The organism is Siminovitchia fordii DSM 16014 = CIP 108821, from assembly GCF_000374565.1.
In the GTDB taxonomy this organism is placed as follows: domain Bacteria; phylum Bacillota; class Bacilli; order Bacillales; family Bacillaceae_C; genus Siminovitchia; species Siminovitchia fordii.
In genome coordinates, this window is record NZ_KB894706.1 from 1 (window position 1) to 57,671 (window position 57,671).

Here is a 57,671-nt window from a genome sequence, read left to right on the forward strand (position 1 = left end):
GCGAATACTCTTCGGAATCGGGAAATACTCTTAACTTTTCGTAAAATACTCTTCAGAATCCGGGAATACTCTTAACTTTTTCGCGAATACTCTTCAGAATCCAGAAATCCTCTTAACTTTTCGCGAATACTCTTCAAAATCGGGAAATACTCTTAACTTTTTCAAAATACTCTTCAGAATCCGGGAATACTCTTAACTTTTCGTAAAATACTCTTCAGAATCCAGGAATACTCTTATTTTCCATAAATACTCTTCAGAATCCAGAAATACTCTTACCTTTTGCAAATACTCACCCAAAATCCAGCAATCCCATGAACGATCCGCTTCAAATTATATGACTACAATATCTGTATTCCGCTTTTTGCTTTCTTCTCTTTTTTTCACATTCCCGAACACACATGCTAGAATAAAAATATCAGACAGGCGGACGCTCTGCTTGCTTAGGAGGTATTTGGCTTGGGAAAAAATAGTAAGAAATTGATGCTTATTGATGGAAACAGTATTGCCTATCGCGCTTTTTTCGCTTTGCCGCTGTTGCATAATGAAAAAGGGGTTTATACGAATGCCGTATATGGTTTTACAACAATGCTGATGAAAGTGTTGGAAGAGGAGAAGCCGACTCATATTCTTGTTGCTTTTGATGCCGGTAAAACAACGTTTCGTCATGAAACTTACAAAGAGTATAAAGGTGGTCGCCAGAAAACTCCGCCGGAGCTTTCCGAACAGTTTCCATTTCTTAGGGAGCTGCTGGATGCCTATGGTATTAAGCGGTATGAACTTGAAAATTACGAAGCTGACGATATTATCGGAACCCTTGCTGTTGATGCGGAAAATAATGGGTATGAAGTAAAAGTAATTTCCGGTGATAAAGACTTGACACAATTAAGCACTGACCATATTACCGTCGGAATTACGAGAAAAGGAATTACGGACATCGAAAATTATACGCCGGAGCATATTAAGGAAAAATACGGTTTGACACCTGAACAGATTATTGATATGAAAGGGTTGATGGGAGACCAGTCGGATAATATTCCAGGTGTGCCTGGAGTCGGAGAAAAAACAGCAATCAAATTGTTGAAGGAATTTGGCACTTTGGAGAATCTACTGGAATCCATCGACAAGGTTAGCGGCCCAAAATTAAAAGAGCGTCTGGAAGAATTTAAGGAACAGGCTGCATTGAGCAAGGAGCTCGCGACCATTTTGACGAAAGCCCCTATTGATGTCAATATGTCAGATTTGATTTATGAAGGCTATAATCCTGCTGTTCTGAGATCTCTTTTCCAGGAACTTGAGTTTAATTCCCTTCTCGGAAAATTTGAGGACGGAGAAGAAAGTGAGGATCAACCGGAAAATGAAGCCATTAAGTTCCAGACGGTTGATTCAATTGACGATAGTCTTTTTACGGATAGTATGGCTCTGTATGTGGAAATTCTTGAGGATAATTACCATACAGGTCAAATTGCCGGCTTTGGTCTTTCAAGCGACAAGGGAAATGTTTTTATTCCCGCGGAAGCCGCATTACAATCGGAAGCTTTTAAAAATTGGGCGGAGGACGAATCAAAGAAAAAGCAGGTATATGACGGAAAACGGTCGATTGTTTCTTTAAGAAGGCATGGAATTAATTTAAAGGGAATCGATTTTGACCTGCTGATTGTGTCTTATTTACTTAATCCATCCGAATCAACGACTGATTTTGCAGGCGTTGCGCAGCGCCATGGTTATACGAACGTACAAACGGATGAAGCAGTTTATGGCAAAGGTGCGAAGAAAAAAGTGGCCGAAGGAGATATCCTTGCTGAACATCTCGCCAGAAAGGCACTGGGCATAGCATCCTTGTACAAACCATTGCTTGATGAACTGGATAAAAATGAACAGATCGATCTTTTCTATGACTTGGAGCTTCCGCTGTCTTTCATTTTGGCGGATATGGAGTATAAAGGTATCAAAGTGGATATAGATCGTCTGAATGGCATGAAAACTGAAATGGCTCAAAGGCTGAAGCAGATAGAAGAAAAAATATATGAACTTGCGGGCGAAAAATTCAACATCAATTCACCCAAGCAGCTTGGAGTCATCTTATTTGAAAAGCTTGGTCTGCCTGTCGTCAAAAAAACTAAGACCGGTTATTCCACGGCTGCGGATGTTTTGGAAAAGCTTGCACCCTCTCATGAAGTCATAGAGGAAATCCTAAACTATAGACAGCTAGGGAAGTTACAGTCGACATATATAGAAGGCTTGCTTAAAGTGGTTCATAAGGATTCCGACAAAGTCCATACTCGCTTTAACCAAGCATTGACCCAAACGGGAAGATTAAGCTCCACAGATCCCAATCTGCAAAATATTCCCATCCGCCTGGAAGAAGGACGAAAAATCCGTCAGGCATTCATTCCTTCACGTGAAGACTGGGTGATTTTTGCTGCGGATTATTCACAAATTGAACTTAGGGTCCTCGCCCATATTGCGGAAGACGAAAAGCTGATGGAAGCCTTTAGGGAAGACATGGATATCCATACTAAAACAGCAATGGATGTTTTTCATGTCAGCAGGGAAGAAGTAACATCCAATATGAGGCGTCAGGCAAAGGCGGTCAACTTCGGGATCATTTATGGAATCAGCGATTACGGACTTTCACAGAACCTGGGAATTACTAGAAAAGAAGCCGGTATATTCATTGATCGGTACCTGGAAAGCTTTCCGGGAGTACGCAACTATATGAAGGACATTGTGATGGACGCCAAACAAAAAGGCTATGTATCGACTCTCCTTCATAGAAGAAGATATATTCCGGAAATCAACAGCAGGAATTTTAACATCAGGAGCTTTGCAGAACGGACTGCAATGAATACCCCCATTCAGGGAAGTGCCGCTGATATTATAAAAAAAGCAATGATTGATATGTATAAAAAGCTTGAACAAGAAGAATTGAAGACACGTCTTCTGCTGCAAGTGCATGATGAATTGATTTTTGAAGCTCCCAAAGACGAAATCGAGATATTGGAAAAACTGGTTCCCGACGTGATGGAACATGCATTGGAGCTCAAGGTTCCGTTGAAAGTCGATTATTCATTCGGGCCCACATGGTATGATGCAAAATAAATATCAATCAACATGCTGAAACATCAGGGAGTGAGAATATGCCGGAGTTACCGGAAGTTGAGAATGTAAGAAAATCGCTGCTTCGATTAGTTCGGGGGAAAACGATTCAAAAAGTTGAATCCGGATGGCCCAAAATCATCAAACGTCCTCTTGAAGTTGAGCAATTTTACGATGCTTTGGAAGGTCAGACAATCCAGGATTTACAACGAAAAGGGAAGTTTCTCATTTTCATGCTTGATCATTATTCGCTTGTTTCACATTTGCGTATGGAAGGCCACTACAGTGTAAATCAGAGTGGAGAGCAAGCGGATAAACACACCCATGTAATTTTTAAGTTTTCAGACGGAACCGAAATGCGATATCGTGATGTCCGAAAGTTTGGTACCATGCATTTATTCAAAAAGGGTGAAGAAGAAAAAGAGTTGCCTTTATCAAAGCTTGGTCCCGAGCCCTTTTCACAGGATTGTTCACTCGGTTATCTTAAATCTGAGTTTCAGAAAACCGAACGGATTATAAAGGCAGTATTGCTTGATCAGAGTATCGTGGCGGGACTTGGTAATATATATGCGGATGAGGTTTTATACAAATCAAAAATTCATCCGGAAAGAAAAGCCAATACGCTTACAGAAAAAGAAATTCAAAAGCTTAGCCAAGAAATGGTGCAGACATTGGAAGAATCCATTTCGGCGGGTGGGAGTTCGGTGAACACTTACATGGATTCAATGGGATTGAGCGGAACTTATCAGGAAAGGCTTAAAGTTTACGGCCGGAATGGTAAGTCATGCCTGGACTGCGGAACCATTTTGGAAAAAACAAAAACTGCAGGACGGGGAACTCATTTTTGTCCAACATGCCAAAAGAATTAAGAAAAGCGCGCTGAAATCAGCTTTTTAACCATCAGCAAGCATCCTTCATATAATAATTTATCGCAATTTGAAGGGGAAGGAGCTTGCAGATGGGCTATACATTTTCTCTTTTATTATTAGCAGTTGCAATTAGTCTTGATAGCTTTGGAGCCGGATTGGCGTATGGATTGAGGAATATTAAGATTCCTCTTAAGTCGATTATGATCATCGCTCTTTGCACCGCTTTATCTCTTGGTGCTGCCATGTTTTTCGGGCAGTTGATTCAAGGATTCCTGTCGCCTGCGGCAGCTAACCGAATAGGAGGAGCAATCCTCATAGCTATCGGAGGCTGGGTCATTTTTCAGTTTATCAGATCGGAAAAAGACCAAACTGGCCACCAGGAAAAATTGGAATTTAATTGGGAAATCAAATCTCTTGGAATTGTCATCCATATTTTAAAAAAACCGACTAGGGCTGACTTTGATTCTTCGGGAACAGTCACAGGTGTCGAAGCATTCATGCTTGGGATGGCGTTGTCTCTTGACGCTTTTGGTGTAGGGATCGGTGCAGCGATGCTTGGATTCAGCCCAATCATTTTATCCGGAGCGGCAGCTGTGATGGGCGGATTGTTTTTAGCTGGAGGAATTGCTTTCGGCGGATTATTTGCCCATATGCGCGCTATACAAAAATTCACCTTTTTTCCAGGTGTACTGTTAATTGTCATTGGACTTTTAAAAATGTAAATGAAAGAGGCAGGCAAATGGCATTTATTATAGGATTAACAGGAGGAATTGCAAGCGGCAAAAGCACAGTTTCCAAGCTTCTCGAAAAACGGGGTTTTGCCATTGTTGATGCAGATGTTGCAGCAAGAAAAGTCGTCGAGCCAGGTGAAAAGGCAAATAAAGATATTGTGGAGGCGTTTGGCAGCAGCATCCTTTTGACAGATGGAACGCTTGACAGGGCCAAACTGGGTTCGATTGTTTTTCAAAACGATGACGAACGAAAAAAGTTAAATGCCATCGTCCATCCTGCTGTTCGGAAAAAAATGAATGATTGGCAGGAGGAAGCCATTAAAGCTGGAAAACGGACGATCATTCTTGATATTCCCCTGCTGTATGAAAGCGGATTGACACATCTTGTAGAAAAAACAATTGTGGTTTATGTCAATGAATGCACCCAATTGAAAAGACTGATAGAAAGAAATAATTTTACTGAGGAAGAGGCAAAATCAAGAATTGCGTCTCAAATTCCTTTAAAGGAAAAAATGGAAAAAGCCGATGCTGTGATCGATAACAACGGCAGCGTAGAAGAAACTGAAACGCAGCTGGAACAGCTGATTGAAAAATGGAAAATGAAACCTTAAACGGGAGTGCATGAGCGCTCCCGTTTTTGGTTATTTTAACGGTAAAAGTCATCATTTTGTTATTTCTTTTTATTTTAAATATGTTATACTATTTACGATCAAATGAAATTAAGTATAACACTATATAGGGGGCTCCCGGTTATTATGAAGGCTAATATTGCAATTAATGGATTTGGCCGTATCGGCCGCATGGTTTTTAGAAAAGCGATCATGGAAGACCGATTTAATATTGTTGCGGTCAATGCAAGCTATCCTGCAGAAACACTTGCCCATTTAATCAAATATGATACAACCCATGGCACATTTGATGCAGATGTACAAGCAAAAGAAAATGCTTTGCTTGTAAACGGAAAAGAAATTAAATTATTAAGCAATCGTAATCCTTTGGAACTTCCTTGGGGAGAATTGGGTATCGATATTGTCATTGAGGCTACTGGTGTATTTAATTCCCGTGACAAAGCGGCAATGCATCTGGAAGCTGGCGCCAAAAAAGTCGTTTTGACAGCTCCTGGTAAGAATGAAGATGTAACGATCGTCATGGGCGTAAACGATAAAGATTTGAACATCAACAAGCATGACATTATTTCCAACGCATCTTGTACAACAAACTGCCTGGCACCAGTCGCAAAAGTAATTGACGATGCATTTGGCATTGAAAACGGCTTGATGACGACTGTTCACGCTTATACGAACGATCAAAAAAACCTTGATAACCCGCATAAGGATCTGCGCCGTGCACGTGCATGCGCACAATCCATTATCCCTACAACAACAGGTGCGGCAAAAGCATTGTCGCTTGTCTTGCCTCACCTAAAAGGTAAATTGCACGGAATGGCACTCCGTGTTCCAACTCCTAACGTGTCACTTGTTGACCTTGTTGTAGATGTTAAACGCCCTGTAACAGTTCAAGATGTAAATAAAGCGTTCGAAACAGCCGCAAACGGTCCGTTAAAAGGTATTTTGTCCTTTACGACAGAGCCGCTTGTTTCCATCGATTTCAATACCAATTCGAACTCGGCTATCATTGACGGTCTTTCAACCATTGTCATGGATGATACAAAATTGAAAGTACTTGCCTGGTATGATAACGAGTGGGGTTACTCCTGCCGCGTAGTGGACCTTGTCTCTTATGTAGCATCTTTACTTGATAAAAAAGAAGCGAAAGCAGGCTAGTTCGAATAAATAAAGGGACAAATCCGAAATGGATTTGTCCCTTTTATGTTTGAGTCCTATTATTTGGCGAGTCCAATGTCATTAAAAGGATAAATTTTTAATTTCACTTCCCCTATCACTGAATCATATGAAATGAGCCCGAATGTTCGGCTGTCCTTACTGTTTAATCGGTTATCCCCCATCACAAACAACATGTTCTCAGGAACTTTGGTTTTCCCGGTTTTCTCCAATAAAGAAAAATCTTCAGTCAGGCTGTTGTTTGGATTGTTTCTTTTATTTTCCGATAAGTAGGGTTCATTGTATGCTTTCCCATTTATATAGAGTACATCCTTTTTCACTTCAATGCTGTCTCCCGGCAGCCCAATTACACGCTTGATATAGTGTTCACTTTCAATATCAGGCGCATTGAATACAATCACATCAAATCTCTGGATCTTGGATGTTTTACTGATTACAACTCTATCGTGATCTTGGAAGGAAGGTGACATTGATTCTCCAAAAACAGTGATAGGCGAGAAGAAAAATTGTCTGCATATGAATGCGAGGATGATGGCAAATGCGAGTGATTTGGTCCAGGAAACCAATTCTTTCTTTGTCGTTTCTTTCATGTCTTTCCCTCCCAAAAATATTATTTTATTATATTTACTGTATACTATATAAACAACTAAGAACAAGGTATTTCTTGTAAATTATTTTTCCATAAGCTTTTTTACTGTTACCTTTTTAACGCGATCGTCGCTTTCGTTTTTCTCCTTTTTCTTTCCACTTCAATTACTGTATAATGAATAGAAGCAAACTTGAACGGAGCTGAAGAAGAGATGAAATGCCCTTCATGCAAGCATAACGGCACGCGTGTCGTGGATTCAAGGCCTGCAGATGAATGGAGATCAATCAGAAGAAGGCGTGAGTGTGAGCGGTGCACCTATCGTTTCACGACATTTGAGCGAGTGGAAGAAACGCCTCTGATCGTAATTAAAAAAGAGGGAACCCGAGAGGAATTTAGCAGGGAGAAGATTCTGCGAGGTTTAATCAGGGCTTGTGAAAAAAGGCCGGTTTCATTGGAGCAGTTGGAAACAATCACTAACGAGATTGAAAGTGAACTGCGAAATATGGGACAATCGGAAGTCAATTCGGAGGCAATCGGAGAAATGGTGATGGATAAACTTGCAAAAATAGATGAGGTCGCCTATGTCCGTTTTGCTTCAGTGTACAGGCAGTTCAAAGACATCAATGTGTTCTTGGATGAACTGAAAGATTTAATAAAAAAAGATTAGTGAAAGTGTGTTTGGCTTGAAACAGTATTGGAACGAGGTACAGCCTATAGATAGTTTTTATGCAGTGATGAATGGCCGTATTTGTGACCATGACAAGAAAGTGATTTCTTTCTTATATCAGCCTCTAATGGGAATGGCCTGCACCAATCTTTATACAACCCTTGCGTATATGGTCGAAGAAAACCGTCTTTGGTCCGAAGAGTGGAACCACTACCATCTAATGGAATTATTGGGCCTGAATTTGGATGATATTTACCAAGCGCGATTGAAGCTTGAGGGCATGGGGCTGCTGAGGACATTTATTAAAGAAGCGGCTGATCAAAGGGTATATATTTATGAGTTGCAGCCACCGCTATCAGCGGAACAATTTTTTACCGATGGCATGCTGAATATTTATTTGTACCAAAAGGTTGGGCAAACCCATTTCCTTAAACTAAAGAGAGCTTTTTCCGATTCGGCGATAAATAAAGAAGAGTTTGCTGAGGTTACCCGTTCTTTCCAGGATGTGTACACTTCCATGAGCATTCATACATTGAAAAATCTCGAAGGGCAGGAATACAGCTCGCCCGACTCGAACATGAGGTATATTCACCGTGAAAAAGCGGAACCGATACATATTTCCACTGACAGTTTCAATTTTGATCTGCTTCTGTCCGGTCTGACCACTGCCATGGTTCCAAGAAAAGCCTTTACTTCGACAGTCAAGGACACCATTATAAAGCTTTCTTTCCTATATTCTATTAATGAAATCGATATGCAAAAGGTTGTCTTATCAAGCATGACACCAGACGATAAGATTGATTTGGACGAGTTGAGGAAAGCAGCACGGGATTGGTATCAGATGGAAAATGATGATCAGCTTCCACAGTTGGTCAATCGAAAGCAGCCCGTCATGTACCGGGAGAACGATGGTGCAGGTGTATCAAAGGAAAGCAAACTTATTTTTTATTTGGAGACCACTTCACCAAGGCAGCTTTTAATTGATCTGTCTGAAGGGGCGCAGCCTGCAATGTCCGATTTAACGGCAGTGGAAGAAATTATGCTGGGCCAGCAGCTTGAACCCGGGGTCATGAATGTTCTGATCCATTACGTCATGTTGAAGACGGATATGAAATTATCCAAGAATTATATGGAGAAGATCGCTTCGCATTGGGCACGAAAAAAGATCAAGACAGTCAAAGCCGCCATGGAGCTTGCAAAAAGTGAACATCGGCAATATCAGACTTGGGCCAATGAAAAGAATGAACGGAGTCAAAAACGCAAAACTCCTATCCGTACCGAAAAACTTCCGGACTGGTTCATCATGCAGGAACAGGAGCAAGGGGAAGTTAAAACAAAAGCCCCAATTGTAAAGCATGATCAGGACTTTGAGGAAAGAAGACGAAAATTGGAAGCAATCCAAAGAAAGTATCGAAAAGATGGAGGTGAAAAAGGTGGAAAGCATCAATAAAACTATGCAAAAGTTATATCAGACTCCTGAATTCCGCAAGAGATACGAAGATTTAAAGCAGGAAGTGCTGGAGAATCCTGATATTCAGGTCTTTTTAGAGAGTAATAACGAGATCGTGACTGACAGGATGATTGAAACAAATTTAATGAAACTGTATGAATATAAATCACAAACGAAAAATTGCCAAGAGTGCCCCGGCCTTGCCAGATGCGTGAATATCATGAAGGGCTATGAGCCTTCACTTGTGATTGAAGGTAGCAGAATAGATATTCATTACCGTCCATGCCCAGAAAAAGTCCTGGATGATGAACGGCGGAAAGCAAGAAAGCTGATCGAAAGTTTCTACATGCCGAAAGATATTCTGAATGCATCCTTTGCGGATTTTTCATTGGACAGTGAAGGAAGGTTGGACGCGTTTGAATATGCTGAGAGGTTTACGGCCGATTATTCACATGGAAGCAGTATGAAAGGACTTTACCTGCACGGGGAGTTCGGTGTGGGCAAGTCCTATTTATTGGGGGCCATTGCCAATCAGTTGGCGGAAAAAGGAATTTCATCACTAATCGTGTATGTTCCAGAGTTTCTTCGAGAAATGAAACAGTCCCTCGGCGACCAAACATTGAATGAAAAACTGGAAACAGTGAAAAAAGCTCCTGTCCTCATGCTTGATGATATTGGGGCAGAAGCGATGTCAAGCTGGACAAGAGATGAAATTCTTGGGTCGATTATGCAATTTAGGATGCATGAACAGCTTCCCACCTTTTTTACATCGAACTTTGATTTCAGTGGTTTGGAACACCATTTAACCTATTCCCAAAGAGGGGAAGAGGAAAAAATGAAAGCCCGAAGATTGATGGAGAGAATCAAATTCCTTTCCTTTCCAGTCAAATTGGGTGGACCAAATCGAAGACACTTTTAAGTACCCTGAACGGGTACTTTTTTTATGTCCAAGGTATAGCTGGGACGTGCCCCCCATATACATGAATCAATGGTATGAAAGTGTCAGCCAAAGGAGGGGGCCCAGCATGGATATCATCTTTTTAACCGAAGAAGAAGCCATTCAACTGCAATCTTTTTTTCTTAAGCACGATGTGGATGAACAGTTTGCAAAAATACAGGATACATTTGTTTTTTCATTACCTGAAAAAGAATGCTATATGGATATACTTGCACATTTCATCATTCATGTTAAAAGAGGCGAGTTCCTTCATAAGATACTTTACGAAAAGTTTTACTATGAAAATGCGGAAGAACGCGAGCAAATTATTGAAATCGTATCTGAAATGTGCAGTGGTAAGAGAGAAGAATTAATCGCATTGACTGGAAAAATCAATGAGTTGGAGTTAGTCAGGAATGCAGTGGGAGATTTTTTGGAATCATCTGATTCTGTAATGCTTGACTCTCTTTTAACATTCAGATTAAAAGAATATCAAGAGACACTGATCAGATTTTTACATGTGGCTATTGACGAATACAAGATGGAACAAGAATATCAGATGTTCATCAATATGCTGCGGGAGTATTTAAAGGACCGTACTCCGAGAATGAGAACGGTACATCTTTCGATAGATGAAGATATAAATTTTTATGATGAAAATTTTCGTGCCATGAAAAAAGAACAAATATTGAAAATGGTTGATCGCCGCCTGCTTGCGATTCATCCTGTATATATCGATTCAGCAGTCATTGCGCCACTTTTATCCATGGCTCCTGAAAAGATAATTCTCTACACTCCATATGATGAGAAGCCGCTGGTAAGGACTTTAATCAATATATTTGAAGAAAGAATGATCATCCTTCCCCCGTTTAAGGAATCCAAATAATTGAATCCTCTTGATTTTATGCAAGCAACATTCTATAATACGTACATAATCATATTAATCTAAACAGTTATGACAAGGACAAGAGTATTCTTTTACGGTTTACAGAGAGGGAAGGCCAGCTGAAAGCTTCCTAACACGATTTGAATACTTACCACCTTCGAACTCCGGCCATGAAATTCGAGTAGTGGGCGGCGGATCATATCCGTTATATTATTCTAAGTCATAAGATGGCAATGCCGTGTTATGAAAATTAGGGTGGAACCACGTGCACAAAACTCGTCCCTTTCTAGGGATGGGTTTTTTTATTTTTAAATGAAAGAGAAAAGGAGTAGATTGTATGGCTGGCCAAATAAGAATCACTTTCCCAGATGAATCCGTTAAGGAATTTCCTGCAGGGACTACAACTGAAGAGATTGCAGCTTCCATCAGCCCTGGGTTGAGGAAGAGCGCGGTTGCGGGAAAATTGAACGGCAAATTGATCGACCTTAGAACTCCCATCAAGGAGGATGGAGCCATTGAAATCATCACCCCCGGAAGCGAAGAAGCACTTGAAGTGCTGCGCCACAGTACAGCCCATTTGATGGCACAGGCTGTATCAAGGCTATATCCTGACGCTAAGTTTGGGGTAGGACCGGTGATCGAAAATGGGTTCTACTACGATATGGACCTGGAGGATTCATTGTCACCGGACGATTTGCCTGTCATTGAAAAAGAAATGAAAAAAATTATCAATGAGAATTTGGAAATCGTACGGAAAGAAGTAACAAGAGATGAAGCAAAGAAGCTTTTTGCACTTGATGAGTATAAGCAGGAACTGATAGATGCCATTCCAGCGGATGAAAAAGTGACAATCTATGAGCAAGGCAATTTTTACGATTTATGCCGCGGCGTGCATGTTCCTTCCACTGGTAAAATCAAATTTTTTAAATTGTTGAGCATTGCTGGTGCATACTGGCGAGGGGACAGCAACAATAAAATGCTGCAGCGCGTCTATGGAACTGCGTTCTTTAAGAAGAGTGATCTCGAAGATCATCTGAAAATGCTTGAGGAAGCGAAAGAACGCGACCATCGCAAGCTTGGAAAAGAGCTTTCCTTATTTACAAACTCACAAAAAGTGGGGCAAGGGCTGCCGTTGTGGCTTCCAAAAGGTGCGACAATCCGAAGAATCATTGAGCGCTATATCATAGATAAAGAAGTGGAACTTGGATATGATCATGTGTATACTCCGGTTCTGGGAAGTGTTGACTTGTATAAAACAAGCGGCCATTGGGATCATTATCAAGAGAACATGTTTCCTATCATGGACATGGACAATGAGCAGCTTGTTTTACGTCCAATGAACTGTCCGCACCATATGATGGTATATAAAAATGAAATCCATAGTTATCGTGAACTGCCTATTCGGATTGCAGAACTCGGAACTATGCACCGGTATGAAATGTCCGGCGCCTTATCCGGACTCCAGCGCGTTCGCGGTATGACATTAAATGACGCCCATATATTTGTGCGTCCCGATCAAATAAAAGACGAATTTATCCGCGTAGTTCAGCTGATTGAAGAAGTGTACCGTGATTTTGACCTTGACGAATATTCATTCCGACTTTCCTATCGTGATCCTGAAGACAAAGAAAAGTACTATGATGATGACGAAATGTGGGAAAGAGCACAATCCATGCTGAAAGAAGCCATGGATGAACTGAAACTGGATTATTATGAGGCCGAAGGGGAAGCTGCTTTCTACGGTCCGAAACTAGATGTACAGGTGAAGACGGCTCTTGGCAAAGAAGAAACACTGTCGACTGTACAGCTTGACTTCCTGCTTCCTGAAAAGCTTGATTTGACATATGTCGGTGAAGACGGCAAACAGCACCGGCCGGTTGTCATTCACCGCGGAGTCGTGTCAACGATGGAGCGGTTTGTCGCATTTTTGATCGAGGAATATAAAGGGGCATTCCCGACATGGCTTGCACCGGTTCAGGTTCAGGTAATCCCTGTCTCCCCGGATGTGCATTTCGACTATGCCAAGCAAGTTACTGACAAATTGAAATCAAATGGATTGCGGGTAGAAATGGATAAGCGCGATGAGAAGATTGGCTATAAAATTCGTGAAGCCCAAATGCAAAAAATCCCTTACATGCTGGTTGTAGGCGACAATGAAGTCGAAGCTGAGGCAGTCAACGTGAGAAAATACGGTGAGAAAAAGACGGAAACCGTTCCGTTAAAAGAATTCATCACACATATTCAAGAAGAAGTAAAAAATTACAAGTGATCATTTGAATTTTCATTTGGGATCAGATCCCCAGCGAGGTAACGCGTTAAAGCAGTGGGGGTCTGACTCCATAAAAAATCAGGTGAAGAAGAACAGTTTCGTTTTTCTTCACCTGTTTGATTTTAAAGCACGCTTATTTTCGATCCTCGAATTCTTTTTTCGTTCCGTTTTTCATCGTATATTCCAATTCAAACTTTGTATAGTTGACATCAAGCTGGAATGTGTCAAGGATTTGCTGGATGGCATCTTCCTTTTTCGTGTTTTCATCAATTCTTACTTCCTGCATTAACGTATATAATGTCTGGAAGGCTTCCATTCCTTTCAGCTTCTTATCGTGTACAGAGTCATTCAATTCCGCACGGTAAGAGCCAGACCCTGCATCCTTTTCTTCATATTCAAAATCATACTCCATATCTGGGGCATAATCGATTTCCAGATCGAACTTTGTATATGGGAAATTGTCCATCAGTTTTTTGGAGTTCATATCCTGGACATTGCCATCATCAGATTTGTTGCCACTATCTTCCTTGGTGATGATATCATCATTCGTTGTTGCATTTTCATTTGGCGGTGGAACAACTTGTTCTTTTGGATGGTTGTCCACTGAGGGATCGTCTGAACATGCTGCTAAAACAAAAGCGAACAAAGGTATTGAAATGGAATAGATCCATTTTTTCATATGTCTGAACCCTCCTCATAATTGTGCTATCTAACAGAAGTTTTTCCCATTCCTTTAAAAATAAACATTTTCCTAAAAAACATTGCGGGGTTCACATAAATTTGATATTATTAAAAACGTTGTGATCAAAAGGCTTCATATGCCTGTCATTTGACAAATGTATATTATCCATGATAAACTTAATAAGGTTAATCGAATACTTGTTTGTGTAAGAAGGAGCTGCCCGCTTCTCGCCTGATTGACGCATCCATGCTGTTAACAGGTTATGAATGTTTAGCAATTATCCACACAATTGTATGTGTGATTAAGTGCGGGCCCTTTTTAGCGGCCCGCACTTTTTATTTTGGACCAACTTGATAAAGATAGGCGAAAAGAATCACAAGACCGGAATTGATCAGCCCTATTTTTACTCAAACTCAGTATTCTTGAAATTACCTTGGAGGTGGCTAACTATTAGCAAAGATATGTTTGTGAATGAAGGCATTCGTGCCCGTGAACTTCGTCTCATTGACCAGAACGGTGAACAGGCGGGTGTCAAATCCCGCAACGAAGCGCTTGATATCGCTGCACGTGCAAACCTTGACCTTGTATTGGTGGCACCGAACGCAAAACCACCGGTGGCCAGGATCATGGACTATGGAAAATATCGTTTCGAACAGCAGAAAAGAGAGAAAGAAGCGCGTAAAAACCAAAAAGTGATCAACGTGAAGGAAGTTCGTTTGAGTCCTACAATTGATGAGCATGATTTTAATACAAAGCTCCGTAATGGACGAAAGTTCCTTGAAAAAGGAGATAAAGTGAAAGCATCCATCCGCTTCAGAGGACGTGCAATCACTCATAAAGAAATCGGCCAGCAAGTGCTGACACGTTTTGCCGATGAGTGTAAAGACTTGGCTACTGTCGAGTCCAAACCACGAATGGACGGCAGAAGCATGTTCCTTGTATTGGCACCGATTAACGAAAAGTAATGTTTTGAGGAGGAAATTCATATGCCAAAAATGAAAACACACCGCGGCGCAGCAAAACGTTTTAAAAAGACTGGCTCCGGCAAATTGAAACGTTCACATGCTTATACAAGCCACTTGGCCGCTAATAAATCCACGAAACAAAAGCGGAAACTCCGCAAGTCGGCAATCGTCTCCAAAGGCGACTTCCGTAGAATTCGTCACTTACTTGATAACATTAAATAATGAGAGAGCATTAGGAGGGAAATAATATGCCACGCGTAAAAGGCGGAACAGTTACCCGCAGACGTCGTAAGAAAGTTTTAAAATTAGCAAAAGGTTATTATGGTTCCAAACATACATTATATAAAACTGCCAACCAGGCAGTAATGAAGTCTTATATGTATGCATACCGTGACCGTCGTAATAAAAAACGTGATTTCCGCAAGCTTTGGATTACACGTATCAATGCGGCAGCACGTATGAACGGTCTTTCCTACAGCCGTTTGATGCACGGCTTGAAAGTTGCCGGCATCGAAGTAAACCGCAAAATGCTTGCAGATCTTGCTGTTTCTGACGAAAAAGCATTTGCTGAACTTGCAGACAAAGCAAAAGCTGCTCTTTAAGAACAAAAGCACAAGAGCCTTGATCACCCTTGACCAGCACAAGTTCATTCCCAAGAAGGCATTTTTCAGCCAACAGGGAATCTTCTGAGCCTTGCGGGGCTAGGTACTGAAGGCAAGCTTAAGCAGCGACGTCATTTCGATGTTGTGCTTCAGTTGACGTAGAGGAGTCATATATACATTTCTAATCATAAAAGCCATTCCCCATTTTTGAGGGAACGGCTTTTTTATATATCAAGATATGGGTTCGTGTCATATCCTGATATGAAAAAAATACATATGTATAGTAGAAAGCAGGTGATCATCATGGATGAGCAGTTATTAATCATGCTTTCAATTGTACAGGGCAGCGGAATTCTAGCCCCGGTTATGTTTATCCTGTTTCATGTCGTCAGACAATTTATGTTTATACCGGTTGCCCTGGTCTGCATGGCTGGCGGAATGTTATTCGGCAGTATCCTGGGAACGGTATATTCAATGGCAGGATTGCTGTTACTATCCGCTTTTTTTTATTTCATTATCAGGAGAATTCCCGGAACCCTCGAAAAGTTAATGAAAATCAAGTATAAATGGTTTGGGGCTCACACTAAAATGACAGTTGGCCAGATTGCTGTCTTGCGCTTGATCCCGTTCTTTCATTATCAATTGCTTAACCTTTGTCTCTATGAACGGCGGCCTGACTTTCGGGGATTTATGAAAGGATCAGTGGCTACGAACTTCCCTTTGGCATTCTTTTATACTGTTTTTGGAGAATATATTACCCGGTTTTCCCCGGGTATCGGGATCATGATTGTTCTGGCTCTATTCATATTGTTTTATATGCTTCGTGAAAAAATTGTCACAGTGAATTGGCATGATTTTTTTTCACACAAATCTCTCTAACTCCGGAAAATGAAAGGTTAATAGGCGAAGTCAAGTTTTTGGGCAAGGAAAAGTTAGAAACTGTATCATCGTCCTACCCCTCTCGCTTATACGATTCTGAGCAAGCTATACTGGGTTTCCGCCTGTCGAATAAACGGCTTTTGAGATCATGATAGTCAACGTGGGGCTTATGGCCCCATTTATAAATGGGGGACGTGTTGAACTGTCCCAGAATTTTATTTTATAAAAGTGCATTCATTACTTATTGACTTATATATCACTTTACGATATATTCTAAATGGATATATCATAAAGTGATATAAAGGGGAGTTAACATTGAAATCGTTAGAACAGCTTACTGATTCAGTATTCTATATTATGGCAGCCCTTGCTAAACCAAGACATGGCTATGCAGTAATGGGCTTAGTCGAAGAAACAAGCAAAGGGGCCTTTGTGATAGGACCTGCTTCTCTCTACACCATTATTAAAAAATTATTGAAGGAGGACTTAATTGTGTTGCATGATAACACAGATTCACGGCGAAAGGTATATGTATTAACTGAAAAAGGCAGGACGGTACTTAGAGAAGATATTGTCCGTCGAAAAGCCATGATTGAATTAGCAGAAAAAGGTCTTGAGAGGGGGATCGAATAATGGCAAGAACAAATATATGATGTCGACAGGTCTTGCTTTTTCCGAGAAGAATGATATGGAAAAGCTGAGGAAAAACGCCTTAAAGGGCTGAAATTTGAAAAGATTCCGCTTTGTAGGGTACGAGTTGGAAAAAGGTGAAGGCGAGGATGTCATTTTCAGTATTGATTATCGTACACTGAAGCCAGATGAAGAAGATGAATACTTCAACATGTTTTCGTATGCAGGCTGGACCCATGTGTGTTCCAGTTATGATATGCAGATTTTTAAAGCAGAGAAAGGTACAAAGCCGATATACAGTGATACAGAATCTGCCAGAGATAAAATAGAGCAGATTGCAAAACCAGTTAGAATGGCGGTAGTATTTTTAGCTGCATTGACGGGAATATTATGGGTCATCATGACCTTGACCTCCGGTTCGTTACAGAACATTAGTAAGTGGGCTTTCTTATTATCATTTGTTCTAACGTTACCGGCCGTTATGACAATCATGGCAATTTATTATCATAAATGGACGAAAAGAAGCAAAGCGAGTCTTTAATGTGCAACAAAGACAATGGGCATGGAAAAAGGAGGCAATAACTAAAGAATGTCATTGTAATAGGAAAAGGATAGATGAAACAGGGAGTACTGCTGTTCACCTATTCACTTTTTCCTTTTTAAAAGTACCTTATTGCTTGTAAGTTTTTCAAACAGGCTTTAGTTATTTTTCCTTCTTCCTGTTTCTCTCAATCAGTTCTTTGATAGGGCTTTTCCAGTCAATAACTGCATTGGGATACCTGAGTTTGACCTCATTTTCAATGAATAGGAAATCTTCGTAGCTCAGTCCTTGCAGCAAGTCGGTGTTATGTGGAAAGATAAAAATGGAAACGACTTCAAAAGCGCGGTCTGTTGTCCCTAAATATTTTTCCCCTTCAAACATGACTCCTTCATAAGTGATCAAAAAGTTTTTCCTAATATTGTCCGGGTTATCATAAAAGAAGAAGTGCTTCTGTTCATGGGCACTTTCCAATTTTCTTTTCGGATCCAGTATAAACTTGACGGCTATATAAATAAGGTAAATAATTAAAGCTAAAATGACGAATCTAAATAATAAGATCATGTTGAGACCTCCAATATAACATCTACCCACCATACGGATGAAGGCGATAAAAGGTTTCAATTTTGTTATAATTTTTTTATGGAGGTGTGATAAATAATGACATTACAGGAATGGTTTGCCATGCAGCATGAATTGGACCATTACATAGAAAAAGAACATGGGCTGGACGGGGAAGATCTATTTGAAAAAAAGATTTTGGCCCTGCTCGTTGAAATTGGAGAATTGGCGAATGAAACGAGATGTTTTAAGTTTTGGAGTAAGAAGCCCCCGTCTCCACGTGAAGATATTTTAGAAGAGTTTGTGGATGGTGTCCATTTCATATTATCTCTTGGACTTGAACTTGGTTTTTCAGATCGTGAGTATTCTCTCGTCTCCCATGAAGCCAACGAAGATTTGGACCGTAGCTTTTTAAAAATATACAGACTGGCAAATGACTTCCGTCAGTCTAAGGATGCCGGGGATTTCGAAGAGCTTTTCCGCCAATACATTGTTTTAGGACAGACATTGGGCTTTACGCTTGATGAAGTTCAGGAAGCGTATAAAAAGAAAAACGACGTGAATTTCAAACGCCAGCAAAACGGATATTGATCCAATCAGCAGTTTCTTGTGCAAGTTTCCATTATCGAGTATAGAATCAAAGAGAATAATAATCAGAAGTGAGGGATGATTGATGCAAAAACTCGATGAAACTTTAACAATGTTAAAAGATTTGACAGATGCCAAAGGCATACCCGGCAATGAACAAGAGCCGCGCAGTGTTATGAAAAAGTACATAGAACCGTACGCAGACGAGATTGAAACGGACGGCTTGGGCAGCTTAATCGCATTAAAATCGGGTGATGCAAACGGCCCTAAAATCATGATTGCTGGACATCTGGATGAAGTGGGATTCATGATTACACGAATTGATGACAAAGGATTCCTTCGCTTTCAAACGGTTGGTGGATGGTGGAGCCAGGTCATGCTTGCCCAACGGGTGACAATTGTTACGAAAAAGGGTGACATTACCGGAGTCATCGGGTCTAAACCGCCCCATATCTTGTCAGCTGAAGCGAGGAAAAAGCCGGTTGAAATCAAAGACATGTTCATAGATATCGGAGCATCAAGCAAGGAAGAAGCACAGGAGTGGGGTGTGCGTCCTGGCGACATGGCCGTCCCATACTTTGAGTTCACTTTAATGAACGATGAAAAAATGATGCTTGCAAAAGCTTGGGATAATCGGATCGGCTGTGCCATTGCTATTGATGTCCTTAAAAATTTAAAAGGTGAAGATCACCCTAATAGGGTGTTTGGTGTAGGAACTGTCCAAGAGGAAGTAGGGCTGAGGGGAGCCAAGACAGCTGCCAATAAAGTAAAACCAGATATTGCTTTTGCTGTGGATGTCGGAGTTGCAGGCGATACCCCAGGCATCTCAGATAAAGAGGCGCAGGCAAAAATGGGGGAGGGTCCACAAATCATGCTGTATGATGCCTCAATGGTTTCGCATAAAGGCCTGCGTGATTTCGTAACAGGAATAGCGGACGAATTGGACATACCATATCAGTTTGATGCCATGCCGGGCGGTGGAACCGATGCAGGCTCCACGCATCTGGCCGGTGAAGGAGCCCCATCATTGGCCATTACGATTGCTACGCGTTACATCCATACGCATGCAGCTTTACTACACCGTGATGACTACGAAAATGCAGTGAAACTCATTACCGAAGTGGTAAAGCGGCTGGATAAAGATACAATGGAAAAAATCATATTTGATTAATACCGAAAAAATTAAATACGCTGATAAAAAAGTACATCACTTTTACCTAGTGGTGTACTTTTTTTGGCATTTAAACAATCGACATCAAGAGACCGATTACGAATTTTTGGGGTTTCGGGGATCAGGGTACATTCAACAAGAATTATCGGACGAAGGGGTAACCAATAAAGGTTCATAGCGCCCAAAAAGGAGGAAAAAGCATTCATAATGGTCACCAATAAAGGTTAATAGTGCCCAAAAAGGAGGAAAAAGCGCTCTAATGGTCACCAATAAAGGTTAATAGTGCCCAAAAAGGAGAAAAAAGTGTTCAAAGGGTAACCAATAAAGGTTAATAGTACCCGAAAAGGAGAAAAAAGTGCTTTAATGGTCACCAATAAAGGTTAATAGTGCCCGAAAAGGAGAAAAAAGCGCTCTAATGGTCACCAATAAAGGTTAATAGTGCCCGAAAAGGAGAAAAAAGTGCTCTAATGGTCACCAATAAAGGTTAATAGTGCCCAAAAAGGAGAAAAAAGTGCTCTAATGGTCACCAATAAAGGTTAATAGTACCCGAAAAGGAGAAAAAAGTGCTCTAATGGTAACCAATAAAGGTAAATAGTGCCCGAAAAGGAGAAAAAAGCGCTCTAAGGGTAACGAATAAAGATTCATAGTGTCCAAAAACGAGAAAAGACGTCTCTGATGGTAACCAAGAAAAGTCATGGTTAAGTCGATTGGGTTACCCTCCCAAAGACGCCATTTTGGGATAGTCCGATTCCTGTAAATGATGAAATACATACAAAAGAGTTCCAAGTTTCCAGCTTTTATCTTTTCATAAAAACAATTTTCCTGTATGGTCTAATAAGAATATAGATAAAAGGAAGTTTTGGTATGGGGAATGTTTGGGAATATATAGTTGTTTTTCTACTGGCGGGGGTGCCATGGATTGAGTTAGCTGCTGTGATTCCAATTGCCATTATTCGTGGTTTGCAGCCGGTTCTTGTCATCATTTTGGGGTTTTCTGGAAATTTATTAACAGCGTTATTGGTCATCTATTTATTTGAACCTATTAAAAATTACCTTTTTAGAAAAAGAGGGGATTCAAAAGAAAGCGGTAAACGTGAGGAACGGGCAAAAAGAATATGGAACAAATACGGATTGCCGGGTCTCGCATTGCTTGGCCCTGTTCTAATCGGGATCCATATCGCGGCATTTATCGGATTGTCCCTCGGAGCCGGAAAAAACTGGACGCTCCTTTGGGTGACGATCAGCTTGTTCATTTGGTCAATTGTTTTGGGGACAGCAGCCCATTATGGAGTGGAAGCATTTAAAGTATTTCTTTAAGGCTGATAGCTGTTAGTATGACTTTTTAAACATGGGGTCCCATTTCCAAAAAAATTTGGGTATTCCACGCTTTCCATTTTTGTGTGATCAGGTCGAAGATGCCTGTCCTTTTCGGTCTGTTCTCCTCAAGAGCAAGATAAGAAAAAAGACGCGCCATTAATGGGGGAATCGGATGAATGTTTCGATACAGCTAATTGGATTTGTGGCAGCTTATGCTCGCTTCCATTCTTAACGACAGCTCTAAAACCCTTTCATGATTAAGGCGGGTATCCGACAATAGCTGTGTGTGGAAACATAGTCGTACCTTTTAGAGAATAAAAAAAGCGGACGGTCACGCCGCCGCTTATGCCTGCTTTAATCCATTTTCAAGTGTATCGAGCATCATGCTTTTCTTCTGCTCATCCGCATTCTGCCAGATCACTTCGAAAAGCACACCCAATCCAGGCAAATACTTTTCCTCGCCTTTTTGCATGGCATCTACAATCGTATCCTCCAGTTGTTCCTGATTATTATCGGAAACATTATGAATAACTGCTCGTCTGATATTAATATCCATTCTCTTGGCTCCTTTTCAAAGATTCTTTCGTTAGCTTTTCGCAAATTAGCTGAATTATGTATAATGAAAAAAGAAACGCCCGAAAGGAATTGGATTATTCATGGAAGAACTTCAATCAGCTAAAAATGTGCGGGTCAAAGAATGGAAAAAGCTGCTTACTAAAAAAGGCCGGGATCAATCCGGCAAATATATGTTAGAAGGAGCCCATTTGGTCGAAGAGGCTTTGAAAACAAATGAAATTGTCGAGATAATGGTTCAGCACAATTTTACAGCCATTAAGATCGAACAATTGAGAGAGTTTCCGGTCACGTTGATATCTGCAGAAATCAGCCAATCTATTTCAGCAACTGAAACACCCCAGGGGATTTTTGCCGTTTGTAAAAAAAGAGACGTTGGATTGGATCTGGCTATTCATAGAAAATTGCTGCTTCTTGACGGGGTACAGGATCCCGGCAATATTGGAACGATGATCCGGACAGCAGATGCGGCAGGAATCGATGCAGTCATTTTCGGTGAAGGGACCGGGGATCTCTATAACCCTAAAGTGTTGCGGTCAGCGCAGGGGAGTCATTTTCACTTGAAAGTGGTTGGTGGAAAATTATCGGAATGGATAAAACAACTTAAAGCGGCAGATATTCCAGTCTATGGGTCTGCAATCGAAAATGGTGAACCTTTTATAAATGTCCCATCTTCGGATTCATTCGCTTTAATTGTAGGTAATGAAGGAGCGGGAGTGGACAGTGCAATTCTTCGCCAGACGGACAAAAATTTATATATTCCGCTCTATGGACAGAGTGAATCCCTCAATGTTGCAGTAGCTGCCGGCATATTGCTTTATCATTTGCAAAAACCCATTTGAAATTATTGTTTGGAACGACTATAATGTGATTATCTAAATATAGTGAATGACTATGATGGAGAAAAGTAGCCGGAGGACGCTTACAGGGAGAAAGTGCCATGACTGCAAGCACTTTTAGTTGGAAATCCGGGCGAAGTTCACCTCCTGAGTCGGCATCGGGACCGAAGTTCCGGGAATTGTGGATTTCGTAAAGATGCACCGGCCTTGCCGTTATAACAATGAAGTGAACATGAAAATGTTTATAAGGGTGGTACCGCGACCATTGCCTCGTCCCTTTTTGGGGGCGGGGTTTTTTTATTTTCAATTTCAGTACCCACCCCTGCGAGGCGACAAGCGCTAGAGAAATGTCTCAACGGAGGCTTGGCTTGTGTTAGTCGAGGCTTAACAGGGATTCTCACGGATCAATTATATTTTAAGTAAATGAAGGAGGATATATAAATGGAGCAAAAGTTAAAAGAACTGGAACTGCAGGCTCTGGAAGAAGTTAAAGCTTCTTCCGACTTAAAAGAGCTGAACCGAGTACGTGTCGCTTATCTTGGAAAAAAAGGGCCGATTACAGAAGTATTGCGGGGAATGGGAAAACTCTCAGCCGAAGAGCGTCCCAAAATGGGAGCACTCGCCAATATGATCAGAGAGATGATTGCGAAGGCGATTGAAAATAAACACAAGCAACTTGAAGATGAGGCTGTTTCAAAGAAACTGGAGGCAGAAACGATTGATGTAACGCTTCCTGGCAGGCCTATTGCAACTGGAAACCGTCATCCGCTCACTAAAATCATCGAGGAGATCGAGGATCTGTTCATCGGGATGGGATATAAAATTGCAGAAGGCCCAGAAGTTGAACATGATTATTATAACTTCGAAGCTTTGAATTTGCCGAAGGGACATCCAGCCCGCGATATGCAGGATTCCTTTTATATTACAGAAGAAATTTTAATGCGCACTCATACATCGCCGGTCCAGGCCAGAACGATGGAGAAGCATGAAGGAAAAGGTCCTGTTAAAATTATCTGCCCTGGTAAGGTATATCGGCGCGACAATGATGATGCGACTCACTCCCATCAGTTCATGCAGATTGAAGGCCTTGTCATCGATGAGAATATCACAATGGGTGATTTGAAAGGGACGCTTGAAGTGTTCGCGAAGAAAGTTTTCGGTGCCGACCGTGAAATCCGTCTGCGCCCAAGCTTCTTCCCGTTTACAGAGCCTTCTGTTGAAATGGATATTTCCTGTAAAATTTGTCACGGAGATGGCTGCCGGGTATGTAAGCACACTGGCTGGATCGAAGTCTTGGGTGCAGGAATGGTTCATCCGAACGTTTTGGAAATGGCCGGTTTTGATTCAAAAAAATATACAGGTTTCGCTTTTGGAATGGGGCCTGACCGCATCGCCATGCTGAAATATGGAATTGATGATATTCGCCACTTCTATACGAATGATATCCGGTTCCTTAAACAATTTGCTGTTCAAGAATAATTCGGGAGGTTACGCACATGTTGGTTTCATATAAATGGCTGCAGGAATACGTCAACTTGAATGATGTATCCGCAGCGGAATTGGCTGAGAAGATAACAAGAAGCGGTATTGAAGTAGATGGGGTTGTACAATTAAGCGAAGGGGTTAAAGATGTTGTTGTTGGTGAAGTGCTTGATTGTAACCAGCATCCCCAAGCTGATAAATTGAAAATATGCAAAGTTGATATTGGAGAAGGCGAGCCCGTCCAAATCATTTGTGGGGCTCCTAACGTGGCAAAGGGCCAAAAAGTGCCTGTAGCGAAAGCAGGTGCTGTCCTTCCAGGCAATTTTAAAATCAAAAGAGCCAAATTGCGTGGTGAGGAATCAAACGGAATGATTTGCTCACTCCAGGAACTTGGCATTGAAGGAAAGCTTGTTCCAAAGGAATTTGCTGAAGGAATTTATGTATTTCCTGCTGATGCAGAAGTCGGTTCAAATGCTTTGTCACTGTTGAACATGGACGATGAGGTACTGGAGCTTGATCTGACTCCTAACCGCGCGGATGCACTTAGTATGATCGGAGTAGCTTATGAAGCAGCAGCTATTTTGGATGAATCGGTTCAATTACCGGAAATCGCCTATGAATCCGCCAAAGAAAAAGCTTCGGATTATATTTCCGTAAAAGTGGAGGCTTCAAAAGAAAACCCTCTTTATACAGCTAAGGTCATAAAAAATGTGAAAATCGGGCCTTCTCCTCTTTGGATGCAGGGGCGCTTGATGTCAGCAGGAATTAGACCTCATAACAATGTCGTCGATATCACGAACTATATTTTACTTGAATACGGCCAGCCACTTCATGCTTTTGACTATGACCGGTTTGGTTCAAAAGAAGTGGTTATCCGTATGGCAAAAGAAGGGGAGAAAATCACTACGCTCGATGACACGGAACGTACATTGACTTCCGACCAGCTTGTCATCACAAATGGATCAGTTCCTGTAGCACTCGCGGGTGTGATGGGGGGAGCGGATTCAGAGGTGAGCGATGATACAACAACGATCCTGTTGGAGTCCGCTTATTTTACAGGCGGTTCAATAAGGAGTACTTCTAAGTATCATGGGTTAAGAAGTGAAGCGAGCAGCCGATATGAAAAAGGCGTCGATCCGGACAGAGTAAGGCCGGCAGCAGAGCGCGCAGCCCAGCTGATTGCAAAATATGCTGGCGGGGAAGTGCTTGAAGGACTTGTGGAAGACGACCAGTTAACGATCGAACCTGCAGTAGTTACTATCTCTTTGGAAAAAATCAATCGTGTTCTCGGGACTGGTATCACTTCAGCGGAGGTTGTCAGCATCTTCAATAGACTGCAATTCGAAGTGACGGTTGAAGAGGATGTATTTACTGTATCTGTGCCAACCCGCAGGGGAGATATTACCATTGAAGAGGACTTGATCGAAGAGGTTGCAAGGCTGTATGGATATGATCTGCTTCCGAAGACATTGCCGAGAGGAGAAGCGACACCCGGCGGTCTGAGCAAATTACAGGAGAAGCGCAGAACAGCAAGGGGCTTTCTTGAAGGAGCCGGCATGTTCCAAGCGATTACTTACTCTTTGACTAGTGAAGAAAAGGCATCCTTGTTCTCAATTGAAAAACGCCCGCCCGTCCAACTTGCCATGCCTATGAGCGAGGAGCGGAGCCGCCTGAGGTTAAGCCTTGTTCCCCAAATGCTTGAAGCGATATCTTACAATGTTGCCAGGAAAAATAATTCAGTGGCACTATACGAAATCGGATCCGTCTTTTTGAATGAAGGAGAAGGCAAGCAGCCAGAAGAACGTGAGCATATTGCTGGAGCCGTTACCGGATTATGGGTGGACAATGCCTGGCAAGGAGAGAAAAAGCCTGTTGACTTTTTTGTCGTAAAGGGAATTTTGGAAGGCTTATTTAAAAAGCTTGGAATTGAGAAAGATATCGTTTGGCAGGCCGTTCAAATGGATGGTATGCATCCAGGGCGTACTGCGGAAGTTTTGTTGTGCGGTGAAGTCATAGGTTTCGCCGGTCAAGTCCATCCGAACCTGCAAAAAGACCTTGACTTGAAAGACACATATGTATTTGAAATTCAGGCAGAGCCGGTATTTGATTACAAACTTCCTGAATTGCGCTATGTTCCGATTCCTCGTTATCCATCGATTGCGCGCGACATTGCACTCGTTGTAGATAAAGATGTCAATGCAGCAACGCTCGAGTCAATCATTAAAGATTCCGGCAAAAAACTACTGAGGGACGTCCACGTGTTTGACTTATATGAAGGACAGAATATGGAAGAGGGCAAAAAGTCCATTGCCTTCTCCTTGACCTACGCTGATCCTGAAAGGACACTAACGGATGAGGAAGTCACAAATATCCATGAAAAAGTATTGGCTGCCCTGAAAGAAAAATCTGGTGCAGAGTTACGCAGTTAATGTATTCTTTTTTATGATAAACAAAAGATATATTTTAGAAAAAGGCTGGGGCTTCAATCCCGGTCTTTTTCATTCGAATTTATCATGATTAAAGGGAGACGTTTTCTGGAAATGTGATAGAATGTCCTTATAACCTGTTTCATCCTGATTGGATAAAATGAACGGCATTATGGCCATCCATGAAAGGGGGAGGAGGAATAACTGTGAACCTGGATGTTTTCTCCAGCTATACTTGGTATGAGATGTGGAGCCCGATCACTTTAATAATCATTGTGCTGGCTTCTGTCATTTATGCAAGAAAAATAATATATTCTTCCAATTATAAAGTTACAAAAAAACAAATGGCCTATTTTTATACAGCTGCAGTTTCTTTATATATAGTTAAGGGCAGTCCATTAAAAATTGCTTCTGAACATTTTTCTTTCAGCGCCCATGTAATCGAGGTCATGACAGTACTGTTCATTGTACTGCCATTGTTTATTTTAAGCATGCCTCCCCAGTGGGCAAGACAATATTTTTGGAATCATAAGCTGAAATTTACGATTAAGCTGCTTGGACATCCGTGGATGGCAGCCTTGTTGTTTAACGGAGTGTTAACAGCTTATTTTGCACCGCAAATATTCAACTACATTCAACAAAATCCAGTTTTTTCAATCATCAGCCAGGCTTTTCTTCTAATCACTGGTTTCCTGATGTGGTGGACAATTATCATGCCGTTGCCAGAAATCAGCAAATTCTCGTATTTTACCAGGGTGGCATATATCTTTCTGAACGCTGTTTTATTGATGCCAATCGGTATTTTTCTTCTGGTAGGTATAAGCGAGGCACATTATCCGTTGTATGCGGCGGTGGCTGGTGAACTGATTCCTTCGCTGTCGGCAGTTTATGACCAGCAGCTTGGAGGCGGTATATTGAAAGCCATTCAGCTGACAAGCTACGGGATTGCTCTCTTTTATCTTATTGGAAACTGGAGTAAGAAAGAAGATGAACGTGAAGGCCAGATTGATGATGAGAATATTCGGGTTGTGCAAGGTGTCGTGATTCATTTACCGAAAAAATAACGAAGCTGCTTTGGCTTAATACGCCAATAGCAGCTTTTTAGCTTTTCTCCAGCATAAATGTGAATTCTTTTTCTTGGTTCCCATTGAGGGAAACTGTTCTTTCGATAAAGCGGACATTTCGTTTTTGGTCGATTGTAACAACGGTTGAACAGCGTGTTCCATAATCGGAGCTTTTAATGAAAATTGAAGATAAGGTCTTTTCAAGCTTCAGTGGAATCCCGGTTTTCGGCAATTTTTCTTCAGGTGCAGGTTCATCGTCGGCAAGGATTGTAAAAAGACTTTTATGGTCCACGCCATTGGCAAGAAGTTGTTTGATCTGATGTTTGCCCTTTACGACTTTTGGCCAAGGGGTATCAAGTTGGTCATTGCTCAGCCCGTAAATTCCAGGACCCAATTTTTTAATCTGGTTTCCGGTATTAGAGTAATACAAAAGGGTATCCGCATCTGCAACAAATAAATTAAACCCTTTGTAGTCTAATCTTTCTTGCTGAAGATTTTTTAAAAATTCAACCGGGCTTTCGTCTCCTGCTAAAAAATCACGAACAATATGTCCCCTTGATTTTTTATCCGTTTTATCAAATTCTGAGGGGTTTCTGTAATTGGTCAGAGCAGCAAATCTGCCGGTCCGGGTAATGCCCATCCAAGTACCCATTTGCTCCAGATCCCTGCCAGCCAAAATGGAAGGATGGTCATCCCAATAATGCGCAGCCTTGGAGGGCCGTTTGTAAAACTCGTCACGATTCGCTGCTGTGATCAGATGATAATCCGGGTGGCAACGAAAAGCAACAAAGATAATGCACATAATATCTCCCCGTTCATTTTTATTCATTCATATCCTTTAACTTCTTTTGGCCTGGAAGCCTGATGGAAAGAAAGAATACCAAAAGGCAGAAAACAAGGCAGATCATCGCAACATTGTGGAGGTGCTGAATATCAAGATGGCGGTTAAAAGCCAGACCCAGTAAACTGGATGATAAGATGGAACCCAAATATCGGCTTGTTTGGAAGAGCCCCGATGCCGATCCTGTATCCTCCGGTTTTACATGCTCATATAAAGCTGTCTGCATCGAGATATTACTAAATCCATTGCTCATTCCCAAAACGGCCATGATGATCAGCAGCCATAGAAGGGACGATGTTTCATGTAATGTAAGCAGAAGGGCTGTTCCGGAAAAAAGGATCACGGAACCCGTAATAAGTGCTGGTTTTGGTCCGTGGCGATCAATCAGTCTGCCGACAAACGGCGATACAATGACGCCGAATCCCGCCAAAGCGAGCATAATTAAACCGGTATTACCGGGGCTGTAATGTTTAACCTGCTGTAAGAAAGTCGGAAAACCGAAGAAGTAACAATAATAAACAAGGTTTATAGTGATAAACTGCAAATAAACCAGCGTTACGTTCTTGTTCTTTTTAAGACCTATGACATCAATAAAAGGTTCCGTCTGTCTTTTCTCATAGTAGTAGAAACTGACGGACGTAATGATAAAGACAATGAATGCCCACCAATGAACCTGAGTATCCAAAGAGAGAAGAAACAGAATCAGGCCAATCACTGCAATGATAAACAATGTGATACCAACAAAGTCGATACGAGCCAGTTCAAATTTCCCTTGTCTTTTATCAGGTAAAATAAAAATGGCCATAAGAAAAGAGACAATGATAAAAGGAAAGTTTACAATGAAAATAGATGGCCAATCCCATGAATCAATTAAAAGTCCACCAATGGATGGGCCGAAGGCTGCGGAAGTTGATGCAAAAATCGAAAGCGTTGCCAAGGCTTTCGCCTGTCCTTTCGTGATGCTTGTCCGGACAATGCTCATTCCACTCGGGAATAGTGTTGAACTGCCAATCGCCTGGAGCGCCCGGCATCCAAGCAAAAAAGGAAAGTTTGGTGAGAACGGTGCCAGCATTGAAGCGGCTGCTACTGTAATAAGACCTGCTAAAAACATTCTTTTCGGACCGAACATATCGCTTAATTTTCCCATAACAGGCTGGCCGGCCGCGCTGGCAAGATAAAAAACTGAAATCAGCCAGGAAGCATCGGCAAATGTGAGCTCGAACTCCTGCTGCATCCTGGTCAATGCCACAGAAATCATGGACGAATTCAATGGGTTCAATAATGTACCGAGACCGATGGTTAAAACAAGAACCCATGATTTATGCGAATTTTTTGTTCCTGTCATTACAATCACCTGATTCTTCTGATCCGTTGCGTTAAGGACATGCTAACGATTTATCTTAGGATAGTCAATTGATTGGCATTTTTAGACATTTTAAGTCGAAAGGTCGATAAGCATGAAAAAGAACCGCCTCCCTGTCTATTTATTTTTGTTTTTTATTGCTGTTATAGCTTTTTCCATGTACGGACGATCAGAGATTAAAAACTTTCCTGAAGGGAAGGTGACGAGTTACCAACACAGCATGAAAGCAAGTATGATGGATATTTTAAATTACATTCCTATAGAGCAAATAGAAAAAGAAAAGGTCATGTCAAAAGATCAATCAGTCATTTTTTTGAAAAAAACTGATCGTATCCTTTCTAGTTATACGGAGCTAAGGGAGATCTCATCCATCTATATGAATCCGGATGAGTCAATTTTAAACACTCAATCCATACTTGAAATTCTTTATGTTTCATTTAGTCAGTTAGAAGAGGATAAAACGAACACGATAAAGCTGACAGATGGACAGGCCGGCTACATCTCAGATGTATATCGATTTTTCTCCGATGTCCATCATATAGATATCTTAAATTTGGAATTGGATGAATCATTGGAGGAGATGGAAAAGGTGGCGGAAAAGTATCCGAATCTTAGCCGTCGGATAGAGGGATTGAAGTGAAAAGACTCTTATTGATTACAATCATATTGTTTTTGACCGCTTGTTCCCGTCCAAACGACAACAGGAACAAATGGATCATCATCAAGAAGAAAATCAGCCGGCAACCTGAAGGGTAACGGACGTCCGACTCGCCGAACGGCTGCAAATTCCATGGTCAATTACGAAAAAAGGCTCTACATTTTATATAAGTAAACTAAAAACTAAATGGAACAATTGCTGCGGCAGAAATCAAATCCGGTGAGGTGAAACGGGATCCAGTCGCATTGAATAAGCCCTTATTTACCGAAGGCGAAGGGGGCCTGTAGGCTTTGAACTAGGTGTGCCATCCTTGCCATCATTGAGAGAAGCGCTTTCCGGTCGATGGCGGTGCTGCTGCCCGGTATGGTGATTTGTCCACATTCCGTTCATTGAATGAATCTACCGGATAAAGGCAGTACGGGAACACACACAAACGGGCAGTCCACCCCGGATTCGTTAATCCAAAATGGACTTGAACACCCCTATTCCTTCTCAACTCCAACTCTCAGCCCCAACTGCCTATATCCCTGCAATCTTTTTTGCTTTACCGGTATTGGCAAAGTGTAATTTTGTAAACTCATTTAATGCCGCTGCGCCTCTTCCTTTGATAAGTCTCGCAGCAGCCTGATCTACCTTGGCTCCTGCCCCCTTTGGAATTGTAAACCCTGCATTTTTGCTTAAATCTTCAAAAGAACGGATAAAAGCGTAGCGCGCCAGAATAGATGCGGCAGCAACAGCCAAATGAATGCTTTCCGCCTTCGTGCTGAAATAAATTTTTTCTCTCTGAACTTTTTTTTGCCCTTTCAAGTGCTTGTAATAGACAGGTGCTTGAGCAAATTGGTCGACTAGAATGGCATCCGGCTTTTCGGGTGAGATCTTTTCAAGCAAATGATTATGTGTCTGGTTGTGCAGGATGGCTGTCATTTTCCCCTGTGTCATGCCTGATGCTTGCAGTTTATTGTATTTTGGATTATTTAGTTTTAATAGGCTATATGGCAAAAAAGGTAGCAGATCCTTTGCTATTATGACGATTTGTGAGTCCGTCAAATTCTTTGAATCTTTAACGCCGAGCTCTTTTAGAAGTGGAATTTGATCGGCTTTTACATAAGCTGCCGCTACGATGAGAGGCCCAAAATAATCCCCTTTGCCCACCTCGTCTGAACCGATGACCGACATTGTCGAGATGTTATCCGGAAGTGGCATTCCAGATACCTTCGGCGAAGCGGTGCTTGTTGCCTGATTCAAGTCCGATATGCCCCATTTTTTTACTTCTTCTTCGCTTCCGGCTCCCTGGAACATGACTTTCCCCGATTTATAGGAAGTGATGACACAACTGTCTTTCCTTGCGAGAAAAATACTTCCAGGAGGGTTTTTTTCGGAAAGATATGGCCGGTAATGTTCTTTCATCTTTTTAATTTCCTCAATAGTTGTTTGAATTACGGTGTTTGCCATAAGACAGCATCCTCCTGACACCTATACTTTGACTTCATTCAGTATAATGATTCCCATCTTTTTTCATTCGTGATATGATATAAGATAGGATTTTTGGCATGTGTAAAAAGAATTTTTTAAAGCTTTACAAGAAGAAATGGAGGCATGACTTTGTCGTCAAGTGAAAAGACCCGCACTCCAGTTACAATCTATGGGCAACATTATATCATTACAGGGACAGAGACGTCAGCGCATATGAGACTGGTAGCTGAGCTTGTTGATGAAAAAATGCGGGAAATCCGATCGGTGAACCCAAATCTTGATACTAGCAAGCTGGCCGTACTGACGGCTGTCAATGCTGTCCATGAGCAAATCAGACTTCAAGAGCGCCTGGAGCATCTGGAACAAGAGCTTTCGCGTTTAAAGGAATGAAATACGTATGTTGAGTTTAGCATTATTGATCATATTAATCATTGGATTCTTTGTCGGTCTTAAAAGGGGATTCATCCTTCAACTGATTCACATGATCGGTTTTATCGTTTCATTTATCGTTGCTTATATTTATTACGATGACTTGGCTCCCAAACTCCGCCTTTGGATTCCGTATCCGGACTTTGATTCGGGAAAGGCTTTGCAGATGGTTTTTGAGGGAGTAGGTATGGATGAAGCATTTTACCGCGCAGTAGCATTTGTCATTATATTTTTTGCTGTCCGTATTGTACTGGGCATCATTGGTTCAGCACTCGATTTTGTGGCAAGCCTTCCAATCTTAAATATATTGAATGTATGGGCTGGCGGTATTCTTGGGTTTCTAGAAGTTTACTTAATGATTTTCATATTGTTGTATATTGCTGCATTACTGCCAGTTCCGGCAATTCAAGAAGCCATTAATGGTTCATTCCTTGCCAAAGGGATGATCAACTATACGCCATTTTTATCTGCTGAATTGAAAAAATGGTGGATTGATTATATTCAAAGCTGACTTCTCTTGCAAAAGGGAAGTTTTTCTTTTAACTTCATTATTTGATAAAATGAGAGCCAGGAGAATGGAGAACGGTTGGTGACAGGTATGAGAGTAAATAAAAAAGATGTCATTCGTTTGTTGGAACAGATTGCCGTATATATGGAACTTAAAGGGGAAAACCCATTTAAGACAGCTGCATTCAGAAAAGCAGCAGCTGCATTGGAAGCGGATGATAGGAGTTTATCGGAAATCAAAGACTTTACCAAAATTCCATCCATTGGAAAGGGAACGGCTGCAGTCATTGAGGAGTTTATTGAGGACGGGGTTTCTTCTGTTCTTCGGGAACTTCAGGAAACTGTCCCCAAAGGCTTAATTCCTCTTTTGCAGATTCCCGGACTTGGCGGCAAAAGTATTGCCAGATTATATAAAGAACTGGACGTTGTTGATATCAAGTCTCTGAAAGCGGCCTGTGAAGCCGGTAAAATCAGAGCAATCAAGGGTTTTGGCAAAAAAACGGAAGAAAATATTATTGAGGCACTCAAGCAAATGGGTAAGCAGCCGGATCGTCTGCCTATTTCATATATGATTCCGATTGCGGAGCTGATTGAAGCTTCTCTGAAGGAGATAAGGGAGATTTCGAGATTTTCGAGAGCGGGAAGCCTCAGACGGGTTAGGGAAACGATCAAGGATCTTGATTTTATCATTTCAACAGAGCATCCGCAGGTGGTCAAGGAGAAATTGCTTGGTCTTGAAGGGTTTGGGGAAGCGACTGCAAGTGGAGATACTAAAGTGACTCTATTGGTTGAAGGCGGACAATATCGAATCTCAGTCGACATCCGAATTGTTGCACCTTGTGAATATGCAACGGCCTTGCACCATTTTACAGGCTCAGCGGATCATAACGTCCGATTGCGCCAGCTTGCAAAATCAAGAGGGGAAAAAATCAGTGAATACGGTGTGGAAAATATCGAAACAGGTGAAATCAAAACGTTTAAATCTGAAACTGATTTTTTTCATCATTTTGATTTGCCGTTTATTCCACCGGAAATCCGGGAGGATGGAAAAGAAGTTGATGAGTTTGACGGCAGTCGGCAATTAATCCAAATTGAAGATATTAAAGGCGACCTTCACATGCATACAACATGGTCGGACGGAGCTTTTTCAATAGTGGAAATGGTGGAGGCGTGCCGGAAAAAGGGCTATCAATATATAGCTATAACGGACCATTCACAATTTTTGAGAGTGGCCAATGGCTTGACTGTGGACCGGATTAAAAAGCAAAATGAGGAAATCAAAGAGTTAAATGAGAAATATGATGATATTTTAATTTTATCAGGTATTGAGATGGACATCTTGCCGGACGGAAGACTGGATTATGATGATGAACTATTGGCCGAACTTGATATTGTCATAGCTTCCATTCATTCCAGTTTTTCACAGCCGAGGAAAAAGATCATGGAGCGCTTGAGAAATGCACTTGAAAATCCTCATGTGGACATAATCGCCCACCCGACCGGCAGACTGATCGGCAGGCGTGACGGCTATGATGCCGATATTGACGAGCTGATTGAGCTTGCAAAGGAGACGGATACCGCACTGGAACTGAATGCCAATCCGGCTAGGTTGGACTTGTCCGCAGAGCATCTAAGGCATGCACAGGAACAGGGTGTGAAGCTAGTAATCAATACCGATGCGCATAACATCGGAAATCTTGAATTTATGGATCTGGGAGCCTCATTCGCCAGAAGGGGTTGGATCCAAAGACCATCTGTTATCAACACTTGGAAACCGGATGAATTGCTCAGTTTTTTACATCGGAATGATTAGGAAAGATGGAAAGGGGACTTAAAACAAAGTTCATGAATGAAAAAATATTGCATACTCTTGAATTTAATAAAATCCTTACTCAGCTGGAGGAATATGCAGCATCTGAACTTGGAGCAGAAAGGATCAGAAAGTTAAAACCGTCCACGTCGTTTGATGAAGTTGTTTTGCTTCAAAAGGAGACGGACGAAGCTGCCCATGTTCTCAGATTAAAGGGGCATGCCCCTTTGAGCGGGATTTTTAATATTAATCCGCATATTAAGCGCACGCAAATCGGAGGAATGTTGAATCCGTCCGAACTTGTCCAAATCGGAAATACGATCCATGCAGGCCGTTCAATGAAACGTTTTATAGAAGAGCTCATTGAGGATAACGGATTGGAAATTCCCATTTTATCAGAAAAAGTCGATCAAATTGCCGTGATGACACCATTAGAGCATGACATTAAAAATGCCGTTGATGAAGGCGGCGAAGTGATGGATTCTGCTAGCCCGGAACTTAGGAGCATCAGGCAGCAAAAAAGAAGAAACGAAAACAGGATAAGGGAGAAGCTTGAGAGCCTTATCCGCGGTAGAAATGCTCAGAAGATGCTTTCAGACGCTATCATCACAATTCGGAACGAGCGTTATGTCATCCCGGTCAAACAGGAATATCGCTCCCATTATCAAGGTATTGTCCATGATCAGTCTTCTTCAGGCCAGACTTTATTTATCGAACCGCAGGCAGTCGTTGACCTGAACAACAGCCTTCGTGAAATGCAAGTGAAGGAAAATAGGGAAATCGAGCGTATCCTCTTAGAACTTTCAAGTAAAGTAGCAGAAGCAGCAGATGATTTGCTTATCCTTGTGGAAGCCTTGGAATCCCTTGATTTTATTTTTGCAAAAGCCCGATTTGGAAAAGCGATGAAGGCAACGAGTCCCGATATCAATAAAGAGGGCCGCATCCAATTATTCAAGGCCCGGCACCCGTTGATTCCTCCGGAAGAGGTCGTGGCAAACGATATCTCACTTGGAACGGATTTCTCCACCATTGTCATTACAGGACCGAATACAGGGGGAAAGACAATTACTTTGAAAACCACCGGACTTCTTACCCTTATGGGGCAAGCGGGGTTGCACATTCCGGCATCAGAAGGATCGGAGCTAGCGGTTTTTCAGGAAGTGTTTGCGGATATCGGCGATGAACAATCGATAGAGCAGAGCTTGAGTACCTTTTCTTCACATATGGTGAATATCGTTGATATTTTGAAACACGTAGATCATGAGAGTCTTGTTCTCTTCGATGAGCTGGGCGCCGGGACAGATCCACAGGAAGGTTCGGCGCTGGCTATATCCATCTTGGATGATGTATATAGCCGTGGAGCCCGCGTCATCGCCACGACGCATTATCCGGAATTGAAAGCCTATGCTTATAACCGGGATGGAGTCATCAATGCGAGCGTGGAATTTGATGTTGAGACTTTAAAGCCGACATACAGGCTTCTGATCGGTGTACCTGGCCGGAGTAATGCATTTGAAATTTCCAAACGGTTAGGGCTTTCCGAAGAAATTATTACCCACGCAAAATCTTTCATTGACTCGGAAAGCAATGAAGTGGAAAACATGATTGCTTCCTTGGAAAAGAGCCGAAAAGAGGCGGAGAAAGATTATGAAGATGCCCATATCTATTTGAAAAAAGCCGAAATGCTTCATCAGGACCTTCAAAAGCAGATGTCCGAGTTTTATGAGCGGAAAAAGGAAATGTATGAGAAGGCAGAACAAAAAGCGGCCGAAGTAGTGGAGAAAGCAAGAATCGAAGCTGAAGATGTGATAAATTCATTGCGAAAAATGAGACTGGAAAGCGGTGCTCAAGTAAAAGAACATGAATTGATTGAAGCCCGACGGAGGCTTGATACCGCTGTTCCAAGATTGGATAAAGCGACAGGGCAGGCTAAAACTTCCAAGCAGAAACAAAAGCTTAAGCCAGGCGATGAGGTCATGATCACCACATTCGGCCAAAAAGGCACTCTGCTTGAAAAAACCGGGAATAATGAATGGCAGGTACAGGCAGGTGTATTAAAAATGAAAGTTGCCGAAAAGGATATGGAATTTATCAAATCGGAACCGAAACCTGAACCAAAGCCCCTCGCCACTGTTAAAGGGAGGGACTATCATGTTGGCCTTGAACTCGACATTCGGGGTGAGCGGTATGAAGATGCCTTACGTGAGGTTGAAAAATATATTGATGATGCACTTCTTGCCAACTATCCGCGTGTATCCATCATCCATGGAAAGGGAACAGGTGCGCTAAGATCCGGAGTTACGGAATATTTGAAACATCATCGTGCTGTCAAACGTATTAGACTTGGAGAAGCAGGAGAAGGCGGGAGTGGTGTCACAGTCGTGGAATTCAAGTAGCTACCGCCGAACCTCCTGAATAAAAGGGGAATGATTTGAATGGACTCTTTCTGGGAAAATTCATTTGTGCAAACTGCGGGCTATTACAGTGTCACCGTCCTTTGTATTATTTTGTTCCTGTTTATATTTGAATTGGTGACCAAATATAAAAATTGGGAAGAAATAAAAAGGGGCAATATTGCGGTTGCAATGGCTACTGGAGGAAAAATTTTTGGGATTGCAAATATTTTCAGGCATTCAATCCTGCACCACGACACTTTATTCGTAATGATCGGTTGGGGAATGTTCGGTTTTTTTCTTTTGTTGACCGGCTACTTTATCTTTGAATTTCTGACGCCAAAGTTTAAAATTGATGAAGAGATTGAAAAAGATAACCGTGCCGTTGGCTTTTTGTCGATGGTCATTTCCGTGGGACTGTCTTATGTCATCGGCTCTGGGATTCATTAAGGAGGAAACAGTGGAAAAACTGGCCAAAGTGCTGTTTGTAGCATGCAGTATCTTTATCATCATCGGGATCATATACCTAATACAAGCGTAAATAACCGCCTGTTGGAAACAGGCGGTCTTTATATGGTTTGCGGATAAAATCACGTCCAAAAACCTCCCGAAAAATAGACTGCACTCTTCCGATAATTTGGGCAATTAGTTGTACTGGTAGCTGTCGTTGTAATATAATATTTATAAGTTTAAAATTTTCTAACTGTTCATCAAAAGGAGGAGTGTAATTATATGAAGCCCTGGTTGGATCTTTATCCGGACACCATTCCCAAAATGTTGGAATATGATCGAAAACCAGTACAGCAATATTTGACAGATGCAGCCGAAAAATATCCGAATAAAACAGCTATTCATTTCATGGGCAAGGAATTGACGTACCTTGAGCTTTATGAAAGCTCACACAAGATGGCGAATTATTTGCGCAGCCTCGACATCAAGAAAGGAGACCGGGTGGCGATCATGCTTCCAAATTCTCCCCAGGCGGTCATAAGTTATTATGGCATTCTTTATGCAGGTGGGATCGTTGTTCAGACGAATCCTCTTTACACGGAAAGGGAGCTAGAGTACCAAATGAAGGATTCGGGTGCTAAAGCCATCATCGGGCTTGATCTCCTGTATCCGCGGATAATGAAAGTGATGGGGAGTACGGAACTTAAACACGTTATTGTAACCGCTATCAAAGATTATTTGCCGTTTCCCAAAAATGTCATTTATCCATTTATACAAAAACGGGATAGCGGCATCGTCGTCAAGGTAAAGCATGAGGGCAACCAGCACCTGTTTAAGCAGATCATGACCGAAGCTTCCTCAGATGAGGTTCCTTTGGAATTTGATTTTGACAGTGATCTGGCCCTCTTGCAATATACCGGTGGTACTACAGGAAATCCGAAGGGGGTCATGCTCACCCATAAAAATTTGATTGCCAATGCTACCGCGTGTGATGCCTGGCTTTATAAGATGAAAAAAGGCGAGGAAAAAATTCTCGGTTTACTTCCACTCTTCCATGTATATGGAATGACGACTGTACTTATCTTAGGAGTTATGCAGGGCTATGAGATGATCCTGCTACCGAAATTTGATGCGGAAACAACTTTGAAAACAATCCATAAGCAGAGACCGACTTTATTTCCTGGAGCACCGACGATTTATATCGGTTTGTTAAATCATCCAGATTTTAAAAAATATAATTTGTCTTCCATTGAATCTTGTATAAGCGGATCTGCACCGCTGCCTGTAGAAGTCCAAGAGAAATTCGAGAAGGCAACTGGAGGAAAGTTGGTCGAGGGATACGGTTTGACCGAAACTTCCCCCGTCACCCATGCCAACTTTCTCTGGGACCGAGAGAGGGTCAAAGGCAGCATAGGCATACCGTGGCCTGACACGGATGCAATCATAGTTTCGCTGGAGAACGGGGAACCCTTGCAGCCAGGTGAAGTCGGTGAAATTGCGGTGAAAGGGCCTCAGGTAATGCAGGGTTATTGGAATATGCCTGAAGAAACGGAAAAGACAATGAAAGATGGATGGTTATTGACCGGAGACCTGGGTTATATGGATGAAAGAGGATATTTCTATGTAGTTGACCGAAAAAAGGATATGATTATTGCAGGAGGCTTTAATATATATCCACGTGAAATCGAAGAGGTGTTATATGAACACCCGTCAGTTCAGGAAGTGGTTGCCGCTGGTGTCCCAGATGCGTATAGAGGGGAAACCGTCAAAGCCTATGTTGTTTTAAAAGAAGGGGAAAATGTCACAGAAAAGGAATTGGATGAGTTCGCGCGTAAGCATTTAGCTGCATTTAAAGTACCAAGGATCTATGAATTCAGGAAGGAACTTCCAAAAACCGCTGTTGGAAAAATTCTGCGGCGCAACCTTGTTGAAGAAGAGAGAAAGAAAATGGAGCAAGAAGAAAAACTCGGATAATCAACCGTTGTTGGCATCGGTTTTTAGCGCCTATCGGCCAATTTTGCTTCTTCCAATCTAAATAATTCTCACCTTCACACATATCTCGATGATCAGGCGCTTGCTTTTATTTGTAAAACAGTATTTTAAGGGAATAATTCCTTGACAGAAAATTATATAAGATTTATCATATTTTTATGAATGAACAATCATTCATTTTACTGTGCAGAAGGTGAAACATGTGAGAAGGAATAAACCAAAGTATAAACAAATTATTGAAGCAGCAGTCGTTGTCATAGCAGAAAATGGTTATCACCAATCTCAAATTTCCAAGATAGCCCGACAGGCTGGAGTGGCAGACGGCACCATTTATCTTTACTTTAAAAATAAAGAAGATGTTCTTATTTCAGTTTTTAAGGAAAAAATGGCCATGTTTGTTCAAAAAATCAACGAAGTGATTGCAGGAAAAGAAACAGCTGCAGAGAAATTGTTAGTAATGATTGAAAGCCATTTCAAAATTTTATCTGCGGACAAAAAGCTGGCGATCGTTACCCAATTGGAATTAAGACAATCCAATAAAGATCTGCGGTTTAAAATTAATGAAGTGCTTAAAGAATATCTTAGCGTATTGGAAAGCATTCTGGAATATGGTAGAGAACGCGGGGAGCTTAAAGCAGATCTTGATATCCGGCTGGCCAGGCAGATGATTTTTGGAACAATGGATGAAACAGCGACAACCTGGGTGTTGAATGAACACAAATACGATTTAGTGGCTCTCGCTCCAAAGGTTCACAGCTTAATTCTGAATGGATGCATGTCCAAAAACGCCAACTCATAAAAAAGCGTCTTTAAGGGGGCTCGATAAATGGAGTTTCTGTCGGTTTCAAAGGAAAACAATGCTGCTTTCATTAAGATTGACAGGCCGCCGGCCAATGCACTTTCTACAGAAGTGATCAGGGAGCTTGATCAGCAATTGGAAGAACTTGAGAACGATAAGAATGTCCGGGCAATTCTTTTATTTGGCGAAGGCAGGTTCTTTTCCGCCGGAGCAGATATAAAGGAATTCACTAAAGTTCAGAGCGGTGAAGAGTTTTCAGAGCTGGCTTCAAATGGGCAGAGAATATTTGAGAGAATTGAGGGATTTCCGAAGCCGATCGTGGCAGCTATCCACGGAGCTGCCCTTGGTGGTGGACTTGAACTGGCTATGGCGTGTCATATCCGGCTTGTGAGTGATAATGCAAAACTTGGACTTCCGGAACTGCAGCTCGGATTGATACCGGGTTTTGCGGGATCTCAGCGTCTCCCGCGTTACGTCGGTACAGCTAAAGCGGCGGAAATGCTGTTTACAAGCAAGCCTCTTACTGGAAAACAAGCGGTGCAATGGGGGCTGGCCAATGAAAGTTACCCCGAGGAAGATTTGTTGAAGGAAGCGAATAGAATGGTTTTGTCAATCGCGAAAAAGAGTCCCGCTTCTCTCAAAGCAACCATTGAACTCCTCCAGTTTGGAAAAGACGATCGTTTTTATGAAGGAGTCAATCTGGAAGCGGAAAAATTTGGAGAAGTTTTTACTACGAAAGACGGACAGGAGGGAATCCGGGCATTTATCGAAAAAAGAGAGCCGAATTTTATGGGAGAGTAATAGCATTTCATTTTATCAGTTTCATATTCTAGGAGGTTCGATTATGAACATTTTCGTACTTATGAAAAGAACATTCGATACAGAAGAAAAAATTTCCATTTCAAACGGACGGATTGAAGAAGATGGTGCAGAATTCATCATCAATCCTTATGACGAATATGCGATTGAGGAAGCCATCCGCGTTCGCGACGAGCATGGGGGAGAAGTGACTGTCGTGACTGTCGGTGAGGAGGATGCTGAAAAGCAGATCAGAACAGCATTGGCAATGGGGGCGGATAAAGCCGCTTTGATTGACGTAGATGACGATTTGGATGATTATGATGAATTTTCAGCAGCTGCTATTTTGGCTGAGTATCTTAAGGATAAAGATCCGGATCTTATTTTGGCAGGAAATGTTGCTATTGACGGAGGCTCCGGCCAGGTAGGACCGCGTGTAGCTGATATTTTGGATATACCATATGTTACTACAATCACCAAGCTGGAAATTGACGGTGAAACGGTTAAGATTATCCGAGACGTTGAAGGTGATTCCGAGATCATTGAAACTTCCCTGCCTTTATTGGTAACAGCCCAGCAAGGGCTGAACGATCCCAGATATCCATCTTTGCCGGGAATCATGAAAGCAAAGAAAAAGCCATTGGAAGAATTGGAATTGGACGATTTGGACCTCGATGAAGATGATGTCGAGCCTAAAACGAAAACAGTTGAAATATTCCTTCCTCCGGAAAAAGAAGCAGGCCGGATTTTGGAAGGCGAATTGGAGGCCCAAGTAAAAGAGCTTGCGGGTTTGCTTAATAAAGTAATTTAACATTCCATTTACAGTGATACAGGAGGTATGAAGTAATGGCTAAAAAGGTATTGGTGCTCGGTGAACTCCGGGATGGCAGCTTGAGGAATGTTTCTTTTGAAGCGATAGCGGCTGGAAAGAAAATAGCTGAGGGAGGAGAAGTGGCCGCTGTCCTGATCGGCGATTCAGTAAATGATAAAGCAGAAGAGATGATTCATTACGGGGCAGACCGCGTGGTCACAGTGGAAGACGAACAACTGAAACACTATACGTCTGACGGTTTTTCACAGGCATTTATGGCAGTAGTGAATGAAGAGCGCCCGGACGGGATCGTCTTTGGTCATACTGCCCTTGGAAAAGACCTGTCCCCAAAGATTGCCAGCAAGTTGAACACGGGCCTTGTTTCAGATGTTACGGCCATTGAAGAGGGCGAAAGCGGAATTGTGTTTACTCGTCCGATTTATTCAGGGAAGGCATTTGAGAAACAAGTCATTACTGAAGGCATCACTTTTTTTACAATCCGTCCAAATAACATTGATCCACTTGAGAAGGATGAATCAAAAAGCGGTGAAGTCACTTCAGTTGCCGCAGAAATAAAAGATTTGCGGACCATTATTAAAGAAGTCATTACAAAAGCGAGCGAAGGAGTGGACCTATCCGAGGCGAAAGTCATCGTTGCAGGAGGCCGCGGAGTGAAAAGTGCTGAAGGCTTTGAGCCTTTGAAGGAGCTTGCGGATGTATTGGGGGGGGCAGTGGGAGCTTCGCGGGGGGCTTGTGACGCTGATTACTGCGACTACTCGCTTCAAATTGGGCAAACCGGAAAAGTGGTGACACCGGATCTTTACATCGCATGTGGGATATCGGGAGCCATTCAGCATATGGCCGGGATGTCAAACTCCAAGGTGATTGTTGCCATTAACAAGGATCCCGAAGCAAACATTTTTAATGTAGCTGACTATGGAATTGTCGGCGATTTGTTCGAAGTGGTGCCTTTATTGACGGAAGAATTCCGGAAAATGAAAGTTTCCTCCTAAGAAGGGAAGGCGTGCATTTTGCGTGGGGGAACAAGACAGTTTCAGAGTGGAAAGTGCTTCAGGCACCATAGGGAAGAAGCTTGAGGACTCGCGGGGATGGGTACTGGCCAACGGTGAATACCACGACCTTTGGCAAGTCGGCACAGATACTTCTGTATGATCAAGCAGCGGCATACTGCCGACTTTCCTGCCTGATATATCCTGTTCGTAAATGACGTTCAGACCTGAGAAATGCACGTGTAAACAGCTCTGCTTCGGGTATATTAAAATTACAGGCAAATTGTTAGCGCGTATGAAAGCCTGATGATATACTTGGCTTAGTTTCGGATAGTATATTAGGAGGTAAAGAAATGGCAATTACTCATGCAACAGACCAAAACTTCAAAGATGAGACTGGCGAAGGAGTCGTTCTAGTAGACTTTTGGGCACCTTGGTGCGGTCCATGTAAAATGATTGCTCCAGTTCTTGAAGAATTGGACGGCGATCTTGGTGATACAGCAAAAATCGTTAAAGTGAACGTGGACGAAAACCAAGAAACCGCGAGCCAGTTCGGGGTCATGAGCATTCCGACATTAATCGTAATGAAAGACGGAGAAGTCGTTGATAAAACTGTTGGCTTCCAACCAAAAGAAGCACTGGCAGATTTAGTAAACAAACATCTGTAAGATGTTCAAGAATCCGAGCGCCCAGCTCGGATTTTTTTTGAAGTAAAGAATGTGAGTATTTATGGAAATAAAATTAGGATTTGTCCAGATCCAGCGCCTAGCCCCTCAAGGTCACAAGCCAATTCCCTGTGGCGGCTGAAGAACTGCCTCCTCGGGAATCGTCTTGTGCTTGTCGGGGCTAATCGAGGCGCTTGCGCATTTCAAAATGGGAGGTCACTTCCTTGAACCAATTAATAAAACATAAACTGGAAATCCTGCCCGGTCAGCCCGGATGTTACTTGATGAAAGACAGGCAGGGGACCATCATCTATGTGGGGAAAGCGAAAAAGTTAAACAATCGAGTGCGGTCCTACTTTACTGGGTCCCATGATACAAAAACACAGCGGCTTGTATCCGAAATTCAGGATTTTGAATATATCGTTACATCTTCCGATGTCGAAGCACTTATCTTAGAAATGAACCTGATCAAGAAACATACCCCTAAGTACAACGTCCTGCTCAAAGACGATAAGAGCTACCCATATATAAAATTGACTAATGAACGCCACCCGAGATTGATCATTACAAGAAAAGTGAAGAAAGATAAAGCAAAATATTTCGGCCCTTATCCTAATGCACAGGCCGCCCATGAAACGAAAAAGCTCCTTGACCGTCTATACCCTTTGAGAAAATGCCAGTCATTGCCTGATAGGGTCTGTTTATATTACCACCTTGGCCAATGCCTTGCGCCGTGTGTCAATGAAGTGGATCAGGAAACGTACAGGCAAATAAAAGACGAGATTTCCCGTTTTTTAAACGGGGGATATAAGACGATTAAGAAAGAATTGGAGCAAAAGATGATTGAAGCTGCCGATCAGCTTGAATTTGAACGTGCGAAGGAATACCGAGACCAAATTAGCAACATCGAGACAACAATGGAAAAGCAGACGATCATCTCATCTGACTTTATCGATCGGGACGTGTTTGGATATGCGATTGATAAAGGGTGGATGTGTGTTCAGGTATTTTTCATCCGGCAGGGAAAATTGATCGAAAGAGATGTGTCCGTATTCCCGGTATATGGAGATCAGGAAGAAGAGTTTCTTACATTTTTGGGTCAATTTTACCTTCAGCCACAGCATTTCAAGCCAAGGGAAATCCTTTTGCCTGATTCTGTAGATGCTTCCATGGCGGAGGAGCTGGTCCAAACAAAAATTCTTATACCGAAAAGAGGGCAAAAGAAGGACCTTGTTCAGTTGGCTGAAAAAAATGCGAAAGTTTCCCTGCATGATAAGTTTGCTCTGATCGAAAGGGACGAAGAAAGAACAATCCGGGCGATTGAAAAACTAGGGGAAGTAATGGGCATTTATACACCGTACCGAATTGAAGCATTTGATAACTCAAATATTCAAGGAACTGACCCTGTATCCGCCATGGTTGTTTTCATTAATGGAAAGCCGGATAAAAAGGAGTACCGGAAATATAAAATTAAGACAGTTGAAGGGCCCGATGATTATGAGTCGATGCGGGAGGTTGTCAGGAGGAGATATTTCCGGGTGCTTAAAGACGGACTCCCGTTGCCGGATCTGGTGCTAATTGATGGGGGAAAAGGCCAGGTTGAAGCAGCGAAGGACATTCTGGAAAATGAGCTCGGATTGGACATTCCGATTGCGGGATTGGCAAAAGATGATAAACACAAAACGTCCCAGCTATTATTCGGTGATCCCCTCGCTGTCGTTCCGCTGGCAAGAAATAGTCAGGAATTTTATCTGATGCAAAGGATACAGGATGAAGTTCACCGGTTTGCCATTACTTTTCACCGTCAGTTGAGAGGGAAATCGGCTTTCCAGTCCATCCTCGATGAAGTACCTGGCATAGGTCCTGCAAGGAAGCAGAAGATTCTTAAGCATTTTGGCTCATTAAAGAAAATGAAGGAAGCGGATATTGAAGAGATAACCGGACTGGGTATCCCGTTGCCTATAGCTGTCACTTTGAAGGAAAAATTGAAAGAATAGTTGAATATGAAAAAGCCGCGTGCTATAATGAGTCAAAATCAATAAATGATAGAGGCGCAAACCTTAAAGAGTAGTAATCCGGAGAAGAATGGGCTTTGAGGAAGGGTTATGAAAGGGAAGGGTTGCCGAAGTGAAAATGAGTCCCATGATTATTTTTGCTGGTTCTGTTATTGAATAAATGCAGAATTGTCAGTATGGAAATACCTTTCATACTGGAGGGCTATCTCATGTTGTGGCTTTTTCACTTTTATTTATTGTGACTCACAAGCAATGAGAAAAGACTCTCATTGCTTTTTTTAATGCCTAAGAAAAGTATAAGATACAATGAAATTTCCTTTCAGAGTCAATGAGTAATGTTTAGCCCCTGCGCCTATCGACTGAACTGGCAGACTTCGCTCCTCTTCCCACGACAAGTCAACTCGGCTCCGGTACCTCGAAGCCACAAAACGTGAGGAGGGCACTCGTTTATCTTGTCAGAGGCACTCCGGTCCACAGGCGCTTGCGCTTTTCTTAATTATTAAAGAAAGAAGGTAGATTATGGGAACCATAGTCATCAAATTCGGAGGATCTTCGTTAAGCACAACAGATAAAATCAAAAATGCCGCAAAAAGGATCATTGCGGAAAAGGAGAACGGAAACAACGTCGTGGCTGTCGTTTCAGCAATGGGAAAGACGACCGACCAGCTATTGACATTGGCTGGAGAGATTACAGAGCGTCCGGCAAAGCGTGAAATGGACATGCTCCTTGCCACTGGGGAGCAGGTATCTATTTCATTATTGTCGATGGCTTTGACGGAAATGGGAGCCGAGGCTGTCTCTTTGACTGGATGGCAGGCGGGAATCATCACAGAGAAAGTGCATAATAATGCCAGAATCGTAGATGTAAAGACGGATCATCTAGAGGAAATACTACAAGAAGGAAAGATCATCGTGGCAGCAGGATTCCAAGGTGTAACGGAAGACGGAGAGATTACCACTCTAGGCAGAGGCGGATCAGACACGACTGCGGTAGCCCTTGCGGCTGCTCTGAAAGCCGAACGCTGTTCCATTTGCACTGATGTAACTGGAGTCTTTACATCTGATCCCCGCTTTGTTCCAGAGGCCCGCAAGCTGGCATCCATTTCCTATGATGAAATGCTGGAACTTGCAAACCTTGGCGCTGGTGTACTGCATCCTCGTGCAGTTGAGTTTGCAAAAAATCACTCCGTATCATTAGAAGTCAGGTCCAGCAGCGAAAATGAAGAAGGTACAGTAATTGAGGAGGAAGCTTCTATGGAAAAGAACTTGATTGTGCGCGGTGTCGCTTTTGAAGACGATATTACGAGAATGACTGTATTTGGAATGAGAGATGAAATAGCTGGACTTTCGTCTGTTTTTTCAACGTTGGCTGCTAATCAGATTGATGTGGATATCATCATTCAGAGCCAAACAGACAGTGGGACGAACCTGTCATTTTCAATCAAAGATAAAGATAGGCAGGAAGCGGTTGAAGTATTGGAAAATGAAAGAGAGACAATCGGATTTGATCATATTGAATGTGAAACCGGTCTTTCCAAAGTATCCATTGTCGGATCAGGAATGGTTTCCAACCCGGGTGTGGCAGCAAAAATGTTTGCCGTTTTGGCGGAAAACGGAATCCAGTCCAAAATGGTCAGCACATCCGAAATCAAAGTGTCAGTACTTGTCGATGCGGACCAAATGAAACCGGCGGCACAGCATCTGCATGATGCCTTTGAGCTCGGTATTCTTGAAGAAACAGCCACTAAATAAAAAAACAGCCTGCCCCGCTTATGGGGGCAGGCTCTGCTTATGCAGCGATACATACTCATGAATTACGAATCTGTCGGGATGGCTTTATGATCCCATCGGACGGTAAATGCCACTTTGCCGTGTTTTTTACTGATTTCTTCGAAAGCCTCGGCCCCGGCCTGTTTCATGGACTGTACCTGTTCTGCAAGAAAACCTGCTTCCAGGCGGAAGCAGGGGTCTGACACCATCAATAGCCGTCTTTCCACAATGCTGCCGCTCAGCTCCAGAAGGAATTCGCTTTTCTTTTCATGGACGATATGGAGGTGGCCCCAGCCGGCTTCTTTGAAGAACTCTACGGCTTCGTCAAGTGACAGAAGCGGAAACCTACGGGCAATATGTTTCCCCGCCCAATAAGAAACTTCATGGGTATCTCCGGACAGCAGCTCCGGGATAAGTATGTCCCTTAATAACTCATACGCAAAGACAGGTACTGCTGCAGGGGCTTCGTTTTTCAAAGGAGGGTGTTCATTTTTGGATAATGATTTCACTGTAATTCCTCACTTTCAATATGAGTATATTATAAACGAAAATGGTGTTTAATGGGAAAGGAAACTTTATTACGAATTGGATTTGTTATTCAGTTTAGAATAAATTAAGAATCCCTTATCTTGACGAGCCAGTATGAGGGGAGTAGAATGAAATATGGTCACAACTTTGTTACAAACATTTATGTTGTTCGACAAGCCCAATCGAACAAAAACTGTCAAAGGAGCAGACGCTTAACTACTAAGGGGGGTAAATCGTGGCAGGAAAAAATGAGTTTTATTGGCGCAGGCTGCACTCTTTACTTGGGGTAATTCCAGTAGGGGTCTTTTTAGTGCAACATTTGATCATCAACCATTTCGCTACGCTTGGCGAAGAGGCGTTCAACAATGCGGCAGGATTTGTAGGAAATCTTCCTTTTGTCATCATCCTGGAGTTTGTTGTCATCTACATACCTTTATTATTTCACGCCGTATTAGGTATTTATATTGCATTCACGGCTGATAATAATCCGGTCAGATTGAGCTTTTTCCGTAATTGGATGTTCACTTTGCAGCGAATAACGGGAATTATCTTATTGTTCTTTATTGCTTGGCACGTATGGGAAACACGTATCCAAAAAGCACTTGGTGCAGAAGTGGACTTCCAAATGATGTCGGATATTCTGACTAACCCGATCATGTTGCTTATCTACATTATTGGAATCTTGTCTGCTACATTCCACTTGGCAAATGGCCTATGGGGATTCCTAGTAAAATGGGGCATTACACAATCACCTAGAGCCCAATACATCTCTTCTTGGGTAATGGGAATCTTCTTTGTGATTCTTTCTATTGTCGGAATTCGTGCGGCTCTTGCTTTTGCCTATCCACAATGGTTTGTATGATGGGCCCAAGATGACTTTGTTGCGGGAAAACGATACAATTAGAAGTAGAAAAGGAGTGTAACCTCACGATGAGCAAGGGCAAAATCATTGTTGTCGGCGGTGGATTAGCCGGCCTGATGGCAACTATTAAAATTGCAGAACAAGGAAATTCGGTGGATCTTTTCTCCCTTGTACCCGTAAAGAGATCCCACTCTGTATGTGCGCAGGGTGGGATTAACGGGGCGGTTAATACGAAAGGTGAAGGCGACTCGCCTATGATCCATTTTGACGATACAGTATACGGTGGAGACTTTTTGGCCAACCAGCCGCCAGTAAAGGCGATGTGCGAGGCAGCTCCTTCAATCATTAATCTTTTGGACAGAATGGGTGTCATGTTCAACAGGACACCGGAAGGCTTACTTGACTTCCGCCGTTTTGGTGGTACTCAGCATCACCGCACAGCTTTTGCAGGTGCTACAACAGGCCAGCAGCTCTTATACGCTCTTGATGAGCAGGTTCGTCGCCATGAAGTGGCAGGACTTGTAAACAAATATGAAGGCTGGGATTTCCTTGGTATCATCCAGGATGACAACGGAGTATGCCAGGGGATAGTAGCCCAGAACCTGAATACAATGGAAATCCAATCATTCCCTGCAGACGCTGTAATCATGGCGACTGGTGGACCGGGGATCATATTCGGTAAATCGACCAATTCTGTCATTAATACCGGTTCTGCAGCTTCCATCGTCTATCAGCAAGGGGCAACATATGCGAATGGAGAATTCATCCAGATTCACCCGACTGCCATCCCTGGTGATGACAAACTTCGTCTGATGAGTGAGTCAGCACGTGGTGAAGGTGGACGAGTTTGGACATATAAGGATGGAAAACCTTGGTACTTCCTTGAAGAAAAATATCCTGCATATGGAAACCTAGTACCGCGTGACATTGCCACACGGGAAATTTTCCATGTCTGTGTAGATATGAAGCTTGGAATTAACGGGGAAAACATGGTTTACCTCGATCTTTCACATAAGGATCCTAAAGAGTTGGATATCAAGCTTGGCGGAATTATCGAGATTTACGAGAAGTTTACTGGTGATGACCCTCGTAAAGTACCAATGAAAATCTTCCCGGCAGTCCATTATTCTATGGGCGGATTGTGGGTTGACTATGAACAGCATACGAATATTGAAGGTTTATTCGCAGCAGGTGAATGTGATTATTCACAGCATGGTGCGAACCGCTTAGGAGCAAACTCCTTGCTTTCCGCCATTTACGGTGGAATGGTAGCGGGACCTGAAGCTGTAAAATATGTAAGTGGTCTTGAGAAGAGTGTAGAAGACCTTCCATCTTCTCTATTTGACGGTGCTGTTCAGAAAGAACAGGAAAAATGGGCGGACATCACATCACTTGATGGTACGGAAAATGCTTATGTACTCCATAAAGAGCTTGGCGAGTGGATGACGAACAATGTTACGGTTGTCCGCGATAATAAAAACTTGAAAGCTACCGACGATAAAATCCTTGAGTTGATGGAACGCTGGAAAAATATCAACATCAACGATACATCAAGCTGGAGCAATCAGGGTGCCATGTTCACAAGACAGTTGTGGAACATGATGCAGCTAGCGCGTGTCATCACAATTGGTGCTTTGAACCGTAACGAAAGCCGCGGTGCCCACTATAAACCTGAATTCCCTGACCGTAATGACGAAGAATGGCTGAAAACAACTATGGCTAAATTCAACCCTGCTAAAAATCAGCCGGAATTCAGCTACGAGGATGTAGATGTATCCCTTATTAAGCCACGTAAAAGGGACTATACTAAAAAGAAAGAGGAGAAATAAGGATGAGCGAAAACAAAACTGTCACATTCATTATCACTCGACAAGATCATCCTGATTCCCAGCCATACGAAGAAGAATTTAAACTGGATTATCGTCCGAACATGAACGTCATTTCGGCGTTGATGGAAATTCGCCGTAATCCGGTAAATGCAAAAGGGGAAAAAACTACACCAGTCGCATGGGATATGAACTGTCTTGAAGAGGTTTGTGGAGCATGTTCCATGAAAATCAACGGTAAGCCGCGTCAATCTTGTACGGCATTGATTGACAAGCTTGAACAGCCGATTCGTTTGCAGCCGATGGATACTTTCCCGGTTGTCCGTGACTTGGTCATCGATAGAAGCAGAATGTTTGATTCCTTGAAGAGGATAAAAGCCTGGATTCCAATTGATGGTACGTATGATCTTGGACCAGGGCCCCGCATGCCGGAAAGAAAACGCCAATGGGCTTATGAACTTTCCAAATGTATGACATGCGGTGTATGCTTGGAAGCATGCCCGAATGTCAACAGCAAATCCGATTTCATCGGACCAGCATTCCTTTCACTGCCTCGTCTGTATAACTCGCATCCAACTGGTGCTATGAATAAAGACGAACGTCTGGAGGCACTGATGGACGATGGAGGAATCACAGGTTGCGGTAACTCTCAAAACTGTGTTCAAGTTTGTCCGAAGGGAATTCCGTTAACAACGTCGATTGCTGCGATGAACCGTGCTACAAGCATACAAATGTTTAAAAAGTTCTTCGGAAGCGACCATATGGTGGATTAATCGTAAATATTCACCTTGCTTGTTCACACATAAAAACAGCAGCTGTCCACATTGAGGCAGCTGCTGTTTTTTATTAAAGGAGGAAGATGGATATGTCCCGAATTTCATACATAGAAAACCTCGAAGAATGGAAAAATGAATTTTCATATTATCAAGAAGTGAAAGTCCGCTTTTCAGAAACCGATATGTTTGGACACTTGAATAATACTGTTCCATTGGTCTATTTTGAGCAAGCTCGTATCGGCTTTTTTAAAAAGACCGGATTGATGCAGAAATGGCTGGATTCCTCGCAAGAAACAATCCCTGTAGTGGCAGATCTGCAATGTGATTTTCTATCGCAGGTCTATTTTGACGAACTGCTGAAGATTTTTGTAAAGGTTAACAAAATGGGGACATCATCGATCGATCTCCATTACATGGGGGTACGGGAAGATGAATCCTTGTGCTTTACAGGCAGAGGAATGATTGTTCAAGTCTCCAAATCAAGCGGGAAAAGTGTTCCATGGTCGGATGAATTCAAAGAAAGACTTTTGTCGAAAATTTAAACAATAATTTTTAAAAAAGGAAGTTGAAATGTGAAGAGATTCGTACTGTTTCCTTTACCGATCGCAATAATCGTGTATCTGATGTCAAATTGGTGGCTGAATAAATATTATACTGATATCGAACCAAATATCCGCACATATCTTGTGATTGGGGCAGCCCTTTTATCCGGAGTCCTTTCTTATTTTCTATTCAAGGATGATACAAAGAAGTTTGATCCGCCGGATGACAGACATAAAAAATGAAGTGAATGATTGCCTATTTATTGTTTTCTTGCCATTCCCATGTCACTCCCATTATTTGATTCACATATGATGTTGATGACAAAGTTAATACCCATCCCCACGGTTGAAGCTGGCGAAGGCAAGGAGGGTTACAATAGTTGAAGGAGAACGAATTCACTCATAAACCGCTGCTCACGAAAAGAGAAAAAGAGGTATTTGAGCTATTAGTTCAGGATAAAACCACAAAGGAAATCGCGAACGAACTGTACATCAGCGAGAAGACGGTTCGCAATCATATATCCAACGCCATGCAAAAGCTCGGAGTCAAGGGGCGTTCTCAAGCTGTCGTTGAACTTTTGCGCATGGGAGAACTAAAGCTGTAATTAAACAAAACCGGTTTCCGTATGGGACCGGTTTTGTTGTTCACTAGCTCCTAGGTTACTCTCCAATTTAATTCTTAAACGATCTCTGTACTCAAGGTGGTATCCAACATCACTGTTGGCTACGATAATCTTGATCTTGGAGAAATGACAAAGCGGAGAGTTATGGCAACAAATACTCCCGGCATTTTAACGGAAACGACAGCTGACCACATTTCGGTATTTTGATGGAAGCTACTAGTAGAATAGCTGAAGTCGATCATAATTATGTTAAATCCGGACATTGGAAGGAATGGTCTCCTAGTTTGATGATTGGCAAGGATATATTCGGGGCAACCATAGGAATATGATATATGTCCTTGCGTAGTTTTTTTAAAGGTCTTAAAGACTTTACATTTAGGTGTGTGGCCTATGCTGTATTGGGCACTATTCCTTCCGATCATATTCCGATTATTCTCAAGGAAAGTCAATGCCCGTTGAACCTTCTATTGCATTATTTTATACGCAGTTGTAATTCTTCCAGGTTTGGGTGTATTAGAAATCACTGCTACCGAACCAATCATTTACGGATTGGGTGTAAGCCTTGTATAAATTATATTTTTTGTCTCTTTTTCCGACAAAAAAGGATAAAGGTGACTTGGACATAAAAGTCGGATGGTTTTCAGTGAGATTCGTACTATTCGGAAGGGTTCGCTTCAGCAGGATTTCTAAATAATGATTGATATTAACGCAACTCCTTACCTGCCTGCGTTAATATTTTTTACGAAGTATATTTGGAGAAAATCTCACCAATGTTTTTGGAATAATTTGTATGATTAACCACCTTAGCTGAAATGTTATTAAGTTTAATATACATAAATAAATCCCCATAAAGGCTACCGAACTCTTATGCAATTCAAAAATGTAATAGACCAATCAATAATAGTTATTTCTCAAATAAAATAATGTAAGATAAAAACGTATTAAACATTTATGTAGGTGCTTACCCTTTGAAAGTTGTTGAAGGTACTGAAGCACCAATTAATCTTATTGTGATTAAATACTGAAATTCGCGATCAATTTCCGGCTTTAAAAAGGAAATTAAATGGGTAAGAAGTGTTTACTTTGATGGTCCTGGAGGGTCTCGAGTTATAAAGTCTTCGATTGACGCCATTAAAAATTATATGGAGAACGGCACTGCCAATATAGATGGTTCCTTTGTTACCAGCCTTGAGAGGAAGAAATCATCGCCAATGCTAAGTCCATTATCGGTGACTTGTTGAATGCCAATCCTGATGAAGTTCTCTTGGAGCCAATATGACAACACTCGCCTTTTCAAATGCCCGTGCCATTGGGAGATATTGGGGGAAAGGGAATGAAATTGTTTTATCCGAAATCGACCATCGTCCAACGTTGATTCATGGCTCACGATGGCAGAAGATAAAGGCTTAAGCGTAAAGTGGATTAAGGTCAATCCTGAAACATTAATCTTAAACCTTGATGATTTGGATGAGGTAATCAACGAAAATACGAAACTCGTTGCTATTGGCCTTGCCTCAAATGCAGTGGGCAACATCAATGATGTTTCAACAATCTCTAAAAAAGCAAGAGAAGTAGGTGTGTTAGTTGCAGTTGATACTGTTCACGCTGTTCCTCATATTCCGGTTGATCGGGACAAATTAGGGGCAGAACTTCACAGTCCTCCTCTACTAATATCACTCTGCTAGCGAAAAAGGACTCTAATGTAGATGAATTAGAGTTCAAAAGCATTCTCATTCTACTTCTTTTTTCAGCATTTGTTTCGCCTTCATAGATATCATCTGAGACCTGTATAGTTTTTGATGTTCCATTTGAAAAGTATTATGTACATCTCATTTAGAAAACTTTATTAATTTAGCAGATCCTTATTGCTTCATTTTCTATTCTTCCATGTGATGTAGGTTAGATTAGCAGACTGAGGTAATTGAATATATAATCTTCGTTACAGCAAAAAAAGCTCCTCTATACAAAGGGAGGAAATGTTAAGGAAAGTTATCATTATTATCGATTTCTATTTTTTTGTAGCAGTGCGTTAATCGTGAGAATCCCCTGTGTAAAATCTTTCGGAATCGATCACCATAGCATCGTGCATATCTTTAAGGGGCGGATTGCAGTCAGCTTAAACTATTGCAGCAAATAAGTGTTCTAGTATGATCTATGCAAAAATTTTAGGTCTATGACGAGTGTAATATTTAAAGCTTATTCCGCGAAAGCACCCGTTAGTTGAATTACCCTTCTATCTTGAAAGACACAACAATAAAGACAATTCCAATAAGGGAGTATACCCCTATGAAAAGGTTATCGGATAATGGCGTTGTTCGTGAATAGTATCGTACGTTCCAGTATTTATTTGTGCTGACCATAAGTAATTTAATCAGAAAGGAAAGTGCTGTCTGCCTTGAATAAATCTTGAACAACCTCATTATTCATCATTGAAAAGCCAATAAAGGCCCATATCGACAATAAAATAAAGAAAAATAGGATGAAGACAAGAATCAGTTGGATAAAAACTGTAAAATCGCTCCCACCATCAGAAACAAATTTATAGTCGAAAATCAACTTTAGGCACCTTGAAAGAACTTTTTTATAAAACAGAAGTTCATTCAAAAAAAGAATCCATTTTGATCAAACTTTTTTCAAAATGGATTCTTTTATTAGCTGGACCTTAGAATAATCTAATTTATCTATAAACAAGACCACCATCCGTTAATATAGCTTGACCAGTAATATAATCTGAATCATCTGAAGCTAAGAATGATACTAAATTAGCAACATCTTCAGGTGTTTGATATCTTTTAAGGGCAATTTCAGAAGAGAATTTTTCAAAAGCTTCCCCTGGTTTTAAATCATCGTTATATTTAACCATTTCCTCATCGATTCTATCCCACATTTTTGTTTTTGCAACACCAGGACAATATGCATTTACTCTAATTTTATATTTAGCTAATTCTTTAGCAGCTGAATGTGTGAAAGATTTAACAGCATGTTTAGTCGCAGAATATGTACCAAGCATTTCATATGATTCATGGCCTGCTATACTACATGCATTAATGATTTTTCCTTTAGTTTCTTGCTTAATAAATTGGTCAGCGGCTGCTTGAGTGCCAAAAACAACACCATTAACGTTAATTTTGAATAATTTATTTAGCTGTTCTTCTGTAATTTCCAAGAATGGGGAAACTGCCTCAACACCTGCATTATTAACAAAAACATCTAAACGACCAAATTTATCTACTGCCTCTTTAACTAAATTGAATTGGTCCTCACGTTTTGATACATCCCCCTTAACACCGAAAACATTAAAGTTTTTTTCTTTGAATTCTGAAACAGTTTCCTTTAGTAATGCTTCATTTATATCATGTAGTACAACACTAAAGCCATCCTTGCAAAGTCTCTCTGCTATACCTTTTCCTAATCCGCCTGCAGAACCAGTAACTATAGCTACCTTGCTCATAATCATTCTCCTTTTGTAAAAAAATTATAATTTATTCTATCAAAGAACAACGATAGTCATTCTCAATCGTAAAACAGATTATTATTATGGTTTACTATTTCAGAATAAAAAATACGATGTTTTCTGTCAAAAATTTTGCTTGAGCGCGCGTGCTAACCAATATCATGGGCTCGTCTTTACAGGTTTTTTAGAAAATTTATGATTAAATATTTTAAAAATTAATGTAATTGTTAAATGACAATTAAGATGTTTAATTATAAATAAAGTCGTTTAATTTACAATAAAGTTGTTTCTGTAGTGCTTATAGAAAAAATATACTGTATTTAGTGGACTACATGCTACTGAATTAAGTCTTTAATCTGTGGCCCAAGAAAAATAATAATGAATAAAGGGAATAATTAATATATAATTTTAGAGGAACCAATGTACCTTTGTTTTAAACGTGAGTTCTTTTACAGAAACTTTGAAAGTTGTTTGGGGACATTGGTTTATTAATTTTACTAGATGCGATATTATAATATTGTGCAGTGACCTTTAGGTGATTCCGACCATTAACTGGATTGGGGCTATTAGTCATAGACCTCTAATATTGATGTGAGGCACTCCATTCAATTAGAAAGATGGCACTGCACATCAAATTAAATATAAAACTACTGATTATCCTGTCATTTCGACAGGTTTTTTTATTTTTTAGAAGGAATATTATGGTTAGTGTCGAACATTCCTATTCAATAGACTATATAGAAATATTATAATGTAAATATAGTGAATAGTGTGCAGTTGAAACTCTAAAAGTGTATGGAGCTAGTGTATCTAGACTCTTTTGTTAAATCTGAGATTAAATATTTGGCGATATAATCCTAACATGCTACATTGGGCTTAAGCTCTAACAGAAACTTGGATGGTCAGATATAATCATACTGCTTACTGTTCGGAGAGGGAATCATGGAAAATACGATCACTCCTTTTAGTTATGGGAATCATTCAGATGATAAAGGCCAAGATACTCGTAAGTTTTATCAGTTTTATGTTGGTATAGATATCGGAGCTAGTTTTCATGTAGCTTCTTGTATTAAATTTGATGCTTTTTTAGATCCTAAAGGGATTGCCTGGAAACGAACGAAAACGATGAAATTTAATTCTGATAGTGCAGGGATCGCAGAGTTTTTAAAGGCTTTAAAACAAATAGAAGATCAATTTAATATCACCAGGGATGATTTCTTAATCCTTTTAGAACCTACTGGTGGACATTATTCCTATTTAGTTCAGCAAGTGTTATTAAATGAAGGTTATCAGCTCTTTCAAGTGGAGAATAAAGCAGTTGGTGAATTTCGTAAGAATAATTTAGGTATCTCAGAAAAATCAGATTCAATGGATGCCAAAGTAATGTCCTATATGGTGTGGCACAAACAGCTCCATCCTCACATGCAGGGAGTTACTCTAATAAGGCCTCAAACTGTCTTACAATCCCTATTTCGCACGGTCATGCGAGATCGTTGGTATTTAAACGTTCAATTAACTCGAAGAAAAAATCAAGTTCAACAATTATTAAAAGTAACACACCCAGACTTAAATAAAGCATTTAAAAAACTAGGTACTTCTTCGGTAATGAAGTTAGTATTAGAATACCCTACGGGTCTTCACATGAAGAATTCATCGGAAGATG

Annotated in this window: 57 protein-coding genes, 1 pseudogene, 1 riboswitch and 2 other annotated features (1 of these 61 running past the window's edge); of the genes and pseudogenes, 48 read left to right on the top strand and 10 right to left on the bottom strand. The window is 41.5% G+C overall.

The window, feature by feature from the left end:
• Nucleotides 1-480 precede the first annotated feature (480 nt).
• The 5 genes from polA (at nucleotide 481) to C509_RS0119375 (ending at nucleotide 6,480) form a co-directional block, all read left to right on the top strand.
• Nucleotides 481-3,099, top strand: a complete 2,619-nt coding sequence (polA, locus tag C509_RS0119355; RefSeq protein ID WP_033370390.1) for a DNA polymerase I — start codon at nucleotides 481-483, stop codon at nucleotides 3,097-3,099.
• Nucleotides 3,100-3,137: 38 nt separating this feature from the next.
• A complete protein-coding gene (mutM, locus tag C509_RS0119360) occupies nucleotides 3,138-3,965 on the top strand; it encodes a DNA-formamidopyrimidine glycosylase (protein WP_018708588.1) in 828 nt (275 codons plus the stop codon).
• A gap of 89 nt (nucleotides 3,966-4,054) precedes the next feature.
• Entirely contained in the window at nucleotides 4,055-4,687 is a 633-nt protein-coding gene (gene ytaF, locus C509_RS0119365; protein ID WP_018708589.1) for a sporulation membrane protein YtaF, read from the top strand.
• A gap of 17 nt (nucleotides 4,688-4,704) precedes the next feature.
• Entirely contained in the window at nucleotides 4,705-5,307 is a 603-nt protein-coding gene (gene coaE, locus C509_RS0119370) for a dephospho-CoA kinase (protein WP_018708590.1), read from the top strand.
• Nucleotides 5,308-5,451: 144 nt separating this feature from the next.
• Nucleotides 5,452-6,480 carry a glyceraldehyde-3-phosphate dehydrogenase gene (locus C509_RS0119375; protein WP_018708591.1) on the top strand — a complete coding sequence of 343 codons (1,029 nt, stop codon included), beginning with the start codon at nucleotides 5,452-5,454 and terminating at the stop codon, nucleotides 6,478-6,480.
• Nucleotides 6,481-6,539: 59 nt separating this feature from the next.
• Here C509_RS0119375 and lepB read toward each other — a convergent pair whose 3' ends face one another.
• Both lepB and C509_RS27265 read right to left on the bottom strand, forming a co-directional pair.
• Entirely contained in the window at nucleotides 6,540-7,088 is a 549-nt protein-coding gene (gene lepB / locus C509_RS0119380) for a signal peptidase I (RefSeq protein ID WP_018708592.1), read from the bottom strand.
• 107 nt (nucleotides 7,089-7,195) lie between these two features.
• The gene (locus tag C509_RS27265) at nucleotides 7,196-7,330 is read right to left on the bottom strand and encodes a hypothetical protein (RefSeq protein ID WP_281168094.1); all 135 of its coding nucleotides are present in this window, start codon (nucleotides 7,328-7,330) and stop codon (nucleotides 7,196-7,198) included.
• Here C509_RS27265 and nrdR point away from each other — a divergent pair.
• The 5 genes from nrdR (at nucleotide 7,299) to thrS (ending at nucleotide 13,296) form a co-directional block, all read left to right on the top strand.
• Complete coding sequence (nrdR, locus tag C509_RS0119385) at nucleotides 7,299-7,754, top strand: transcriptional regulator NrdR (protein WP_026319982.1); 456 nt, start codon at nucleotides 7,299-7,301, stop codon at nucleotides 7,752-7,754. The two genes, C509_RS27265 and nrdR, sit on opposite strands and share 32 nt — an antisense overlap.
• A 16-nt stretch (nucleotides 7,755-7,770) precedes the next feature.
• On the top strand, nucleotides 7,771-9,204 hold the full coding sequence (locus tag C509_RS0119390; protein WP_018708594.1) for a replication initiation and membrane attachment family protein: 1,434 nt from the start codon (nucleotides 7,771-7,773) through the stop codon (nucleotides 9,202-9,204).
• Nucleotides 9,188-10,123 carry a primosomal protein DnaI gene (dnaI, locus tag C509_RS0119395; protein WP_018708595.1) on the top strand — a complete coding sequence of 312 codons (936 nt, stop codon included), beginning with the start codon at nucleotides 9,188-9,190 and terminating at the stop codon, nucleotides 10,121-10,123. Before C509_RS0119390 ends, dnaI begins: the two co-directional genes overlap by 17 nt.
• Nucleotides 10,124-10,229: 106 nt before the next feature.
• A complete protein-coding gene (locus C509_RS0119400) occupies nucleotides 10,230-11,027 on the top strand; it encodes a putative sporulation protein YtxC (RefSeq protein WP_018708596.1) in 798 nt (265 codons plus the stop codon).
• Between the two features lie 60 nt (nucleotides 11,028-11,087).
• Nucleotides 11,088-11,314: a binding site (T-box leader), on the top strand.
• 50 nt (nucleotides 11,315-11,364) lie between these two features.
• Nucleotides 11,365-13,296 (top strand): threonine--tRNA ligase, encoded by a 1,932-nt coding sequence (thrS, locus tag C509_RS0119405; protein ID WP_018708597.1) that lies wholly within the window; start codon nucleotides 11,365-11,367, stop codon nucleotides 13,294-13,296.
• 133 nt (nucleotides 13,297-13,429) lie between these two features.
• Here the strand turns inward: thrS and C509_RS0119410 are convergent, their stop codons facing one another.
• Nucleotides 13,430-13,975 (bottom strand): YusW family protein, encoded by a 546-nt coding sequence (locus tag C509_RS0119410; protein WP_018708598.1) that lies wholly within the window; start codon nucleotides 13,973-13,975, stop codon nucleotides 13,430-13,432.
• A 204-nt stretch (nucleotides 13,976-14,179) separates the two neighbouring features.
• Nucleotides 14,180-14,322: a sequence feature (ribosomal protein L20 leader region), on the top strand.
• Nucleotides 14,323-14,439: 117 nt separating this feature from the next.
• Between C509_RS0119410 and infC the strand changes: the two genes are divergently transcribed.
• From infC to C509_RS24910, 6 genes are all read left to right on the top strand, one after another.
• Nucleotides 14,440-14,943, top strand: coding sequence for a translation initiation factor IF-3 (gene infC, locus C509_RS0119415; RefSeq protein WP_018708599.1), 504 nt, complete (start codon nucleotides 14,440-14,442; stop codon nucleotides 14,941-14,943).
• Nucleotides 14,944-14,964: 21 nt separating this feature from the next.
• A complete protein-coding gene (gene rpmI, locus C509_RS0119420) occupies nucleotides 14,965-15,165 on the top strand; it encodes a 50S ribosomal protein L35 (RefSeq protein WP_018708600.1) in 201 nt (66 codons plus the stop codon).
• 26 nt (nucleotides 15,166-15,191) lie between these two features.
• Entirely contained in the window at nucleotides 15,192-15,545 is a 354-nt protein-coding gene (gene rplT / locus C509_RS0119425; RefSeq protein WP_018708601.1) for a 50S ribosomal protein L20, read from the top strand.
• 246 nt (nucleotides 15,546-15,791) lie between these two features.
• Nucleotides 15,792-16,424: a TVP38/TMEM64 family protein gene (locus tag C509_RS0119430; RefSeq protein ID WP_245542510.1), complete on the top strand. Its 633-nt coding sequence runs from the start codon at nucleotides 15,792-15,794 to the stop codon at nucleotides 16,422-16,424.
• A 315-nt stretch (nucleotides 16,425-16,739) separates the two neighbouring features.
• Nucleotides 16,740-17,057: a PadR family transcriptional regulator gene (locus tag C509_RS0119435; protein ID WP_018708603.1), complete on the top strand. Its 318-nt coding sequence runs from the start codon at nucleotides 16,740-16,742 to the stop codon at nucleotides 17,055-17,057.
• A 94-nt stretch (nucleotides 17,058-17,151) separates the two neighbouring features.
• Nucleotides 17,152-17,595, top strand: a complete 444-nt coding sequence (locus C509_RS24910) for a DUF2812 domain-containing protein (protein ID WP_018708604.1) — start codon at nucleotides 17,152-17,154, stop codon at nucleotides 17,593-17,595.
• A gap of 162 nt (nucleotides 17,596-17,757) precedes the next feature.
• Here the strand turns inward: C509_RS24910 and C509_RS0119445 are convergent, their stop codons facing one another.
• Nucleotides 17,758-18,156, bottom strand: coding sequence for a hypothetical protein (locus C509_RS0119445; RefSeq protein ID WP_018708605.1), 399 nt, complete (start codon nucleotides 18,154-18,156; stop codon nucleotides 17,758-17,760).
• A gap of 96 nt (nucleotides 18,157-18,252) precedes the next feature.
• On the opposite strand from C509_RS0119445, the gene C509_RS0119450 reads away from it, so the two are divergent.
• From C509_RS0119450 to C509_RS0119465, 3 genes are all read left to right on the top strand, one after another.
• Nucleotides 18,253-18,744 (top strand): dUTP diphosphatase, encoded by a 492-nt coding sequence (locus tag C509_RS0119450; protein WP_018708606.1) that lies wholly within the window; start codon nucleotides 18,253-18,255, stop codon nucleotides 18,742-18,744.
• Nucleotides 18,745-18,826: 82 nt separating this feature from the next.
• Entirely contained in the window at nucleotides 18,827-19,912 is a 1,086-nt protein-coding gene (locus C509_RS0119455; RefSeq protein WP_018708607.1) for a M42 family metallopeptidase, read from the top strand.
• Between the two features lie 864 nt (nucleotides 19,913-20,776).
• Nucleotides 20,777-21,229 carry a small multi-drug export protein gene (locus tag C509_RS0119465; protein ID WP_018708609.1) on the top strand — a complete coding sequence of 151 codons (453 nt, stop codon included), beginning with the start codon at nucleotides 20,777-20,779 and terminating at the stop codon, nucleotides 21,227-21,229.
• A gap of 343 nt (nucleotides 21,230-21,572) precedes the next feature.
• Here the strand turns inward: C509_RS0119465 and sspI are convergent, their stop codons facing one another.
• Nucleotides 21,573-21,785, bottom strand: coding sequence for a small acid-soluble spore protein SspI (gene sspI / locus C509_RS0119470; RefSeq protein ID WP_018708610.1), 213 nt, complete (start codon nucleotides 21,783-21,785; stop codon nucleotides 21,573-21,575).
• 100 nt (nucleotides 21,786-21,885) lie between these two features.
• Here sspI and C509_RS0119475 point away from each other — a divergent pair, with 100 nt between their 5' ends.
• The 4 genes from C509_RS0119475 (at nucleotide 21,886) to C509_RS0119490 (ending at nucleotide 27,613) form a co-directional block, all read left to right on the top strand.
• Nucleotides 21,886-22,644 carry a TrmH family RNA methyltransferase gene (locus C509_RS0119475; RefSeq protein ID WP_018708611.1) on the top strand — a complete coding sequence of 253 codons (759 nt, stop codon included), beginning with the start codon at nucleotides 21,886-21,888 and terminating at the stop codon, nucleotides 22,642-22,644.
• Nucleotides 22,645-23,082: 438 nt separating this feature from the next.
• Nucleotides 23,083-24,120, top strand: coding sequence for a phenylalanine--tRNA ligase subunit alpha (gene pheS, locus C509_RS0119480; protein WP_018708612.1), 1,038 nt, complete (start codon nucleotides 23,083-23,085; stop codon nucleotides 24,118-24,120).
• Nucleotides 24,121-24,137: 17 nt separating this feature from the next.
• Nucleotides 24,138-26,552 (top strand): phenylalanine--tRNA ligase subunit beta, encoded by a 2,415-nt coding sequence (pheT, locus tag C509_RS0119485; protein WP_018708613.1) that lies wholly within the window; start codon nucleotides 24,138-24,140, stop codon nucleotides 26,550-26,552.
• A gap of 203 nt (nucleotides 26,553-26,755) precedes the next feature.
• Nucleotides 26,756-27,613, top strand: a complete 858-nt coding sequence (locus tag C509_RS0119490; RefSeq protein ID WP_018708614.1) for a cytochrome c oxidase assembly protein — start codon at nucleotides 26,756-26,758, stop codon at nucleotides 27,611-27,613.
• Nucleotides 27,614-27,650: 37 nt separating this feature from the next.
• Here C509_RS0119490 and C509_RS0119495 read toward each other — a convergent pair whose 3' ends face one another.
• Both C509_RS0119495 and C509_RS0119500 read right to left on the bottom strand, forming a co-directional pair.
• Entirely contained in the window at nucleotides 27,651-28,442 is a 792-nt protein-coding gene (locus C509_RS0119495; RefSeq protein ID WP_018708615.1) for an NRDE family protein, read from the bottom strand.
• Nucleotides 28,435-29,799: an MFS transporter gene (locus C509_RS0119500; protein WP_018708616.1), complete on the bottom strand. Its 1,365-nt coding sequence runs from the start codon at nucleotides 29,797-29,799 to the stop codon at nucleotides 28,435-28,437. The genes C509_RS0119495 and C509_RS0119500 overlap by 8 nt, the downstream gene beginning before the upstream one ends.
• Before the next feature lie 112 nt (nucleotides 29,800-29,911).
• Here C509_RS0119500 and C509_RS0119505 point away from each other — a divergent pair, with 112 nt between their 5' ends.
• Nucleotides 29,912-30,457, top strand: a complete 546-nt coding sequence (locus C509_RS0119505; RefSeq protein ID WP_018708617.1) for a hypothetical protein — start codon at nucleotides 29,912-29,914, stop codon at nucleotides 30,455-30,457.
• 537 nt (nucleotides 30,458-30,994) lie between these two features.
• On the opposite strand, the gene rnhC is transcribed toward C509_RS0119505, so the two are convergent.
• Nucleotides 30,995-31,927 carry a ribonuclease HIII gene (gene rnhC / locus C509_RS0119515; protein WP_018708619.1) on the bottom strand — a complete coding sequence of 311 codons (933 nt, stop codon included), beginning with the start codon at nucleotides 31,925-31,927 and terminating at the stop codon, nucleotides 30,995-30,997.
• A 144-nt stretch (nucleotides 31,928-32,071) separates the two neighbouring features.
• Here rnhC and zapA point away from each other — a divergent pair, with 144 nt between their 5' ends.
• The 14 genes from zapA to C509_RS0119585 all read left to right on the top strand — a co-directional run bounded on the left by zapA (nucleotide 32,072) and on the right by C509_RS0119585 (nucleotide 47,379).
• A complete protein-coding gene (gene zapA, locus C509_RS0119520; RefSeq protein WP_186322516.1) occupies nucleotides 32,072-32,338 on the top strand; it encodes a cell division protein ZapA in 267 nt (88 codons plus the stop codon).
• A 7-nt stretch (nucleotides 32,339-32,345) separates the two neighbouring features.
• On the top strand, nucleotides 32,346-32,888 hold the full coding sequence (locus C509_RS0119525) for a CvpA family protein (protein WP_018708621.1): 543 nt from the start codon (nucleotides 32,346-32,348) through the stop codon (nucleotides 32,886-32,888).
• An 87-nt stretch (nucleotides 32,889-32,975) separates the two neighbouring features.
• Nucleotides 32,976-34,697, top strand: a complete 1,722-nt coding sequence (polX, locus tag C509_RS0119530) for a DNA polymerase/3'-5' exonuclease PolX (RefSeq protein WP_026319984.1) — start codon at nucleotides 32,976-32,978, stop codon at nucleotides 34,695-34,697.
• A 32-nt stretch (nucleotides 34,698-34,729) separates the two neighbouring features.
• Nucleotides 34,730-37,090, top strand: a complete 2,361-nt coding sequence (locus tag C509_RS0119535; RefSeq protein ID WP_018708623.1) for an endonuclease MutS2 — start codon at nucleotides 34,730-34,732, stop codon at nucleotides 37,088-37,090.
• 39 nt (nucleotides 37,091-37,129) lie between these two features.
• Nucleotides 37,130-37,537, top strand: a complete 408-nt coding sequence (locus C509_RS0119540) for a DUF350 domain-containing protein (protein ID WP_018708624.1) — start codon at nucleotides 37,130-37,132, stop codon at nucleotides 37,535-37,537.
• 282 nt (nucleotides 37,538-37,819) lie between these two features.
• Entirely contained in the window at nucleotides 37,820-39,511 is a 1,692-nt protein-coding gene (locus C509_RS0119550; RefSeq protein ID WP_018708625.1) for a long-chain-fatty-acid--CoA ligase, read from the top strand.
• A gap of 220 nt (nucleotides 39,512-39,731) precedes the next feature.
• A complete protein-coding gene (locus C509_RS0119555) occupies nucleotides 39,732-40,328 on the top strand; it encodes a fatty acid metabolism transcriptional regulator FadR (protein ID WP_018708626.1) in 597 nt (198 codons plus the stop codon).
• A 27-nt stretch (nucleotides 40,329-40,355) separates the two neighbouring features.
• Nucleotides 40,356-41,129 carry an enoyl-CoA hydratase gene (locus C509_RS0119560; RefSeq protein ID WP_018708627.1) on the top strand — a complete coding sequence of 258 codons (774 nt, stop codon included), beginning with the start codon at nucleotides 40,356-40,358 and terminating at the stop codon, nucleotides 41,127-41,129.
• Nucleotides 41,130-41,172: 43 nt separating this feature from the next.
• On the top strand, nucleotides 41,173-41,937 hold the full coding sequence (locus C509_RS0119565) for an electron transfer flavoprotein subunit beta/FixA family protein (RefSeq protein ID WP_018708628.1): 765 nt from the start codon (nucleotides 41,173-41,175) through the stop codon (nucleotides 41,935-41,937).
• A 35-nt stretch (nucleotides 41,938-41,972) separates the two neighbouring features.
• Entirely contained in the window at nucleotides 41,973-42,950 is a 978-nt protein-coding gene (locus tag C509_RS0119570; protein WP_018708629.1) for an electron transfer flavoprotein subunit alpha/FixB family protein, read from the top strand.
• Between the two features lie 22 nt (nucleotides 42,951-42,972).
• Nucleotides 42,973-43,110, top strand: a complete 138-nt coding sequence (locus C509_RS26250; RefSeq protein ID WP_154654467.1) for a hypothetical protein — start codon at nucleotides 42,973-42,975, stop codon at nucleotides 43,108-43,110.
• A 190-nt stretch (nucleotides 43,111-43,300) separates the two neighbouring features.
• Nucleotides 43,301-43,615 (top strand): thioredoxin, encoded by a 315-nt coding sequence (trxA, locus tag C509_RS0119575; RefSeq protein ID WP_018708630.1) that lies wholly within the window; start codon nucleotides 43,301-43,303, stop codon nucleotides 43,613-43,615.
• Nucleotides 43,616-43,836: 221 nt separating this feature from the next.
• Nucleotides 43,837-45,609 (top strand): excinuclease ABC subunit UvrC, encoded by a 1,773-nt coding sequence (uvrC, locus tag C509_RS0119580; RefSeq protein WP_018708631.1) that lies wholly within the window; start codon nucleotides 43,837-43,839, stop codon nucleotides 45,607-45,609.
• A 41-nt stretch (nucleotides 45,610-45,650) separates the two neighbouring features.
• A riboswitch (Lysine riboswitch) is annotated at nucleotides 45,651-45,840 on the top strand.
• 306 nt (nucleotides 45,841-46,146) lie between these two features.
• Nucleotides 46,147-47,379, top strand: a complete 1,233-nt coding sequence (locus C509_RS0119585; protein WP_018708632.1) for an aspartate kinase — start codon at nucleotides 46,147-46,149, stop codon at nucleotides 47,377-47,379.
• Between the two features lie 62 nt (nucleotides 47,380-47,441).
• Here C509_RS0119585 and C509_RS0119590 read toward each other — a convergent pair whose 3' ends face one another.
• Complete coding sequence (locus C509_RS0119590) at nucleotides 47,442-47,906, bottom strand: YslB family protein (protein WP_018708633.1); 465 nt, start codon at nucleotides 47,904-47,906, stop codon at nucleotides 47,442-47,444.
• 254 nt (nucleotides 47,907-48,160) lie between these two features.
• Between C509_RS0119590 and C509_RS0119595 the strand changes: the two genes are divergently transcribed.
• The 9 genes from C509_RS0119595 (at nucleotide 48,161) to C509_RS25225 (ending at nucleotide 54,239) form a co-directional block, all read left to right on the top strand.
• Nucleotides 48,161-48,787 carry a succinate dehydrogenase cytochrome b558 subunit gene (locus C509_RS0119595; RefSeq protein ID WP_018708634.1) on the top strand — a complete coding sequence of 209 codons (627 nt, stop codon included), beginning with the start codon at nucleotides 48,161-48,163 and terminating at the stop codon, nucleotides 48,785-48,787.
• Nucleotides 48,788-48,855: 68 nt separating this feature from the next.
• Nucleotides 48,856-50,616: a succinate dehydrogenase flavoprotein subunit gene (gene sdhA / locus C509_RS0119600; protein WP_018708635.1), complete on the top strand. Its 1,761-nt coding sequence runs from the start codon at nucleotides 48,856-48,858 to the stop codon at nucleotides 50,614-50,616.
• Between the two features lie 2 nt (nucleotides 50,617-50,618).
• On the top strand, nucleotides 50,619-51,386 hold the full coding sequence (gene sdhB, locus C509_RS0119605; protein ID WP_018708636.1) for a succinate dehydrogenase iron-sulfur subunit: 768 nt from the start codon (nucleotides 50,619-50,621) through the stop codon (nucleotides 51,384-51,386).
• A 92-nt stretch (nucleotides 51,387-51,478) separates the two neighbouring features.
• Nucleotides 51,479-51,931 carry an acyl-CoA thioesterase gene (locus C509_RS0119610; RefSeq protein WP_018708637.1) on the top strand — a complete coding sequence of 151 codons (453 nt, stop codon included), beginning with the start codon at nucleotides 51,479-51,481 and terminating at the stop codon, nucleotides 51,929-51,931.
• Between the two features lie 30 nt (nucleotides 51,932-51,961).
• Entirely contained in the window at nucleotides 51,962-52,174 is a 213-nt protein-coding gene (locus C509_RS0119615; protein WP_018708638.1) for a hypothetical protein, read from the top strand.
• A gap of 137 nt (nucleotides 52,175-52,311) precedes the next feature.
• A complete protein-coding gene (locus C509_RS0119620; RefSeq protein ID WP_018708639.1) occupies nucleotides 52,312-52,536 on the top strand; it encodes a helix-turn-helix domain-containing protein in 225 nt (74 codons plus the stop codon).
• Nucleotides 52,537-52,680: 144 nt separating this feature from the next.
• A complete protein-coding gene (locus tag C509_RS27110) occupies nucleotides 52,681-52,761 on the top strand; it encodes a hypothetical protein (RefSeq protein WP_245542511.1) in 81 nt (26 codons plus the stop codon).
• The gene (locus C509_RS27270; protein ID WP_281168092.1) at nucleotides 52,761-52,883 is read left to right on the top strand and encodes a hypothetical protein; all 123 of its coding nucleotides are present in this window, start codon (nucleotides 52,761-52,763) and stop codon (nucleotides 52,881-52,883) included. The genes C509_RS27110 and C509_RS27270 overlap by 1 nt, the downstream gene beginning before the upstream one ends.
• Nucleotides 52,884-53,942: 1,059 nt before the next feature.
• A complete protein-coding gene (locus C509_RS25225) occupies nucleotides 53,943-54,239 on the top strand; it encodes an aminotransferase class V-fold PLP-dependent enzyme (protein ID WP_018708640.1) in 297 nt (98 codons plus the stop codon).
• Between the two features lie 992 nt (nucleotides 54,240-55,231).
• Here C509_RS25225 and C509_RS0119635 read toward each other — a convergent pair.
• Complete coding sequence (locus C509_RS0119635) at nucleotides 55,232-56,005, bottom strand: acetoin reductase (protein ID WP_018708642.1); 774 nt, start codon at nucleotides 56,003-56,005, stop codon at nucleotides 55,232-55,234.
• A 945-nt stretch (nucleotides 56,006-56,950) separates the two neighbouring features.
• Here C509_RS0119635 and C509_RS24315 point away from each other — a divergent pair.
• Nucleotides 56,951-57,671, top strand: a pseudogene (locus C509_RS24315) (IS110 family transposase); its annotated part runs 431 nt beyond the window's last position; the annotation flags it as partial.

Bases quoted from the DNA above. Each gene is read 5' to 3' on its own strand.
- polA (WP_033370390.1), top strand. From the start codon at position 481: ATGCTTATTGATGGAAACAGTATTGCCTATCGCGCTTTTTTCGCTTTG.
- mutM (WP_018708588.1), top strand. From the start codon at position 3,138: ATGCCGGAGTTACCGGAAGTTGAGAATGTAAGAAAATCGCTGCTTCGA.
- ytaF (WP_018708589.1), top strand. From the start codon at position 4,055: ATGGGCTATACATTTTCTCTTTTATTATTAGCAGTTGCAATTAGTCTT.
- coaE (WP_018708590.1), top strand. From the start codon at position 4,705: ATGGCATTTATTATAGGATTAACAGGAGGAATTGCAAGCGGCAAAAGC.
- C509_RS0119375 (WP_018708591.1), top strand. From the start codon at position 5,452: ATGAAGGCTAATATTGCAATTAATGGATTTGGCCGTATCGGCCGCATG.
- lepB (WP_018708592.1), bottom strand. From the start codon at position 7,088: ATGAAAGAAACGACAAAGAAAGAATTGGTTTCCTGGACCAAATCACTC.
- nrdR (WP_026319982.1), top strand. From the start codon at position 7,299: ATGAAATGCCCTTCATGCAAGCATAACGGCACGCGTGTCGTGGATTCA.
- C509_RS0119400 (WP_018708596.1), top strand. From the start codon at position 10,230: ATGGATATCATCTTTTTAACCGAAGAAGAAGCCATTCAACTGCAATCT.
- thrS (WP_018708597.1), top strand. From the start codon at position 11,365: ATGGCTGGCCAAATAAGAATCACTTTCCCAGATGAATCCGTTAAGGAA.
- C509_RS0119410 (WP_018708598.1), bottom strand. From the start codon at position 13,975: ATGAAAAAATGGATCTATTCCATTTCAATACCTTTGTTCGCTTTTGTT.
- infC (WP_018708599.1), top strand. From the start codon at position 14,440: ATGTTTGTGAATGAAGGCATTCGTGCCCGTGAACTTCGTCTCATTGAC.
- rpmI (WP_018708600.1), top strand. From the start codon at position 14,965: ATGCCAAAAATGAAAACACACCGCGGCGCAGCAAAACGTTTTAAAAAG.
- rplT (WP_018708601.1), top strand. From the start codon at position 15,192: ATGCCACGCGTAAAAGGCGGAACAGTTACCCGCAGACGTCGTAAGAAA.
- C509_RS0119445 (WP_018708605.1), bottom strand. From the start codon at position 18,156: ATGATCTTATTATTTAGATTCGTCATTTTAGCTTTAATTATTTACCTT.
- C509_RS0119450 (WP_018708606.1), top strand. From the start codon at position 18,253: ATGACATTACAGGAATGGTTTGCCATGCAGCATGAATTGGACCATTAC.
- C509_RS0119455 (WP_018708607.1), top strand. From the start codon at position 18,827: ATGCAAAAACTCGATGAAACTTTAACAATGTTAAAAGATTTGACAGAT.
- C509_RS0119465 (WP_018708609.1), top strand. From the start codon at position 20,777: ATGGGGAATGTTTGGGAATATATAGTTGTTTTTCTACTGGCGGGGGTG.
- sspI (WP_018708610.1), bottom strand. From the start codon at position 21,785: ATGGATATTAATATCAGACGAGCAGTTATTCATAATGTTTCCGATAAT.
- C509_RS0119475 (WP_018708611.1), top strand. From the start codon at position 21,886: ATGGAAGAACTTCAATCAGCTAAAAATGTGCGGGTCAAAGAATGGAAA.
- pheS (WP_018708612.1), top strand. From the start codon at position 23,083: ATGGAGCAAAAGTTAAAAGAACTGGAACTGCAGGCTCTGGAAGAAGTT.
- pheT (WP_018708613.1), top strand. From the start codon at position 24,138: ATGTTGGTTTCATATAAATGGCTGCAGGAATACGTCAACTTGAATGAT.
- C509_RS0119495 (WP_018708615.1), bottom strand. From the start codon at position 28,442: ATGAATAAAAATGAACGGGGAGATATTATGTGCATTATCTTTGTTGCT.
- C509_RS0119500 (WP_018708616.1), bottom strand. From the start codon at position 29,799: ATGACAGGAACAAAAAATTCGCATAAATCATGGGTTCTTGTTTTAACC.
- C509_RS0119505 (WP_018708617.1), top strand. From the start codon at position 29,912: ATGAAAAAGAACCGCCTCCCTGTCTATTTATTTTTGTTTTTTATTGCT.
- rnhC (WP_018708619.1), bottom strand. From the start codon at position 31,927: ATGGCAAACACCGTAATTCAAACAACTATTGAGGAAATTAAAAAGATG.
- zapA (WP_186322516.1), top strand. From the start codon at position 32,072: ATGACTTTGTCGTCAAGTGAAAAGACCCGCACTCCAGTTACAATCTAT.
- C509_RS0119525 (WP_018708621.1), top strand. From the start codon at position 32,346: ATGTTGAGTTTAGCATTATTGATCATATTAATCATTGGATTCTTTGTC.
- polX (WP_026319984.1), top strand. From the start codon at position 32,976: ATGAGAGTAAATAAAAAAGATGTCATTCGTTTGTTGGAACAGATTGCC.
- C509_RS0119535 (WP_018708623.1), top strand. From the start codon at position 34,730: ATGAATGAAAAAATATTGCATACTCTTGAATTTAATAAAATCCTTACT.
- C509_RS0119540 (WP_018708624.1), top strand. From the start codon at position 37,130: ATGGACTCTTTCTGGGAAAATTCATTTGTGCAAACTGCGGGCTATTAC.
- C509_RS0119550 (WP_018708625.1), top strand. From the start codon at position 37,820: ATGAAGCCCTGGTTGGATCTTTATCCGGACACCATTCCCAAAATGTTG.
- C509_RS0119560 (WP_018708627.1), top strand. From the start codon at position 40,356: ATGGAGTTTCTGTCGGTTTCAAAGGAAAACAATGCTGCTTTCATTAAG.
- C509_RS0119565 (WP_018708628.1), top strand. From the start codon at position 41,173: ATGAACATTTTCGTACTTATGAAAAGAACATTCGATACAGAAGAAAAA.
- C509_RS0119570 (WP_018708629.1), top strand. From the start codon at position 41,973: ATGGCTAAAAAGGTATTGGTGCTCGGTGAACTCCGGGATGGCAGCTTG.
- trxA (WP_018708630.1), top strand. From the start codon at position 43,301: ATGGCAATTACTCATGCAACAGACCAAAACTTCAAAGATGAGACTGGC.
- C509_RS0119585 (WP_018708632.1), top strand. From the start codon at position 46,147: ATGGGAACCATAGTCATCAAATTCGGAGGATCTTCGTTAAGCACAACA.
- sdhA (WP_018708635.1), top strand. From the start codon at position 48,856: ATGAGCAAGGGCAAAATCATTGTTGTCGGCGGTGGATTAGCCGGCCTG.
- sdhB (WP_018708636.1), top strand. From the start codon at position 50,619: ATGAGCGAAAACAAAACTGTCACATTCATTATCACTCGACAAGATCAT.
- C509_RS0119610 (WP_018708637.1), top strand. From the start codon at position 51,479: ATGTCCCGAATTTCATACATAGAAAACCTCGAAGAATGGAAAAATGAA.
- C509_RS27110 (WP_245542511.1), top strand. From the start codon at position 52,681: ATGACAAAGCGGAGAGTTATGGCAACAAATACTCCCGGCATTTTAACG.
- C509_RS27270 (WP_281168092.1), top strand. From the start codon at position 52,761: ATGGAAGCTACTAGTAGAATAGCTGAAGTCGATCATAATTATGTTAAA.
- C509_RS25225 (WP_018708640.1), top strand. From the start codon at position 53,943: ATGGCAGAAGATAAAGGCTTAAGCGTAAAGTGGATTAAGGTCAATCCT.
- C509_RS0119635 (WP_018708642.1), bottom strand. From the start codon at position 56,005: ATGAGCAAGGTAGCTATAGTTACTGGTTCTGCAGGCGGATTAGGAAAA.